The organism is Sphingomonas sp. PvP056, assembly GCF_040549155.1.
Taxonomy (GTDB): Bacteria; Pseudomonadota; Alphaproteobacteria; order Sphingomonadales; family Sphingomonadaceae; genus Sphingomonas.
In genome coordinates this window covers 57,004-110,189 of the sequence record NZ_JBEPST010000008.1, presented here as the reverse complement: position 1 = coordinate 110,189, position 53,186 = coordinate 57,004, and the positions used below count along the sequence as shown (strand labels likewise).

The window sequence follows — 53,186 nt, the reverse complement described above, 5'->3', positions numbered from 1 at the left end:
CTGCGGCACCGGCAGATCCTCGCCGAACAGGTCGACCGCCGCCTCCCCGACCTGCCACGTCACGTCCGCCGGTGCGACACCGCCGACCGCCAGCCCGCGCGCCGCCTCGCGCCAGCCGTCGAAATCATCGGGCTCGGCGAGCTTGACCCTGTGCATCGTCTCATTCTCTCCCGTTCGGTCGCATGACCGTCAGGCGAACAACTCCAGTTGCTTGACCTTGGGTGCAACCACGGGGCGCAATTCCGCCTTGTCGCTGAGCGCGACCGGACGCCAGTCCTCCGCGATCAGGAACGGACGCAGCTTGGTGATCGACACCGTCAGCCGCGCGACGTCCGCCAGATGCAGACGCCGCCAGCGCCGCGCCGCGAGGATCGAGGTAACCGCCTTCACCCCCAGCCCCGGGACGCGCAGCAGCCGTTCGCGCGGCGCACGGTTGACGTCTACCGGGAAGATCTCGCGATGCTTGAGCGCCCAGGCGAGCTTGGGGTCGATATCGAGCGGGAGCATGCCCGTCGTCTCGTCCGCCGCCGCCACGACTTCCTTCGACGTATAGCCGTAGAAGCGCATCAGCCAGTCCGACTGGTACAGCCGATGCTCGCGCATCAGCGGCGGGCGCTGGAGCGGGAGCACGGTGCTTGCGTCCGGGATCGGGCTGAACGCCGAATAATAGACGCGGCGCAGATCGAAGCTGTCGTAGAGCGTCGAGGCGCGCAGCACGATGTCGCCATCGGTCGCCGCATCCGCGCCGACGATCATCTGCGTCGATTGCCCCGCAGGGGCGAAGCGCGGTGCGGACTTGAACTTCTTGCGCGCATCGGCCGCGTCGATGATCGAGGACTTCGTCTCGGCCATCGCATCTTCAATCCGCACCGCCGATTTTTCGGGGGCGAGCCGCTTCAAACCGGAGACGGTCGGCAGCTCGACGTTGATCGACAGGCGATCGGCATGGAGCCCCGCCTGTTCGACCAGCGCAGGGTCGGCATCGGGGATCGTCTTCAGATGGATATAGCCGCGGAAATCATGATCCTCGCGCAAGCTGCGCGCGACCTCGACCATCTGCTCCATCGTATAGTTGGACGATCCGATGATCCCCGAGGAGAGGAACAGCCCCTCGATATAATTGCGTTTGTAGAAGGACAAGGTGAGGTGGACGACCTCCTGCGCGGTGAAGCGCGCGCGGCGGACGTTCGAGCTTTTGCGGTTGATGCAATAGTGGCAGTCGAAGATGCAGCTGTTGGTCAGCAGGATCTTGAGCAGCGAAATGCACCGGCCATCGGGCGCATAAGCGTGACAAATGCCCATCCCGCCATCGGTCGACCCGACACCCTTGCTGTCGCGCGAACTGCGTTTCACCGACCCCGACGACGCACAGGAAGCATCATATTTCGCGGCATCCGCGAGGATCGCCAATTTGCTCTGAACATCCAGTTGCGCCATGCTGTTCCTTATACGTTCTTTTCGCACACTGTCGACGAAATAGCTGCGCCGGGATAAGACGTTGCGGGATTTGGGGGCGCTTATGACCGAACGGTGGACGCAGCGGATCGATCCGCGCTGGGTGCTTGCGCTCACCTGCCTGCTGGGCTGGGCGTTCAAAGGGCATTGCGGCGCGGCGTGGGGCGGATCGATCCAATATGTCACCGGCTGCTACAGCGACGCGGTGCCGTTCTGGGGTTTGCGCGGCGTGTCCGCGGGGCAAGTCCCGTACCTCGAGGCGCGGATGGAATATCCGGTTCTGACGGGGCTGCTGATCTGGATCGAAGGGTTCGTCACCCGAACTGTCTTCGGCGCAAGCGCGACCGCCGCGCATTTCCTGTTCGTGGTGGCGGCGGTCAATGCCGCGCTTGCCTTCCTGGTGCTGCGGATGCTCCGGCGCGCGGGGGTCGATCGTGCGCGGCAATACGCTTGGGCGGCGGCACCCCCGCTAGTGCTGTATCTCGGGCACAATTGGGACATGCTGGCGGTGACCTTCGCCGTGGCGGCGCTGCTGTCCGCGCGATCCGGGGATACGCCGCGCGCGGCATCGCTTGCCGCACTGGGAAGTGCGGCGAAGCTGTTCCCGGTCCTAATGCTTCCGCTGCTCGGGCTGGGTGCCTTGTTCTCGCGCGGCGGCGGCAGCGTGGCGCGACGGGTCGCGATGTCGAGCGTGCTGGTCGTGGTTGCGGTCGGGAGCTGGGCGTTGGTCAACCTGCCGGTCGCGGCGATGGCGTTCACCAACTGGTCCGAATTCTACGCTTTCTCGTCCGAGCGAGCAGGCACGGCCGGATCGGTCTGGGAAATCCTGGCGCAATCGGGCTGGTGGGCGACGACGATCCCCGAACGCAACCTGTGGTCCGCGGCGCTGTTCATCGGTGGCGCGGCGCTGATCGTCGCCGCAGGGTGGAGGCGGCACGGCGCTCGCCCCTGGATTCTGTTCGCCCCGGTGCTCGCGTGGTTCCTGCTGACCAACAAGGTCTATTCGCCGCAATTCGACCTGTGGCTTTATCCGGTGCTGCTGCTGACGAGCTATCGCTTGTGGCCGGTCGCATGGTTCGCGGTGGCGGATGTCGCGGCCTATTTCGCAGAATTCTGGTATTTTGCCGGGCTCGACGGCCAGCGTCCTGCAGCAACGTTGTCCGATATAGCGCTGGCGGCGGGGTTCCGCGCGGGCGCAATGCTCTGGATTATTGGCGCGGCATTGATCCGCCCGGCACCGCATTGGATCGAAACAGCTCCGTCATCGACCGACGACGTTCATTCTATTGCAACGTTACCGAACCTACGCCGTTACGGTCGACAATAAATTCAAGGGTATTCAGATGCGTAAACTCCTGCTCTCGCTCGCCGCCGCGTCGCTCGTCGTTCCGGTCAGCATGGCCATGCCGACCACCAAGGCTGAAGCCAAAAAGCGCTATTACGCCAAGTCGCGCCGCCACGTCCGCACCTGCCGCCATTCGAGCGGAACCACCGGCCTCGTCGCGGGCGGCGTCGGCGGTGCATTGCTCGGGAATAAGGTGCTCGGTGGTGGTGCGCTCGGCACGATCGCTGGCGGCGTCGGTGGCGCATTCGCGGGTCGCGCGGTCGATCGCACGCTCACCGCGAAGAACCGTTGCCGCTAAGCATCGGATCGCCTTGATCTGAGGGAAAGGCCGATCGATCGCGACGCGATCGGTCGGCCTTTTCTATTTACCCGCGCAAGCTCGCGCCGAGCTTCGCCGCCGCCGCGACGACCTTGTCCGCGACTGCCTTCAGCTCCGCCTCGGTGAAGCTCTTGTCGCCCGGCTGGAGCGTGACCTCGACCGCGATGCTCTTGTGCCCCGGCTCGACGCCGGTCCCAGTGAAGACGTCGAACACGCGCGCCCCGACGATCGCCGCCTTGTCCGCCCCGCGCGCCGCGCGCACCAGCGCCTCGCCCGAGACGCTGTCGGGCACGAGGAACGCAAAGTCGCGCCGTACCGCCTGCAACGCCGGCGGCGCATAGGCCGCACGCGCGAAGCTCGACGCGCGCTTGGCGGGGATCGCATCGAGATACAGCTCGACCGCCGCGACCGGGCCATCCACGTCGAACGCGCGCGTCGTCAGCGGGTGGACCATGCCGAACGCCGCGAGCACCGTCTTCGGCCCGAGCCGCAGCGTCCCCGACTGGCCGGGATGCCAGGCATCGCCCGCCTCGCCCATCACTTGCAGATTGTCGACCGGTGCGCCTGCCGCCGCGAGCAGCGCGAGCGCTTCGACCTTGGCGTCATAAGCGGTGAACTGAGTCGCCTTGCCGTCCTGCCAACCGCGCGCACGCGCCTCGCCCGCAAGCACCACGCCCAGCGTCGGCCGTTCGCCATCGGCGAGATAGCGTCGCCCGAGCTCGAACAGCCGGACGCCACCGGCGCCGCGCTTCATGTTGCGCTCCGCCGCAGCGAGCAGGCCGGGGAGAAGCGACGGGCGCATCACCTTGAGCTCCTCGCTGATCGGGTTGGCGAGCGTCCAGGACGCACCGCCGATCGCGGTCGCCTGCGCGTCCGACAGGAAGCTCCAGGTGATCGTCTCGTTGAGACCGCGCGCAGCCGCAGCCCGGCGGACACGACTCTCGATCTTCTGCGCAGGCGTCGCGGTCGGCTTCGCCACCCCCGCAGCGCGCGGCAGCGGGGTCGCCGGGACCGAATCGATCCCCACGATGCGGATCACTTCCTCGACCAGATCGGCCGGGCCATCCACGTCACGCCGCGCGGGCGGCGGCAGGACGGTCCAGTCGTCCTCGACCGTGAAGCCGAGCGCGGTCAGGATCTCGCGCTGGCGCTCTGGCGCAACCGCAAGACCACCGAGCGTTTCGGCGCGGGCGGGGTCATAGGCGATGCGCTTGCGCGTCGTCGGCGGCGTGCCAGAATACGTCGGCTCGCTTGCGCTGCCGCCGCACAGGTCGAGCACCAGCCGCGTCGCGATCGCGAGGCCGTCTTCGAGGAACGCCGGGTCGACGCCGCGCTCGAACCGCGAGCGCGCATCCGAGGTCAGCATCAGTGCCTGGCCGGTGCGTGCGATCGAATCCGGGTCGAAATAGGCACATTCGATCACGACGTCGGTCGTCTCGGGCGTGACGCCCGAATCCTCGCCGCCCATGATCCCGCCGATGTCGTGGACATGCGCGTCGTCCGCGATCACCGTCATCGTCTGGCCAAGCGTATAGGTCTTGCCGTTGAGCGCGAGGACCTGCTCGCCCGCGGTCGCCTTGCGCGCAACGAGCCCGCCCGACAGCTTGGCGCGGTCATAGACGTGCAAGGGACGCCCGAGATCGAACATCACGTAATTGGTAATGTCGACCAGCGTCGAGATCGACCGCTGGCCGATCGCGGTCAGGCGGCGGCGCATCCATTCGGGCGCGGTGCCATTGACGAGGCCGGTGACGCCCTGCGCGTAGAAAGCGGGGCAGCCGTCCGTATCATCGGTCCGCACTTCGGGGCCTGCGCCCGCGCCCGCGACCGGCGCATAGGCGAGCGGCTTGGCGGTGCCGAGCCCGGCTGCGACCAGATCGAGCGCGATCCCGCGTACGCCCATGCAGTCTGGGCGGTTGGGGAGGACGTTGACCTCGATCACCGGGTCGTTGAGCCCGGCGTAATCGGGATAGGCCATGCCGATCGGCGCATCGGCAGGAAGCTCGATGATCCCGTCATGCTCCTCGCCAAGCTCGAGTTCGCGCGTCGAACACATCATGCCGTTCGATTCGACCCCGCGGATCGCCGCAACCTTGAGCACCATACCGTTCGACGGCACCGTCGCGCCGGGCGCACCGAACACGCCGACCAGGCCAGCGCGCGCATTGGGCGCACCGCAGACGACCTGAAGCGGGCCATCGCCAGCATCGACCGAAAGGACCTGGAGTTTGTCCGCCTGCGGATGCGGCGCAGCGTTCAGCACCTTGGCAACGCGGAACGCGGCCAGCGTCGCGCCCGGGTTCTCGACGCCTTCGACCTCGAGGCCGATCCGCGTCAGCGTCTCGACGATCGTGTCGAGCGAGGCGTCGGTGTCGATATGCTGCTTGAGCCAGTCGAGCGTAACCTTCATGCGCCGACTCCCTGGCTCAGCGTGGGCACGTCGAGTGCCGAGAAACCGTAATGCTTGATCCAGCGCGCATCGCCTTCGAAGAACGGGCGCAGATCATCCATGCCGTATTTGAGCATCGCGAGCCGATCGACCCCGACCCCGAAGGCGAAGCCCTGCCACTCGTTGGGATCGAGCCCGCAGGCGGCGATCACCTTGGGGTGCACCATCCCGCTGCCGAGCAATTCCATCCAACCTTCCGACCCGCCGAGCACGCGGCGGCCCTTTTCCATCGTCCAGCCGACATCAACCTCGGCCGAGGGTTCGGTGAACGGGAAGTAGCTCGGGCGCAGGCGGAGCACGATGTCGTCGCGCTCGAAGAACGCCTTGAGGAAGGTCTCGAGCGTCCATTTGAGATGACCGAGCGTGATGCCCTTGTCGATCACCAGCCCCTCGATCTGGTGGAACATCGGCGTGTGCGTCGCGTCCCAGTCCGAGCGATAGACGCGGCCCGGCGCGATGATGCGGATCGGCGGCTCCTGCCCCATCATCGTACGGATCTGCACCGGGGAAGTGTGTGTGCGCAGCACCTTGGCCTCTTCGCCCTCGCTCGCCTTCAGGTAGAAGGTGTCGTGCATTGCACGCGCAGGATGGCTCTCGGGCATGTTGAGCGCGGTGAAATTATGCCACTGGTCCTCGATCTCGGGCCCGGTCGCGACCGCGAAGCCTAGATCGGCGAAGATCTCCGCCATCTCGTCGAGCACCTGGCTGACCGGATGGACCGACCCTTGCGGCGCCGCGTCGGCGGGGAGCGTCATGTCGATCGTCTCGCGCGCCAGCCGCGCATCGAGCTCGGCGCGGTCGAGTGCTGCCTTGCGTGCGGCGATCGCAGTGGTCACCGCCTCGCGCACACCCTGAATGCGCGGGCCCTGCTCGAGCCGCTCGTCGGGCGACATCTTGCCGAGCGTCTTGAGCAGCGCGGTGATGCTCCCCTGCTTGCCGAGCAGCGCGACGCGGAGCGATTCCAGCGCGACCGCGTCGGCTTCGCCGATCGACGGCAACAGCGATTCTATCTCGGCAAGGTCAGCCACACATATCTCCGTCATTCCCGCAAAGGCGGGAAGCCATTATGGGTGACGCCGTAGCGGGAGGGGAAGCCCTTGATCAACCCTGCGCGGTGCTGATGCAGCCGGCCAGGGAGGGTCGAGGTAACACCGACGCACAGCTGTCCTTCAAAACCGTACGTCATCCTGAACTGGTTTCAGGATCCAGCCCTCCGCGAGTTCGGACTAAGCCTGTTGCGCGGTGGATGCTGAAACAAGTTCAGCATGACGGCAGCGCTCGGAGCACGGGATGACCGCCCTTCGGAAACGCCCCCAAAACAGAAAAAGGGCGCCGGTGTTGCCACCGACGCCCCAAATCTTCGTCTCGCGACAGGTCGCCGTCAGGCGGCCTGGGGCAGAGCCGCCTTAGCTTGCGCGATGATGGCGCTGAATGCGGCACCCTCGTGCATCGCGAGATCCGCGAGGACCTTGCGATCGAGTTCGACGCCAGCGAGCTTCAGGCCATGCATGAAGACGCCGTAGGTCAGACCCTCGACGCGGACCGCTGCGTTGATACGCTGGATCCACAGGGCGCGGAAGTTGCGCTTCTTAACCTTGCGGTCGCGATACGCATACTGGCCGGCCTTCTCGACGGCCTGACGGGCGATACGGATCGTGTTCTTGCGACGGCCATAATAGCCCTTCGCCAGATTGAGGATCCGCTTGTGCTTTGCGTGGGTGGTTACACCCCGTTTTACGCGTGCCATTCTCTAATTCCTTCCGCTCAGCCGAGACCGTAAGGCGCCCACGCCTTAACAGCAGCCGTGTCGGCCTTGGACAGCACCTTGGTGCGACGGTTCTGGCGGATGTACTTTGCGTTGTGGCTCATCAACCGGTGGCGCTTGCCAGCAACGCCGTGCTTCAGCAGGCCGCTCGCGGTGAGCTTGAAGCGCTTTTTAACGCCGCTCTTCGTCTTGAGTTTGGGCATTTTCGTCCTTTCAGTTTTGCGACGATCTATGAACGGCCACGGCAGCCCATACCGGCCGGGCAGTTCCTCTTACTCGCAGGAAAGCGGGCGCATACCCGCCCCCTTGCGAAAACGCAACTGCAGATGCGCAGAGGAACGATTACGGCTGGCGAACGGTTTGACCGCAATGGACGCCGCACCCTCCCCGCCCGCTGCCGCGCCCCCCGCGCCCCATTCGCCAGTCGCCCGACGGCGGAACTGGGGAAAGATTGCCCGCAACACGCTGGTCGGCCTGGTCGTCGCTGTGTTCCTCGTATGGCTGGTGCTGTATATCACCAAGGGGCGTTTCCTGCGCGGACCGTTCGAGCGGACCGTGTCGTCGGCGACGCATCGGCAGGTCAAGGTGCCTGGCGACTTTCAACTGTATTTCGATCCGATCACGATCCATTTCCGTGCCGATGGAATGACGATCTCCAATCCGACCTATGCGTCACGGCCCAATCTGTTCGAAGCCAAGCGGATCGATGCACGAATCGCGCCGCTATCGATGCTGTTCGGGAAACGCCGTTTCTATACGCTCGATCTGACCGATGGCGCGGTCGACCTCGAATGGAATCGCGATCACAGCCACAACAGCTGGACGTTCAGCGACAAGAAGGGCGGCAAGCCGCTCGACTTCCCCCGGATCGACATCGCAACGGTGGCAGGAACCACGTTGCGCTATCTCGATCCCCGGATGCGCCTGCGCACCGATATTGCATTCCAGACGATCACCTCGACCGACGCGAAGATCGGCAAGTCGGTGCGGTTCAAGGGCGACGGCAAGGTCCGCGACACGCCATTCACACTGACGGGCAAGTTGTTGTCGCCAGACGCGACGGTCGCACGCGGCAAGAACAAGCTCGAACTCGCTGCAGATGCGGCGCACAACCACATTACCGTTGCGGGCACGCTCCCGAGCATTGCGGATATCGAGAATGTCCCGCTCGCGGTCACCTCACGCGGGCGCAATCTTGCCGAACTGCTCGACATCATTGGCGTCGCGATCCCGCGCACCCGGACCTATGCGGTCAAGGCGACCTTGACCAAGGACGACACCACCTATGCCTTCACGCGCCTGACCGGGCGATTCGGCGACAGCGACATCGAAGGCAAGTTCACCGTCCGCAACATCGAGCCGCGGCTCCACATCGGTGCCGTGCTGACCACGCGCAAGCTCGACATCATCGATGCTGCACCATTCATCGGCTACAACCCCGACATCGTCGCCACCAAGGGCGCGGTCGCTGCAGCGGCGAGCAGCGGCGCGGCACCTGCGCGGCTGCTCCCGGATGCGGAGATCCCGGTCGAGACGCTCAAGAACTTCAACGCTGACCTGCGCTACAAGGTTGGCGTCGTGCGCTCGAAGAACGTCCCCGTCTCGAACATCGACCTGACGCTGTCGCTCAAGGACAGCCTGCTTAAACTGTCACCCCTGACCTTCGTGATGGCGCGCGGCGATGTCGCGTCGGACATTACGATCGACGCCCGCCGTCGCCCGGCGCACGACACTTATGACATTCGGCTCGCGCCGACCCCGATGGCGCGCCTGCTGGCGGGCTATGGTGTCGCGGAGGCGGGAACGAGTGGCGTGATCAAGGGGCGGATCCTGCTCGAAGGCGACGGCGACTCGCTTCACGACTCGCTGGCAACGTCGCATGGGCGAATCGCGTTCGTCATGCCGGGCGGTTCCTTCTGGACCCGCAACGTGCAGCTGTCCGAACTCGACGTCGGCACGTTCGTCCAGAAGCTGTTCCAAGGAAAGCTCAAGGAACCGGTCAAGATCAATTGCGGGTTGATCGGCTTCACCGTGCGCGGCGGCGTGGCAGCAGCGGACCCAATCCTGATCGATACCGAAAAGAACATCATCGTCGGTCGCGGCGGGTTCAGCTTCAAATCGGAACAGCTCGATCTGGCCATCCGCGCGGACGGCAAGCGGTTCAGCTTCCTGTCGGCACAATCCCCGATCGGCCTGAACGGCAGCTTTGCCAAGCCAGGCTATAGCGTGGTCAGTCCGCAACTCGTCGGCCGTGCCGGTGCTGCGTTGGGGTTGAGCGTCATCGGTACACCGGTCGCCGGGCTACTCGCGTTCGTCGACATCGGCGATGCAAAGGCGGCGCAATGCGGCCCCGTGCTGGCCGCCGCCCCGGCCACCGCACAGCGCACGGTCAAGGGCGAACAGCGCGACGACGTCGGGCATGGCACCACCGCCAAGGCCGAGAACGGCAAGAAGACCGCCGGAGAGCGGTCGGGGCAGCGCAAGAAATTCCTTGGGATCTTCTAAACGCGACTAGGCGGCGGGTACGCTCAATGCCCGCCGCGACAGGCCAGCGCGTCGAGAATTTCCTCGACCCGTGCAGGATCGCCCACCGCAACCACTTCACCGACGCTGTCGGCGGTCAGCGGATCACCCGCCCAGTCGCACATCTGCCCGCCCGCGCCCTCTACGATCGGCACCAGCGCCGCAAAATCGTGCAATTTCAGTTCTGCCTCGACCACCACGTCGAGCCACCCGCTCGCGACACAGCCGTAGTTGTAGCAATCACCCCCGAGCACCGTACTGCGTACCTTGGCATCGAGGTGCTCGAACGCATGGAGTTGGTCGTCCTGGAACAGCGCGGGTGACGTCGTGGCGAGCAATGCCTCGCCGAGATCCTTGCAGCGCCGAGTCGTCGCGGGCTTGCCGTTGAACAGTGTGGGCTTGCCGGTTGTCCCGACCCAGCGTTCGCCGATGATCGGCTGATCGATCACCCCCAGCATCGGCCACCCGTCGACCACCAACGCGATCAACGTCCCGAAGATCGGCCGGCCCGAAATGAATGCCCGCGTCCCGTCGATCGGATCCAGCACCCAGGCGCGGCCCGACGTCCCCTCGCGCACGCCATATTCCTCGCCGATAATCGCATCATCGGGGAAGGCCTTTTCGATCAGCGACCGCATCGCAGCCTCCGCCGCCCGGTCGGCGAGCGTCACGGGCGACGCATCGCCCTTCATCTCAAGTCCTTGTTCTGTCCGCCAATACGGACGGATGGCGGCCCCTGCGGCGTCGGCGAGCGCGGCGGCGAGGGCGAGATCGGATTCGGTAATGCGCATCATGCCTGCCTAATCGGGCTGGCCCGAAACCGCCAGTCCGCGCACATCGCAAACGACCGAGAGGATCGTGCGGACAAAGCATGCCGACCCGCGATCTGGCGAAACATCGTTTCGTTGCGGTCACGCTAAATTAGCAGTTTTGGAATAAGCCCTCGCTTTGGGGAAGCAGTCGTGGCTGAACGACGCTGGGTGGCAAGGACGCATGGGAACGATGGCCACGGCAAGGGACGTACGACTGGAAACGGTCGAGTACCGCGCCGATCAGGTGTTCGGTCAGATTGGTCGATTCCTCGCGCAGCACCATCTCAGCCCCGATCCGCTCCATTACGCCTTCGCCCATCGCGTCATCAGCCATCCCGACGGGGTGCTAGCAAAGTCGGTCGCGGCGCTGACCGAAGGCGGCATCCGTCTGACCGCCCGCGACATCGAGAAGCTCGGCGGCCAGGTGGCGGCCAAACCGGTGTCGGGAGGCCCGCCCACCGCCGACCCCGTCGAAGGACTTGTTGCGCAGACGCAGATGCAGGTCGAGGGCTTCACCGACATGATGCACGCGATTCGTGAGGAAACGCAGGGTTTCGGACGGGATCTCGCAGCGAGCGCGAATGCGATGCGCACGACCGACAACAATGGCGACATCGTGCGATTGACCGAGGTGATGCTGGATCGGGTGCAATCCGCAGAGGCGCGTCTGGCCGCCGCGACGCACGAAGCCGAGGAGTTGCGCCTGAAGCTGGAAGAGGCGCGCAGCAACGCGCGCAGCGACCCGCTCACCAACCTGCCCAACCGCCGCGCTTTCGAGGAAAACTTCGGCCAGCATGTCGCCGAGGGAAAGAGCGTCTGTCTCGCGGTATGCGACGTGGATCGGTTCAAGCGCGTCAACGATCGATTTGGCCATTCGGTCGGCGACCGTGTTCTCAAGGCGATCGCCGAGACGCTGCTCAAGAACTGCGCCGACCATATGGTCGCACGCTATGGGGGTGAGGAATTCACCGTCCTGTTCGTCGGGGTTTCGCTCGACGAAGCGTATGCCACGCTCGAACGCGCCCGCGCGACGGTTGCGCAAAAACGCTACCGCCTGCGCGAATCCGACGAGCCGCTGGGTGCGGTCACCTTCTCTGCGGGCGTGACCCAGGCGCGACCCTATGAAGGTCTGGGCGCGGTGTTCGGGCGCGCGGACAAGCTGCTGTACGCCGCCAAGGACGGCGGGCGGAACCAGATCCACCGCAATTAGGAATTTACGCCGATCCTTGGCGCACGGCACCGCAAGGAATTGCGTAGTGAGACACACTCGCGATGTATATCGTTCTATTACAGTGCCTTATAAAACTGGCACGCTCCCTGCAGAGTATCACACGTCGGCGATCGGATGGTCCGAAACGCCAACACACAGGGAGATACTATCATGACCACCCGTTTCGAAGCTGTTCAGCGCGTCGCTTTCTCGCTCGTTGCCGCCTTGGTGCTGACCACCGTGCTGGCATCGACCGCCGTCTCGTTCGTCCCGGTCGCATGACCGGGCGGACGTGTTCGACCCATCGCGGTCTTATCTCGTCATAAAGACTGACAGGCGCTCGGATCCGCGTTAGCCTTCCCCCCAAAAGGGGTGACTAAATGGTTCGGGCAAGTACATACGTCACCTTCATCACGATCGCAGCACTGCTGTCCGCCTGCGGTGGCGGCGGCGACAGCGGATCAACCGGTGTGGTTCCAGTAGCCGCGACACCGACCCCGACGGCGTTACCCACCCCCGCCGCAGCGAGTTGCTCGCTGCGCGACCGGCAGGACTGGGCGGCCAGCCAGTTGCGCGAATGGTATCTGTTTCCGGAAACCCTGCCCGCGACGATCAGCCCCGCAGCCTATACGACGGTATCTGATTACATTGACGCGCTGACCGCCACCGCGCGTGCGCAGCGCAAGGATAGATACTTTACCTATCTGACGTCGATCGCCTCCGAGGACTCTTATTACGCATCGGGCGCGAGCGCCGGTTACGGGTTTCGTCTGTCTTATGAAGCCGATACCCGACGGATTTACGTTGCAGAAAGCTTCGAGGGCACGGCGGCGACCAATGCCGGGATCGACCGCGGCGCGGAAATCGTGGCGATCGGGACGAACAGCGCCGACTTGCGCACGGTCAGCTCGATCATTGCGACGCAGGGCACCGATGGCATCACCGATGCACTCGGGCCCGATACGGTCGGCACTACGCGTGCCTTCCGGATCACCGACGCAAGCGGCACGCGCACCGTCTCGGTCAGCAAGACCGATTACGCGTTGACCCCGGTGTCGAGCCGATATGGTGCGCAAATCCTGACCGATGCGGGCGAGCCCGTCGGCTATATCAACTTGCGCAGTTTCATCTCGACCGCGGACCCTGCGCTGCGCAGCGCGTTCGAACGATTCAAGGCGGCGGGGGTAAGGCGCATGATCGTCGATGTCCGCTACAATGGCGGTGGCTTGGTATCGATCGCGGAGTTGTTCGCCAACCTTCTGGGTGGCGCTCGATCGACGAGCGACGTGATCGACTATACGACGTTCCGGCCCGAGAAATCGGCGAACAACGTCACCGCCTTCTTCGCGCCCCAACCGCAATCGATCGCGCCGACCAAAATCGCGTTTATCGGGACGGCGGGCACTGCGTCTGCGAGTGAACTCGTGATCGCGCAGGCGATCCCCTATTATCATGCCAACGCCGCGCTGATCGGCACCAACACCTATGGCAAACCCGTGGGGCAGATCGCGCTGGATCGTGCACAATGCGACGACCGGCTGCGCGTTATCGCGTTTTCGCTGCAGAATTCTGCGCGGCAGGGCGCTTATTACGACGGGCTTGGCAGCATTATGGAGGCCAGTTGCCGCGCGGGGGATGACCTGACGCATCAAATGGGTGACCCGCAGGAAGCATCTACTCGCGCTGCACTGGATTATCTCGCCGGACGAAGCTGCACGCCGATCACGGGAACGGCGGGCTCGCAGGGAACCTTGTCGCTGCGAACGCCCGCCAAAATACTCGAACTGCTGACGCCCCAACGCCCCGACACCACCCAACGCGAGGTGCCGGGGTCGTTCTAGCGCCGGATCAGGCCGTTGCGGCCTCTGCCTTGGCGTTGGTCTTGCTGGTTGCCATCGCGGTCAGCTTGTCATCGGTGGCATATTCTTCGTCGAGCGTTTCCTGCAGGATCGCAGCGATCTGATCGCGCCCAAGCTGCTTGGACCAAGCGATCAGCGTGCCGTAGCGCGTGATCTCATAATGCTCGACCGCCTGCGCCGACGCGATCAGGGCCGCGTCCAGAACGGCCTTGTCGGCGATTTCGCTGGCGACTTCGTTGGCTTCCTTGATGATGCCTTCGATCGCAGGGCAGGTCGCGCCCTTTGCCCTCTCGCCGAGCAGATCGAACACCTGCTCGAGCCGGCGGATCTGGCCTTCGGTTTCGAGCAGATGCGTCTGAAAGCCGGACTTGAGGCTGCTGTCGGTCGCCTTGTCGATCATCTTGGGCAGTGCCTTGGTGATCTGGTTCTCCGCGTAATAGACGTCCTGCAGCTGATGCAGGAACAGGTCTTCGAAGGTTACGATATCCTTGGTGAACAAGCCCATGTCGTCGATCCTCGAATACAGATTGTGGGGAGGGGGTAGCCGGACGCGAGGGGTGGCACGTCCGGCTTGGGGTCTAAACGGACCGCATCGGTGGTGGTTGCGTCGAGCACGCGAAATATCGTTAACTTCCGTCAACCAGACGGCGAACTGCGCCGAACCGAATTGATGACGCACAACAGGCGGTTCGGCGCTAGGATGGCGCGGGGCCTTCCGCTCCGAAGGGATGTCCGATGGCCAAGAGCCAGAAGAAGTCGAACAAGGAAACGCGCAAGCCCAAGGCCGAAAAGGCCCCCAAGGCGAACGCATCGAACCCGACCGCCAAGGGCCAGCCCGTCGCGATGGTCAACATCAAGGGATGAGCATGGCCGACACCGAAACCGCCGCGGACGACGCCTTCGTCTATGACGAAGCCAGCGGCGAATGGGTCAGTGCAGCCGAAGCAGCCGCCACTGGCGGGGCCGACAGCAGCGTGGTCGTGGTACGCGACGCCGTCGGCAATGTCCTTGCGGATGGCGATCAGGTGACGCTGATCAAGGACCTGACCGTCAAGGGTGCCGGGCAAACGCTCAAGCGCGGCACGCTGATCAAGTCGATCCGGCTGACGGGGGACGCGCAGGAAATCGACTGTCGGTTCGATGGGATCAAGGGCCTCGTGCTCCGCGCCGAGTTCGTCAAGAAGCGCTGATACAGCGCAGACTACCGTCGCTGGGTTCAGACGAGCGCGTTGCGGCGGATCAGTTCGCGATACCAGGCGGCACTCCATTTGGGTGTTCGGACCTGGGTCGCGAAGTCGACGTAATGGATCCCGAAGCGTTTGGTGAAGCCGTCCGCCCATTCGAAATTGTCCATCAGGCTCTACAGGAAATAGCCCTTCAGGGGGTAGCCCTCGACCGTCGCGCGGTGGAACTCGGCGAGGTAGTTGCGCAGGTACATGATCCGGTCGCTGTCACCGATCCCACAATTCGCTGACCGTCCGCACTCCCCAATAAGCGACTTCGGGTCCGACATAGAGCCACGGTAACGCCATTCTCGGCGACGACGGCAAATGCGGCAACATCTTGTAGCTGCTCGGCCCCGTATCGGCGCGAACGTAATTCGGCGCTTAGATTTTGAGCGCGACGAAATCGAGCGGGCTGCCGATCGTCGCCATGTCGCCTGCCGCGACCCGCGGCGCATTCTTTCCCTCACGCACAAGATATCCGTCGGTGTAGCGCCCTTCCATGACCGCGGTCAGGAACATCGCATTCTCTTCGCGAACGGCGGTCCTGGCGGCGGCGATATACTCGGGCGTCTCGATCACGGGCACGTAGAAATTGGCATTGTCTGCGTTTCCGACCTGCGTTCCACCCCGCGCATGCTCCAGCGGAACGTTGGCAGTGTGGCGGGAGCGAACACCGCATTCTCGACGGGGTGGTGCTTGCACCGCCCGCGTCGGACCATCCCCATGTCCTCGCGCAGCTAGACGCCGCCGAAATCCGCTACGCCCGGATCGCGCCATCCCGCCAGCTCGAGCTGGGATCCTCCACCCTGCTCGCTGACGTGGTTGGGGCCCATGCGGTCGCGGCGCATGTCCTCGCATTGGGGCATCGACGCGTCGGGATCGTCAAGGACGACCTGGGCGATGCCGCCACCAACGCCCGTTTCCAGGGCTATCAACGCGCGTTCGAGGAGGCTGGTTGCCCGATGCGCCAAGCATGGATCGAGACCGGGCTGTTTACCTTTGATGGCGGCTATGCCGCCGAGCGGCGCCTGCTGGAGCGTGGCGATCGGCCAACGGCTGTCCTGGTGCAGAATGACGAGATGGCGGTCGGCGTGATGCTTGCGGCGCGCGAACTGGGGCTGTCGATCCCCGATGATCTGTCGATCGCCGGGTTCGACGACGCCGAGGTCTCCCGGATCGCCTGGCCACGCCTGACGACGGTGCGGCAGCCCGTCTTCGAGATGGCCGTTGCGGCAACCGATCTGCTGATCGCCGACCTCGAGAACCGCGAGGGCGACCGGCATACGCAGCATTCGAACACGCTGCTCATCCGGGACTCTACGGCGCCGCCACGCGCGTAGGCGCAAGACGGGAGACTGCCGACAGCCTCAGTATAGAACCATGTCACTACGCCAGTGTTTCTTCCTGCCCGCCGCCAGCGCAAAGTACAGATCCACTTTCGTGCGATGTTACTACAGTACTGTACAAGACAAAACTATCGCACTCACTCCTCAATCTATACCGGTCATCATTACAATATTTGCCAACGCGCTTGATGACGCCAAGATGACGCGCGCATACCCGTTATGTTACAGTGGGTGTAACATTGGTGACCCAATCGCTCTGTAGCGGCAGCTGGACCGGGATGAGAAAACTCTCATGGTTCAGGGGAAATCACAATGACTGTTCGATCGCGCCTTCGTTTGCAGCTGCTGCTGGGCGGCACCTTGCTCGCCCTCGCCGCTGCACCCGCTGTTGCGCAGACCACGCCCGCCGCCGATCCCGCGCAAACGGCAACGACTCCGGATGCTGCCCCGCCCGCTGCCGCTGACGATCAGCAGGGCCTTGGCGACATCGTCGTCACCGCGACACGCCGCGAAACCAATTTACAAAAGACGCCGATCTCGATCAGCGTGCTGAGCAGCCAGGGCATCGCTGATCGCCACGTCCAGAGCCTGTTCAACCTCGCCGACGGTTCGATCCCGTCGCTCCGTGTCGCGACGTTCGAAGCGCGTCAGTCGGCACTGACGATCGGCATCCGCGGCATCGTCCCCTACGACCAGAACCAGACCGCGCGGGATGGCGGCGTCGGCGTCTATATCGACGGCGTCGCGCTCGGAAAGACGCAGGGTCTCAACGCCGCATTGTTCGACATCGAGCGGATCGAAGTGCTGAAGGGCCCGCAGGGCACGTTGTTCGGTCGCAACACCGAAGGCGGCGCGCTGTCGCTCGTTTCCAAGGCGCCAAGCGGCGTACTTGGTGGCCGCGTGAACGCTGGCGTCGGCAATTACGGCAGCCACAATGCCGACCTGCATCTCGACCTGCCAAGCTTCTACAACATCTCGCTCAAGTTCGACGGGGTGTACCAGCACCAGGATCCGACCGTGAAGAACCCGCTGACGGGCTCGACCGGCTGGAACTATTATGACCGCAAGGGCGGCCGCGCCGCCGCGCGCTGGCAGCCGATCGACGGCTTCACCGCCGACTTCGCCTATGATTATGCGAAGGACGAAAACACGCCGCAGTACAGCCAGCTGATCAACTACAACCCGAACAATTATGCGGTGGGCACGTATAACGCAGCGGGCGCGCTGTTGCTCAATGGCGCTGCTTGCGGCGGCACCATCGCGGCGGGCAGCACCAAGCCCGTCTGCATCGCCCCCAAGGCCCCGCTCGTCGGCGTCCATCCCGAACGGCAATATGTCGCCGACGTCGGCGTTCCGCAGCAGCCCAGCGTCGACATCACACACGGTTTCTCGGCCAATCTGAAGTACAAACTCGCGCCGTGGATCGAGTTGCGCTCGATCACCGCATGGCGCGGCGTCAGCACCGACCAGTGGGACAATTCGGGCGGGCCGGAGCGTAGCTCGTTCGCGCCGTTCGTGCCCAACACCGCGAACCCGACCGCGATCAACACCACCGGCACGTTCAGCCGCTACAGCCTGTCGTTCCTGCGCCAGCATCAGTTCAGCCAGGAAGTCCAGGCGGTCGGCAGCATCCCGCAGTTCGACTATGTCGTCGGCGCCTATTATTACACCGAGCGCGCTTCGGAATATGCCGCCACCCCGCTGACCAACCAGTGGAACACCAACGGCACCGCCTACACCGTCCGCAGCCCGATCCCGGGCAATTCCTCGGCGATCACCGGCGCGAACTCTGGCTATCAGCAGTATGATCCGTCGTGCAACAACACGCTCGGCGCGACCGTCCCGCAATTTGCCAACAGCTGCCAGTTCATCACCCGCGCCAGCCAGGCGTCGGACCATAACTATTCGGTGTTTGGCAATCTGACCTTCACGCCCGAGGCGCTCAGCGACGTCGTCCACATCACCGCGGGTGGCCGGTGGACCAAGGATGACCGGCACGGCACGCTGTTCGTGGTCAACAACCGTTCGGATCTGGCCGCCGGGACCGGCGTCGTCGCGCCTTTCTCGTTCAAGAACAACGTCAGCCGGTTCGATCCGATGTTCAACGTCGCGTTCGATGCCACCCCCGACGTCCACCTCTACGCCAAATATGCGACCGGTTTCCGCGCCGGTGGTGCGAACGACCGTTCGCTCCAGTTCAACGCCTTTGGCCCGGAATCGGTCAAATCGTACGAAGTCGGCGCGAAGATGGACTTCCTCCAGCATCGCGCGCGCCTGAACCTCGCGGGCTACATCATGGACCGTAGCAACACGCAGTTCGACTTCGATTATTTCGACACGAACGGCTCGAGCGTGACCAACGGCAGTCATATCGAGCAGACCGTCAATGCCGGAAACAGCAAGATCCGCGGCATCGAAGCCGATCTGACGGTGAAGCCGTTCCCGGACCTGACGCTGACCGGGTCATACGCCTACACCTACTGGAAGGCACCGTCGGCGCTCAATCCGCTCGGTGGCGGGGTGCAGCAGCTCTACATCGTCTACACGCCGAACAACGCAGCATCGGGCGCGATCGATTATGTCACGCCGATCCACATCGGCGATGCAAGCGTCCGCCTGCATCTCGACGGCAATTATGCAAGCAGCCAGTACAGCTTCCAGCTCGAGCCGACCAAGACCGACGCAAGCTTCGTGATGAACGGCCGCCTCGCGCTTGCCGATATTTCGGTCAACGACCACAACAAGGTGACCGTCGCGGTCTGGGCCCGCAACCTGCTCGACACGACCTATATCTACCGTCGTTCGGCAGCGAACTCGACGCCGGTCCAGAACATCGGCGCGAATGGCCAGCTGGTCTCGACCAACTACGGCGGCATCCTCGGCGACTACGCCAACTTCAACCCGCCGCGGACCTGGGGCCTGGAGCTCTCGGCGAAGTTCTGATCCGACTTCCCGGTCGATCAAGAAAACCCGGTCCGAGCGTCATGCTCGGGCCGGGTTTTTCATGGGACATTGGGCAGCATGATGACGGCCCGAAGACCGGGTGCAGCATCCTCCAGGCGCAAGCTGCCGCCGTGCAACCGGGCGATGGCGTCGACCAGCGTCAGCCCGAGCCCATGCCCCGGTCGGTCGATCGACGATTCGAGCCGCCCGAAGCGCAGGATCACCGTGTCGTGCGCGTCGACCGGTATCCCCGGCCCGTCATCGGCCACGCCGATTTCAACCGCCGTGCCGGTCGCCCTGACGAACACGTCAATGCGGGTAGCGGCGGGCGTATGCCGGATCGCATTCTCGACCAGATTGACGACCATCTGCCGCAGGAGATGCACGTCGCCCGACAGCACCGCCGGCCCCGTCGTCTGCACGGACAGGGTATCGCCAGCGTCTTCCGCGACGGGTGCCAGCGTCTCGCCGACCTCATGGACGAGCTGTTCGAGATCGACCGACACGAAATGGCTGCGGCGTTGCCCCCCCTCGATCTCCCACAGCCGCATCAGGCTAGCGAAGACTTCCAGCACCTGATCGGTCTCGGCGAGGATCGCGCTGCTTTCATCCCCGAGCGGGGTCCCTGCCGCATGCCGCTCGAGCGCGGCGATCCGCGTCCGCAACCGCGCGAGCGGGCTCTTGAGCTCATGCGCGACGTCTCGCGCGGCATGTTTGACGTTGGCCATCAGCGCATCGATCCGGTCGAGCATCGCGTTGAACGCCATCGCCTGACGGTCGAATTCGTTGCGCGATCCGTCCACCGGGACACGGCTTGCGAGGTTACCCGCCATTACCGCATCGACCGTACGCTGCATCGCGCGCAACCGCCGGCTGACCTGCCAGACGATAGCCGCCGCACCGCCGGCAAACAGCAGTGACGCGACCGCCAGCCCAACCCATTGCGCCTGGAACAGCCGCGCGTCGAACGCATCGACGACGTCATTGTCGGACACGATCGCCAGCGTCGCCCCGTCCGCGACACGTTTCACGAACGCGCGCCCGTGCGTCACCCCGTCGACGCCCGCGCCATCGCCGAAATCCGAATAGCCCACTGGCGGAATGGCGGCGAGGCGCAGGTCGCCCGCAACGTGTCGCCCCGCGCGGTCCCGCAGCAGGAACATCAGATCGGCGCTTTCGTGCGCGCGCTCTTTCGTCCGGATGCGCCGCGCCATTGCCGCGATAGATCCATCCTGGGCGTCGCCGGTCACTTCATGCGCCTCCAGCGCAAGCCGACGGTCGACCTCGCGGTTGAGCGCATCGTGGATGATGACGTAATTCGCCCCCCGCACCGCCAGCAGCACGGCCACGATCACGCCGACATACAGCAGCATGATCGCGCGCAACGACCGCGGGCGGAAGCTCATCCGTGATCGACGATCATGTAGCCGACGCCGCGGATCGTCGCGATCGGGTCACTCTCCCCGGCCGCGCACAATTGCGCGCGGACACGGCGGATATAGGATTCGACGATGTTGGTGGCGGGCTCGAAATCATAATCCCACACCGTCTTGTAGAACATCTGACGGGTGACGACGCTGTTCTTGTTGCGGATGAGTTCGCACAGCATCTGGAATTCGAGCTTGGGCAGGCTGAGCACGCGCCCCGCCCGTACCACGCGATGCTTGATCTCGTTCACCTCGATGTCGCCTGCGCGCATCACGCCGTGATCGTTGGTGCGCGCAGACCGGCGCAGGATAGCCTTGATCCGTGCCTCGATCTCGACCGGTGCCGCGGGCTTGACGAGATAGTCGTCGGCGCCTGCGTCGAGTCCGATCAGCCGCTGATCGAGATCGCCGAGCGCGGTCAGCATGACGATCGGCACCAGCACACCACGGTCGCGCAGCGCGCGGGCGACGCCGATACCGTCGACATGCGGCAACATCACGTCGAGCAGGATCGCATCGAACGGCTCGTCGGTTGCCTGGAGCAACGCCGCCCTGCCGTCCGAGGCGACGACCGTGTCATGTCCGAGGTCGGCCATGTCGCTGACCAGCATCCGTGCCGCGCGGGCATCGTCTTCGACGACCAGAAGGCGCATGTTCGATGGTTCCTGACGCAATTACCGTCGAAGCCATCGGCTTTTCGTACGCCGGTTACAAATGCATTGTCATCGGCACCGCAACGGTGCGCGGGTCACACCGCTATGCGGGACGAACAGGTCGGCAGCAGCGGAAGGTCGGGCAGGCCAGGAAGCGCATCGACCCAGAAGTCGTCGGGCTGGCATCCGGGAACCGGCGTCGATCGCAGGAACGTCGCGGGATCACACAGAACGGCGAGACAGTCCGCGAACACGGGCGCTTCGGGGGGACCGATCGTTTCGTGGACCATCTCGTCGGTCGTCTCGCCATCCTCGAGCAAGCGCGCCCGAGCTGCCGACCACAGGACAATGCCATCCTCCAGTACGAACGTCAGCGTCACGCGGAACTGCGGCTGGGGACCGACGCTGTGATGCGACCCGTCCCGCGTGCTGTCGAACGACTTTCGATCAAAAGCGTACATTTCGTACTTCCTACCAGAACAGGCCGTGCAACGACGTTACCTTGTATGAAGGTCAGTAAGGTTTGCCTATATAGCAGAAACACGGTGGCTTATCGCGACCTATTGCAGCGCGTAACGCTGCATCAAGGCGGGGTCTGCACGACCATGTGCAAGTACCAGACACAGTTCGGCAAAGAGCCGGTCCCATAACGTGCAGGGGATCGACAGCGGATGCCCGGCCTGGTGCGTATCGATTTCGATCCGGCTGACCGGATCGACTTCGAGCCGCAGGGTGGCACTCCACGTCCCGAAGATCCGTTCGTCGGGGAGCAGGTCGGGCACTGCGAGTCGCGCGGACATGACGAACCCCCACAGCACTTCGGCACCGTGGAGATCGAGCGTCGCCTGCGGCTGGCCCGCCACGTCCGGGCGCTGCACCACGATCCGTGCGCCCGTCGGATGCCGCTCGGCGCGCAATCGCAGCCGCAACCCCAGCGCATCGATGATCTCGCGGACCCGGGGAAGACCATCGTTCTGCATATGGCTATCTTAAGCGGTTGCCGCCGGGTTCGGGCGCGCGCCGCCGCTTAAATGGTGTCAGAACGGGAACAACGCATCGTAGATCTGCTGGCCCCAGCGTGCCTGTTGCGCGTCCGACAATTGCCCGCGGCCGCCATAGCTGATCCGCGCCTCGGCGATCTGCGAATGGAGCACCGAATTGTCGCGCGCGATGTCCTGCGGGCGGACGATACCGGTGACGATCAGCTCGCGCAGCTCGTTGTTGACGCGCACTTCCTGCCGCCCGCGCACCGTCAGGTTGCCATTGGGCAGGACGTCGGTGACGATCGCGGACATCGTCATGTTGATCGTCTCGGACCGGCTGATGTTGCCGCCACCCGCGGATTGCGACTTGCTGTTGGTGCTCGCGAGGTTGGTCGGGTCGATGCTCTTGGGCAGCAGCTTCTGCAGGCCCAGCAGGCTGCCGACGCTGGCGTTCTCGGAGCCGGTGCGGTTGCGGGTGGTATTGTTGCCGACCTCGGCCTTGTCGGCGATGTTGATGCGGATCGTCAGGATGTCGCCGGTCCGCGTCGCGCGCTGGTCGCCGAGGAACGCCGCGGCGCCGGCGCGGAACAGCGAGGCGGTCATCGGGCGGGTCGGCGTGGCGGTGTAGGCCGTTCCCGGCGTCCGCGCCTCGCGGCGGAGTGTCGCGCCCGCCTGCCCTAGCGACGGTTCGGCGGCGATATTGGTGGTCGCTTCGGTCGGCGACATTCTCGGCGCCTTGCCGATCGTCTGCAGCCGCCCGACCGCGCCGCAACCCGACAGCAGCAGCGCGCCGCCCGCCAGTACAAAAATGGTCTTCATTGCACATATCCCCTGTTAGTTAGATTTCGGGGCCCCACCCCCAATTCGTAGAAAGTGCCGTATTTTCTGTTACTTACGGCCCGACCAGCACCAGCCCGCTCGCCGCCGCGACGCCGTCCAGCGTGCGCGCGGTCGATGCCGCGACGACGCGGACCGGCTCGCCCGAGCCTGCGCTCGCGAGCGCGCGACCGCTGGTGGTGATCAGCAGCCCGCGGCTGCGATAGGCGATCAGCACGGGCTCACCGCGCCGGACGAGGCGCGGCGTCACCACATCGGTGATCCGCACGACGCTGCCGGGCGCGAGCCCGCGGGTCGCCTCCTTGCCGTTCGCGTCGGCGGGCTGGAGCGCGCCCCGCGCCTGGCCGACCCCGCGGTCCTCGTAAGTAAAGTCCTCTGCGGAAAGGATAGTCCCCTGCGCGACCGGATGCGCGAGCACCGCGACCGAGACCATCGCCGGCCGCACCGCGGGGACCACGCCCTGCGCCGCCAGCGGGCTTGCGACCGCGCCGAGCAGGAGAAGCGCGATCCGCGCGGTCATCGCAGCTGGCTCGTCGTCGCGAGCATCTCGTCCGCGGTCTTCACGACTCGGCTGTTCATTTCATAGGCGCGCTGCGCGGTGATCAATGCGGTGATCTCGGACACCGGATTGACGTTCGACGCCTCGATGAAACCCTGCTGGATCGTCCCGAACCCCGGCTCGCCCGGATTGGCGAGCGTTGCCTGTCCCGAGGAGGCGGTCTCGAGGAACATGTTCCCGCCCTGCGCCTCGAGCCCGCCTTCATTGACGAAGGTCGCGAGCTGCAACTGGCCGACCGTCTGCAAATCGGGCTGGCCTGCGAGTTTCACCTGCACCAGCCCGGTCTTGGACACGCTGACATCGACCGCTTCGGGCGGCACGGTGATCCCCGGCTCGACCGGCAAGCCGTCCGCCGTCACGAGCTGCCCCTGATCGGAGACCTGGAACGAGCCGTCGCGGGTGTAGCCGGTCTCGCCCGAGGGCAAGGTGACGGGGAAATAGCCGCGCCCCTGCACCGCGACATCATAGCGATTGTCGGTCTGCGTCAGCGCACCTTGCGTCGCGATGCGGTACACCCCGCCCGTCTTGACGCCCGCGCCGATCTGGATCCCGGTCGGCACGCGATTGTCGCCGCCCGCCGCCGCACCGGGGCGCGACACCTGTTCGTACAGCAGGTCCTGGAATTCGGCACGCTGCCGCTTGAACGCCGTCGTGTTCATGTTGGCGATGTTGTTCGAGATGACATCGACGTTGGTCTGCTGCGCGAGCATTCCGGTGCCGGCAATCGATAGGGAACGCATAGGGGTCTCCTGAGAAAAAGGGTCAGCCGAAGCGGCCGAGCTTGTCGATCGCGGCCTTGCGCATGTCGCCGATCGCCTCGCTCATCTTCATGCTGGTCTGATAGGCGCGCAGGATCTCGACCATGTTGGTCGTCTCGACGATCGGCTGGACGTTCGATCCTTCGATCCCGCCGCTGCGCAGCTTGGTTTCGGCGGCGGTCAACGCGCGGCCACCGCTCGCAGTAAACAGCCCGTCGCCACGCGGATCGACGCCCGCCTCATTGTCGAACACGGTGACTTCGATCCGCCCGAGCGCCCCGGTCGTTCCGCTCACCGTCCCGTCCGGCCCGATGCTGAGCTTGCCGAGCTGATCGGGCGGGATCGCGATCGGTCGCCCACCCTCGCCGCGCACTGGCAAGCCGCCCGCGGTGACGAGCGACCCGTCGTCGCCGACCTTGAGATAGCCCGCGCGCGTATAAGCGGTGGTGCCGTCGGGCGCGTCGACCGCGAGATAGCCGGAGCCGTCGATCATCACGTCGATCGGGTTGCCGGTCGGCTGGAACCCGCCCTGCGCAGTGTCATGGACCGCGCCCTGGTCGAGCACCAGCGAGGTCGTCCGAATGGGGTCCTCCGGCTCGCCGGTCTTCTCGACATATTCGCGGAACACCGGGTCCTCGCGCTTGAACCCCGCGGTCGACACGTTCGCGAGGTTGTTCGCCGCGACGTCCATCCGGCGGCGCAGCGCCTGTTCGTGGCTCAGCAATACAGTCGAGGATATGTCCACCCGGTCGTCCTTCGGGAAATCGCATTTTTCCGCCGCTAGGCAAAAACTGCCCGGCTGCCCTCCTATAATAGGCGGGAATTGCCGGGGCGGTCGCCGCCGGGGTGCCAAGAGGGGATGCGATCATGAGCAAGCACGAGAAGGCGACCGAGACGCCCGCGAGCCCGGAGGGTGGCGACGCGGACGGTGCCGCGCCCGCGCCTAAGAAAAGCAAGAAACTGATCCTGTTCGGCGCGGTCGGCGCGGTGCTGTTGCTCGGCGGCGGCGGGGGCGCGTGGATGTTCCTGGGGAGCAGCAAACCCGCGGCGGAAGCGGGCGCGGAGGGGGGACACGAAGCGCCGGCCAAGGAAGAGGCCAAGAGCGAGCATGGCGGCGGCGAGGAAGGCAAGGAAGGCGAAGCGTTCGTCGACGTGCCCGCGATGGTCGTCAACCTGCGCAGCGCCGACGGGTCGGCGCGCTTCCTCAAGGTGCATTTCATGCTGGTACCGGGGGAGAAGGCGACCGCCGAACAGATCACCACCAAATTGCCGCTGCTGCTCGATGCGTATCAGCCGTTCCTCCGCGAGCTGCGGCCCGACGATCTCGGCGGATCGGCGGCGGTGTTCCGGGTGAAGGAGGAAATGCTCGTGCGCGCGCATCAGGTGCTCGGGGACGAGATGGTCAAGGACGTCCTGATCCAGGACCTAATCCAGCAATGAGCATCGAACTCGAAGATTTCGACCTCCCCGAACCGCCGGTCGCGCTGTTCGACGGCGATGCGCTGCTCGGCCAGGCGGATATCGATGCGCTGTTCGGCGACATGGGGACGCCGATCGACCCCAAGCAGGGCCTGCGCGCGGTCATCGAATCCGACGTCATCAGCCATGAGCGGCTACCGATGCTCGAGGTCGTGTTCGACCGGATGGTGCGGATCTTCGCGACGTCGATGCGCAACCTCACCTCGGACGCGATCGACGTCAGCCTGGAGGAGGTCAACTCGGTCCGCTTCGGCGACTTCCTCAGCCGGGTTGCGCTGCCCGCGATGATCGGGGTGTTCCGGATCGAGGAATGGGAGAATTACGGGCTGGTCACGGTGGATTCGGGGCTGATCTATTCGGTCGTCGATGCGCTGCTGGGTGGCCGGCGCGGGGGTGCGACGGTGCTGATCGACGGGCGCGGCTTCACCACGATCGAAAGCGATCTGGTCGCGCGAATGCTGCGCACCGTGCTGTCGGACATGAGCGCCGCGCTCGCGCCGATCACCCCCAATACGATGAAGCTCGAACGGATCGAGACCAGCCCGCGCTTCGCGACGATCGCGGGATCGACCAACATTTGCGCGGTCGCGACTTTCCGCGTCGACATGGAGGATCGCGGCGGGCGGTTCAGCATCCTGCTGCCCTACGCCACGATCGAACCGGTCAAGCATCTGCTGGGGCAGCGCTTCATGGGCGAAAAACTCGGGCGCGACGGGATCTGGGAACCGCACATGACCGCGGAGATCCGCAAGACCAACGTCAGCGTCGACGTCGTGCTCGGCGAACGCCTGCTCCCGCTCGAGACCGTGCGCGATTTCGCGGTGGGCCAGACGATCCCGCTCCACCGCGGGCCGGACGATCCGCTCGATCTGCAATGCGGCGGCGTCACGCTCGGGCGCGCGCAGATCGGACAACGTTCCAACAACATTGCGGTCCGGATGATGACCGACATAGCCAGGGGACCACGGTTATGAGCTTCGCAACGATCGCCAATTTGCTGACGATGGTTATGTGCATCGCGGTGTTGATCCAGAGCCAGCGGGTCAAGCGCGCGCTCGACACGATCCGACACGGGGATCTTGGGCAGGTCGTCGCGGCGCTCGACCAGTCGACCGTGCAGGCACGGATCGTGCTGTCCGAACTGAAGGGGACGCTGTCGTTCGGCAGCGGGCAGGTCGCCGCCGCGGCGGACGCGCGCGCAGTGCTCGACGAATTGCGCGTGATGATCGACATCGCCGACGCCAGCGCCGAACGCCTCGTCGCCGCGGCCTCGGCCAATCGTGCGGTCGACGTCGCGGAGGACGCGCTGTGACGATCCGGATTCCGTTGCTAACGCTGACCGCCGCGATGGCGGGGATCGCGGCAGTCGGCAATGCCGTCGCCGCTGCCGCGCCCGCCGAACCTGCGGCGGACAGCCGCCTCGGACTGTCGGTGCAGCAGGATCTGGCCACCCGCGACCGGCAGGCGGCGAGCCGCCAGCAGGCGCTCGACCTGCGCGAACAGGCGGTCCGCGCGAGTGCCGCGCGGATCAAGGCGGAGCTCGAGGCGAGCCGCGCGGCGGCGCAACCGGCGGCTTCCGGCGGCGCGCAGGATGCAGCGCCCGACAGCTATGCCGATCTTGCGAGCATCTATCAGGCGATGAAGCCCGCCAAGGCGGCGATCGTGTTCGAACAGCTCGATCTCGACGTGCAGCTCAAGGTTGCGCGCAAGATGCGCGAGCGGTCGACGGGGATGATGCTTGCGGCGATGACGCCCAAGGGGGCTGCGCGGCTGACGATGGCGATGGCACGCGCGCCGCGCGTTACTGCCGCGCGCTGACGTCGAGGATCAGGACCTTGCGGACGTGCGGGTCGACCGTGCGGGCCGCATCGGTCAGCGTGCGCGACAGCAGCGCGGCATCGATCGGCGTGAAGGCGGACACGTGCAGCCGCGCGAATTCGAGCCCCGCCGACAGCACCGCGTCGCGAAACATCGGTGCGTGCGCCGCCGCGCCCGCGCCCTGTGCCGGATCGGCATAATCCAGCGCCGTCTGGATACGGAGGGTACCCGCAAAGCGGCCGCCGTCGAAGATCGGCACGCGCAATTCGGCGATGGAAACGACCGACGCCGCCCCGCCGCCGCCGCCTTCGTTCCCGGCGGCGGGCGACGCCGCGAGCGCGAGCGCCAGCAACGGCCCCGCGCGGAGGATCGAACGGGGAAAGCGCGGCATCGACAGGATCTCCGAGGGGCCAACGCCACCCGTGGCGCGGCCCCGCGTCTATAATAGAGGCTCCGGACAGCAGGCGGGTAACGCGATGAGTCATGACCAGAAACCGGCGCGGGTTCGCGTCGTCAATGCAGCCCGGCCGCCTGCCACCGCAGGGGCCACGGGAACTGCCAGTGCGGTCAGCGGTGACGCGGGCGCAGCGGGGGCGGACGCCGCCGCTACTTCTGCCAAGCCAGCCGGCGGCGCGCGCGCGTCGCTGCTGATGGGCGGGTTGTTCCTCGTCGCCGCCGCGATCGGTGGCGCCTGCGCGGCGCTGTTCCTGCCATGAACCGGTCGCGCCTTTCGATCCTCGTGCTGTCGCTCGCTTTGATCGGCAACGCACCGCCCCCCGCGCCGGTGGAACACGGCGCGCCCGCGGAACACGCCGCACCTGCCGCGCCGCCGCCCCGACCGTCCCCGTCGCAACGGATCGCACCCTTCGCCGCGCAGCTCGCGGAAAGCCCGCTTCCCGCGCTCGACGGACGCTGGCCGAGCCAGTCCGACGCCGCCGCCTGGACCGCCATCGCACGCTCCACGCCGCAGACACGCCAGCCCGCGCGCTGGGCGCTGGCGCAGGCGCTGATCGCGCGCGACCGCATGGCGGAGGCGGCAGGCGTGCTCGACACGATGCTCGCGGACGACCCCGCGCTCGCGCTGACCGCGCCATGGCAACTCGCGCACGGCGTGGTGCTGGCGGGGATGGAGCGCCCGGCGGAGGCGCTCCATGCGCTCGACACGCCGCTGCTCGTCGCGCATCCCGAGGCGTGCGCGTGGCGCGTGCGCGCAGGCTTGGCGACGCAACAGATCGCGCTGGCCGCGGGGGCGATGCGCTGTGCGGTGCCCGCGCTGTCCGGGCGCAGCGTGGCGGCGCGGCGGCCGTTCCTGCTCGCCTTTGCCGATGTCGCGCTGGCGAGCGGCCATCCCGGCGACGTCGCCCGTATGCTGGCGGCGCTCGGCGACCCCGATTCCGCCGCCAACCTGCGCCGCGCGCGCGCGGCCATGGCGCTGGGCGACCGCGCGGGGGGCCGCTTGCTGCTGCAACGCGTGATGCTCAGCGGCACGCCGCCCTTGCGCACCGAGGCGACGCTCGCGCTGATCGAGGATCGCTTTGCCACCCGCGAACTGACCCCGGCGGCGGCGGCGCACGACCTCGACGCGCTCTCCTTCTGGCGCGGCGGGCCGATCGAACGCGGCGCACTGACGCTGCGCTGGCGGATCGCGGAGGCCAGGCACGATTCCCGCGCGGCGCTGGCGGCTGGGGCGACGCTGTTCCGCTATTTCGATCTGGGTGACCAGACCGCGCCGACCTTGCTGCGGCTCCAGACGTTGCTCGGCGGGCTGGTCGATTCGCCCGATGCAGGCAAGATCGGTGTCGCGGCGGGGGTGTTCTGGGACTATCGCGATCTCCTCCCCGGCGGCGGCGAGGGCGAGACGATCGCCGCGCGGCTCGCCGACCGGCTGGCGGGCGCGGGGCTGTACGCGCGTGCGGCGGACCTGTTGCGCTTCCTGCTCGACCGACGCGCGCCCGATGCCGCGACCGGGCCGCTGTCGATCCGCGTTGCCGAACTCGACTTGCTCGCAGGGGCGCCCGAGCGATCCTTGCGGACGCTACGCGCGGGGCAGGCGATCGTCTTCCCCGCGGACATTACCGCGCGCCGCCGCACGATCGAGGCGGCCGCACTTTACCGGCTGGGCAAGGCGGACGAAGCGCTCGCCTTGCTCGACGGTGCGCCCGGGAGCGCGGAGCTGCGCGGCGACATCCTGTGGCAGAAGCGCGACTGGGGCGGGTTCGCCGCGAGCAACGCCGCCACGCTTCCCGCGCGCGCCGCCAGCGAAGCGGACCAGACGCGCGTGCTGCGCCAGGCGGTTGCCTTGTCGCGCACCGGCAACCGCAGCGCGCTGACCGCGCTGCGCACGCGCTATGCCGCGGGGTTCGCGCGCCTGCCGACGCACGATGCGTTCGACTATCTGACCGCGCCCGCCGCGACGCTCGATCCGGCGAAGGCGGACAAGGCGTTCGCCCGGCTCGCCACGCTCGACGCGCCGCTCCCGCTGACCGAACTCATGCGCTGAGGTGCTGGTACAGGATCGACCCGCCGATCACGACCAGCACGACCCCGCCGAGAATCCCCGCATAGCGCCCGAGATACGGCCCGACATGCCGCCCGAGCAGCATCCCCGCGGTTGCCAGCACGGTCGTGATCCCGCCGATGACGAGACACGCGACCCACAGGTTGACGTCCATCAGCGCGAGCGAAATGCCGACCGCGGCGGCATCGATGCTTGTCGCGATCGCGGTGACCGCGAGCCGCCAGAAGCCGAGATTGCCCGCACCCTCGAGCGCGGGGGTATCGTCCTGCCCGACCGCCTCGCGGATCATGTACGCGCCGACCGCGAACAACAGGCCGAACGCGACCCAGTGATCGTAATCCGCGATCCAGTCGTTGAGCATGTAGCCGAGGAAATAGCCGATCGCGGGGGTAAGCGCCTCGAAGAAGCCAAACACTGCGCCGACGCGCATCGCATCCCACCAGCGGCTCTTTTGATCGGTCGCGCCCTTGCCGAGCGCGGCGGCGAACGCGTCGACGGACAAGCTCGCGCCGAGGGCGCCGAGCGTCAGAATTCCAGGCATGAGTGATCCTTGGGGCCAGATAACCAGATGACTCGCGGACCCCGGGCCACAGTTCGGGGGAAAGCGGTCATTGGTCTTGCCGGGCAAACCTAGGTCTGCTGCCATCGCCATGCCCCGGTCGGGACAAGCATGTTGACGATGGCCCCGCGTGTGCGCGGGTGGCTACTCCCCAAGAGCGAGGCCGCGAGATAAGCGATCACTGTGATCGGATCAACCCGGTGCGGGGTTTCGCGCTTCCGCGACAACGGAGGGGACAAGGTCTTCCCCTCCCTATTGCTTCCCCGGCGAAGGCCGGGGCCCAGTCGCGCAGGTTTTTGTAAGGGAACGCAGCGCCTGATCGTCTCAGGTTCCGCTCCTGGGCCCCGGCCTTCGCCGGGGAAGCGCATCAGGCTGTCCCTCACCCGCGTTCGCGCGCGAGTCGCAAGACGTAGCCGATCACCTCCGCCACCGCGGCATAATGTTCGACCGGGATCGTACGGTCGATCTCCGCGCTAGCATGCAGTGCGCGCGCAAGCGGGCGGTTCTCGACCAGCGGGACGCCCGCCGCTGTGGCGACTTCGCGGATTCTGAGCGCGACCGCGTCGGTGCCCTTGGCGACGACGATCGGCGCGGACCCCTTGCCGTGATCGTAGCGCAAAGCCACCGCAAAATGCGTCGGGTTGGTGATGACGACGCTGGCGGTCGGCACCGCCGCCATCATCCGCCGCCGGGCGCGCTGCATCCCGATCGCGCGGATCTTCGCCTTGATCTTGGGGTCGCCTTCCTGCTGCTTATACTCGTCCTTGATCTCCTGGAGCGACATCCGCATCTTCGCCATCCAGCTGCGGCGCTGCCAGACGAAGTCGAACAGCGCGATAGCCCCGACGAGGATCGCGACCGAGCGGATCAATTGCGCGACGAGCCCGCCCGCGACCGTCGCGACACCCATCGGACTCACCCCCACCAGCGTCTCGAACCCCGGTACGAACGGGCGCAGCGCGACCACCGCGATCGTCCCCACGCCGATCAGCTTGGCGAGCGTCTTGGCAAATTCGACCAGCGCGCGCGGACCGAGCAGCCGCTTCGCCCCCGCGATCGGCGACAGCTTCGACCATTTGGGCGCGATCCGCGACCACACCAGCATCGGGCGCGCCTGCACCACCCCGCCGACCAGCGCGCACCCGACGAGGCACGCGAACAACGGCAGCAGCGCGGTAAAGGTCGCGCCGAACAGCGCGGTCAGCAGCGCGTGCGCGCCGTCGGGCGCGAGCGGGACCGCGTCGGCATTGCCCCACAGCTGCGCGAGGCCCGTGCCGAGCCGCGCGAACGCGATCGTCCCCACGCTCCCGGTTGCGATCAGCATCGCGATGAAGCCGAAGGCGTGACGCAGCTCGGGGGCCTGCGCGACGTCGCCCTTCTTGCGCGCGTCGCTCAGCCGCTTTTCGGTTGGATCGTGAGTCTTCTGGTCCTTGTCCGCGGCCATGCGATCAGCCCCAGATGCGCTGCATCGATTGCGCCATCGCGGCGGCGAAAGCGGTGAGCGTCGCCCCCGCGGTGCTCGCGACGATGCCGAGGCCGAGCAGCAGGTTGAGCGGCTGCGCGATGAAGAACAACTGGATGCTCGGCGCGACCCGCACCGCGAGCCCGAGCGCCACGTTGAACACGATTCCGTAGACGATCAGCGGCGCGGCGAGCGACACCCCCAAAGTCATCGCGTCGCCCGCGACCCGCACCGCAAGCTGCGCGAGATCGGCCGCGGGGAGCACCGTGCCGACCGGAAACGCGCTATAGGATTTGATCAGCCCGCCGATCCACAGATGATGCACCCCGCTCGCCATGCACACCACCGCCGCCGCGACCGCGAGGAAGCGCGACACTTCGGGCGCGCTGCTGCTTTGCGCAGGGTCGAAGATGACCGCCGAGGACAGCCCGACTTGCAGACTGATGATCGACCCCGCAATCGAGATCGCGAGGAACATCAGGCGGATCACCAGCCCGAGCGCGAGACCGGTGCCGAGTTCGGCGGCGATCACCCCGGCAAGCGCGGCATCGCTGCGCCCTGCCAGCGGCAGGACCGCGGGCGACAACAGCCCCCACAGCCCGAGCGTCATCCCGCCTGCTGCGAGCAGCCGTATCCGCGGCGGGATCGCGTCTTCGGAAAAGACCGGGAGCAGCATCAGCACCGCGCCGACGCGCGCGAACAGGATCAGGAAGGCGGTCGCCTGGAGCGGGAAAGCGTCGAGCACGCTCAGCCGTGCGCGACGTGATCGGCGATGACGCGCATGAAGTCGCTCAGCGCCGCGCCGATCATCGGCAGCGACAGCAGCAACATCGCGCCCATCGCGATAAGCTTGGGAACGAAGGTCAGCGTCTGTTCCTGGATCTGCGTCAACGCCTGCAACAGCCCGATCGCGAGCCCCGTGACGAGCGCCGCGCCCAGCATCGGCCCGGCGACGGTGAGGATCAGCACCAGCGCGGCGTGCGTGATCTCCATCGCGGCGGCGGCGTCCATCAGATCTGCATCCGCATGATGTCGCTGTATGCGCCGACGACACGGTCGCGCACCGCGACCATCGTGTCGAGCGCGCTTTCGGCGGCGCCGATCGCGGTGACGACGTCGATGAGATCGCCCTTCCCCGCGATCTGCTTGGCGGATGCGGTTTCGGCGGCGCGCAGGCCCGTGCCCGCATCACCGACGAGTTGCGACACCAAAGCACCGAACCCGCCGCCGGTGTCGGCTTGTTCCACGCCCGCGAAGGGCGGCGCGGCGGTGCCGAACGGCGTTACGCCGGCGGCGCGGCCATAGGCGTTGGCGGCATCGAGAGCCCCGATCGACATCGATGTAACTCCTTAGTTGAGCGTTAGTGGTGCGTCGTTTATCGGGCGCTGCCCCCACCCCAGCGTCATGCGCTGAGCGGTGCGCGCCCCTTCATTTCAGCAGATCGATCGTGCGCATGGTCATGCCGCGCGCGGCCTCGATCGCATTGAGATTGGCTTCGTACGATCGCTGCGCCGCCTTCATGTCGGCCATTTCGATCAGGCCGTTGACGTTGGGCGTCAGCACATAACCGCGCGCGTCCGCCGCGGGATTGCCCGGCTGATAGACGCGCTGGAATTCGGACTTGTCGGTCGCCACGCTACCGACCTTGACCGTCGTCGCGCCGCTCGCGCGGTCGACTTCGGCCTTGAAGGTCGGAATGCGGCGGCGATAGGGCGCGCCGCCCGGCGTGGTCGCGACCGAGCTCTGGTTGGCGAGATTCTCCGCGATGATCCGCATCCGCAGCGACTGTGCGCGCAGACCCGAAGCCGAAACCGATACCGTGCTGTCCTGCCCCATACCGCCCAAATCCTCGACCCGACCCCCGACGCGGGAGGCAGGCAAGGATTGCCGCCTCCGAGCATCTTATAGGCAAGTTTTTCCGGGTCGGGTCCGGGTCGGTGCTTTTTCGCTCCTATAAGTCTGGGCGAAAGGGGGCTGCTTCATGTCCATTCTCGAATCCGTGCCGGTCGAGGTCTCGATCGTCCTCGGCTCGGTCCGTCTGCCGATCCGTCAGGTGCTTAAGATGAGCCGCGGCGCGACGATCGCGTTCGACTGCGGGCATGACGATCCGTCGCGGATCTACGCCAACGGCACGCTGATCGCCAAGGGCCGGATTCAGGTGACGGGCGAGCGGATGGCGATCGAAGTCACCGAAGTCGTGCCGCGCGGGGTCGAGGCATGACGCTGCTGCCGCTGCTGCGGATGTTCGGCGCGCTCGCGCTGGTGCTGGGCGGGCTGGCGGGGGCGTTGTGGGCGGTGCGGCGGTTCGACCTGCGGTTGCCCGGACGGATCGGCCTTGCGCCGCGCCCCGAACGCCGGCTCACGCTGGTCGAGCGGTTGGCCGTCGATCCGCGGCGAAGCCTCGTGCTGGTGCGGCGCGATGGCCGCGAGCATCTGTTGCTGATCGCGCCCGAGGGGCATGTCGTGGTCGAGGCGTTCGACGCCGTGGATTTCGGCGCGCTGGTGACGGAGGCGGCGGATGCGTAAGGCCGCGCTGTTCGCCTTGGCGCTGCCGCTGTTGCTGCTCCCCACCGATGCGCTCGCGCAGGCGACCCTGTCGCTCGGGGGCGGCGGATCGATGAGCGGCAAGACGATCGGGCTGGTCGCGATGCTGACCGTGCTCAGCCTCGCGCCCGGCATATTGATGACGATCACCTCGTTCACACGGATCGTCGTCGCGCTGTCGCTGCTCCGCACGGGGCTTGGCGCACAGGGGGTGCCGCCCAATCCGGTGATCATCAGCCTCGCGCTCTTCCTGTCGCTGTTCGTGATGACCCCGACCTTCGAGACGGCGTGGCAAGCGGGGGTGAAGCCCTATACCGAGGGCAAGATGACCGAGGCGGTCGCGTTCGAGGCGACCTCGGCGCCGTTCCGCACCTTCATGCTCGGCCAGGTGCGCGACGACGATGTCGCTTTGTTCAACGGCCTGTCACGCAAACCCGCCGCGAAGCGCGCCGACGTGCCGCTCGCGACGCTGGTGCCCGCGTTCATGATTTCCGAGCTGCGCCGCGCGTTCGAGATCGGCTTTCTGCTGCTGTTGCCGTTTCTCGTGATCGATCTGGCAGTGTCGGCGGTGCTGATGGCGATGGGGATGATGATGCTCCCGCCCGCGACGGTCGCCTTGCCGTGCAAGATCATCTTCTTCGTACTGGTCGACGGCTGGGCACTGGTGGCGGGATCGCTGGTGCGCAGTTTCGCAACGGGGTGAAGGGGCTGCCCTACCCGCGCGAGGAGAAGCGCGTCGCGGCGTCCTGCGACCAGGTCGACAACGTCGCGAACGGGATCGGTTCGAGAAAGAACAACCCGACCGCGTCGGGTTTCGACCAGCGGACGACCGCCGGCACCTGCCCCAGCCCGGCTGCCTCGAGCCGAACGGCCGCGTCGCGCGGCAAATTGCCCGCGCCACTGACGCACGCGCCGCGTTGCCCGATATCGTGCAGATGGACGGTACAAACATGCCCCGATACGCGCAGGATCGCGGGGCAATCCGCCTCGAGCCGGGGGCTGCGCTGGCGGAACATGCCTACGCCGCAATGCCCCAGCAGCATGTCGCGCTCGACCGGCTCGGCAAAGGCGATCCCCGCGGCATTGCCCGCGAGCCAAGCGACCTTGCCCGGCACAAGCGTCGTGCCGCGCAATTCGATCGCCACCGCATCCCCGACCGCAAGCGGCGCGCGGATCTCGATCTTGGCGCCGCCCTGCGACAGGTTGCGGATCCGGCAGACCGTGTCACCGCGTGGCGTCACGACACGACCCAGCAGGAGAGTCGTGACCAACCGGTCGTCGCGTGCCTTGCGGCGGTCGTTGGTAATCGTTTGAGGATCGTTCATCCCAAGTCCTCGAGACGTCTTATGCAGGAACGGCCTGCGTCACCGCTACACGCCGCACTACACCGCGGCCAAAAGCTTCGGTCGCCGCATCCAACGTCACGCGGCGAAACACATCGATATTGGGTAGCGCGCCGTCGCGGCCCGCGGCAAGCGGAATACGATATGTTCTCATGTTGATCGCATGTTGCAGATACGGCAGCTCGGCCGTCACGCGTGCGGCGTCTTCGATCGGCACCTCGAGCTGTTCCTCGAACGCGGCATAGCCCGACAGGCGTCCGTCGGGGAGCACCAGCGGCGCGGTCATCCGCGGCAGCGGGACGAGCGTGGTCTCGACCTTGGCGGGCGCGGCCTTGGCGGTGGCAGCGGGCGGACCGAACAGATGGCGCACGCCGAACCCGCTCGCAGCACCCACCCCTGCGCCGAGCAGCAGGATGATCAGGGGGAAAAGGATCTTGCCCATCGTCAGAACTTGAAGCTCGCATCGGTCGGCAGCGCGGGTCGCTCGCCCTTGACGACGATCGTGATGCGGCGGTTCTCGGGGCGATCGGGCTGGTCGGGATAAACCGGCTCGGTCCCCGCCATCGCGACGACGCCCGCGATCCGGTCCGGCGTCAGCCCGTTACCGAGCAGCACCGACCGCGCAGCGAGCGCACGTTCGCCCGACAGCCGCCAGTTGGCTTCGCTCTGGCCACCCGCGCCATCGGTATGCCCCTCGATCGTCAACCGTGCGCCCGCCTTGGCGAGCTTGGCTGCGATCGTCGCCATCCGACTGACCGCAAAAACGTTGAGTTTCGCGGTGCCGCCCTGGAACATCGGGCGGTTGGCAGTGTCCATCAGCGTGATGCGCAGCGTTTCGCCATCCGCATCGACCTTGCTCGCGCTGGTCGTTTCGCCTGGCGGCAGCGTGTCGAGCGCGACGCGCAATTCCTGCGCGAGCACGCGCAGCGAAGCGTCGGGAACCGTTGCGGTGCCGCCGCGCGCGACGCCTGCGCTTTGCGCATCCATCGCGGGCACGCCGCTCCGCTTCGCCGAATCCGCATCCATCTTGCGCGCATAGCCGCCGTTGCCGGGACGCTCGCCGGGACTCTCGCCAAAACCCGACGCGGATGTGGCCGGCGGCGAGGGCGAGAAATATTCGGCCAGGCCTTTCAGGCGTTGCTTGTCGGGATTGCTGATCAGCCACAACAGCATGAAGAACGCCATCATCGCGGTGACGAAATCGGCATAGGCGACCTTCCACGCGCCGCCGTGATGCCCGCCGCCGAACTTCTTGATCTTGCGGATGACGATCGGGCGGGCGTTGGGGGCGGCGCTGGCCATCGCGGTCAGCCTTTCCGCACCGCGGCGTGCAACCGTTCGTGCACGCAGCCGAGCCGCACCGGTGCTATCGCCGCATGGACGTCGGTACCTGCCGCGAGCCGGTCGAGGATCGCGGCGGTCTCGTCGGTCGACTGGACGATCATGTCGAACCCCTGGAGATGCTCCAGATAATGTTCGACGAAATAGGCGTCGCCGACGAGCGCCTCGGCAAGCGTCTCGACCCGGTTGCGGACACGCCGCAATTCGTCGGCGATCGCCGCGTGCAGGGTCGCGTTCGCGGCGTCTTGCGAAGCGGAATGGGCGGTAGCGGTGGCGGAGAGTGTCATCAACCTTACCATCAGAAGAGTTCGATTTCGCCACACCCGGCCGGCATGCGGGGCGTGATCGGCGGCGGTAGCGGGCGATCCGCGACGGTCTTGCACCGCACCTTCCCGTCATAGGGACGGAATTCGACCTTGCGCGCCAGCGTGCCCCCCGTGTCGCTCTGACCGACCGTGATGCCTTCGGTTGCGAGGAAGCGCTTGGCAAAGGCCGCATTGGCGGATCCGATCCCACCGAGCCCGGCGATGATGTTGGCCCCACCGTACAAATTGGCGCGCAACCGGCCGCGTTCGGCCCCCGCCTTCATCATCGCGTTGATCAGCAATTCCATCGCATGAACCCCGTAGCGTTGCAGGTCGACGTCGCGCAGCAGCTGGTCGGCCTGAGGCTCCCCCAGCAGGAAGTGGTTCATCCCGCCGATCCGCGCCTCGGCATCGTGCAGGCAAACCGCGATACACGACCCGAGCAGCGTCGAGATGATCGCATCGGGTTCGCGCACGACGGCATGTTCGCCCTGGATGATCGGGATGCGGCGCGCGGGCGGCGCGCTCATGTCAGGGCACCGAAGACGCGTTCGATCTTTTCCTTCAGCGCCGCCGGCGCGAACGGCTTGACCAGATAATTGTTGACCCCGAGCGCCGCCGCCTTCTGCACGATCTCGCGATCCGACGACCCGGTCAGCATGATGAACACCGTCTTGGCGAGCACCTCGTCGGTGCGGATCGCGCGCAGCAAGTCGATCCCGTCCATGTCGGGCATGTTATAATCGGAGATCACAAGGTGGACGCGGTCGGTGCGGATCGCGGCGAATGCTTCGCTGGCGGACCCCTTGTCGCGAATGTCCTTGAAGCCGAAATCCTGGAGCGCGCGCCGAATCATTGCGCGCATGCTCGCCTGATCGTCGACTACCATGACCTTGATTGCTGACGCGGCAGGCATTTATGGCTCCCTATTCTGCCCATCGCGGCAGGCGGCGAGAATCGCGCCGGCCATTTGCGACAGACTGACTTCCTGATCGACCGCGCCGATTTCCAGCGCAACTCGTGGCATTCCCCAGACCACGCAGCACCCGCGTGTCTGGCCGAAGGTACGCGCCCCCGCCTGGCGCATCGCGAGCAGGCCGCGTGCGCCATCGTCGCCCATCCCGGTCAGGATCGCGCCGATCGCCTTGTCGCCCAACGGGGCGACCGAGCGGAACAGCATGTCGACCGACGGGCGATGCCCGTTGACCCGGTCCTCCGCGACCAGCCGGACCTTGCCCGAAATGCCGCCGTCGAGGATCATGTGATGCGTACCCCCCGGTGCAATATAGACGGTTCCCGGCAGAAGCGGCGCGCCGTCCTGCGCTTCGCGCACATTCACCGCGCAATCGCGATTTAGCCGTTCCGCAAATTTGGTCGTGAACGCCGCGGGCATGTGCTGGACGATCAGCACGGGCGGGCAATCTGCCGGAAACTGCGGCAGGATGTGGAACAACGCTTCCACCCCGCCGGTCGATGCGCCGATCGCGATGACGCGCTGGCGGAAACCGCTGCGCGCGCCTGCGGGGGCGGCCCGGCGCTGGATATGGGTCCGCCGTGCGCGCGACGCGGCGGCGTCGCGTACCGTCTGGCACAGCAAGGCGGCGTCCTGCTGCCACCCCGCCGGCCCACCGGTCGGCTTGGCGACGCAATCCACTGCGCCGAGCCGCAAGGCCTCGATCGTGGTGATCGCCCCCGCCGCGGTCAGCGACGACACCATCACCACCGGCATCGGGCGCAGCCGCATGATCCGTTCGAGAAAGGACAGCCCGTCCATCCCCGGCATCTCCACGTCGAGCGTGATGACATCGGGGTTGAGATCGCGGATCAGCGCGCGCGCCGCATGCGGTTCGGGCGCCGCGCCGACGACTTCTATCTGCGGGTCGGATGACAGGATCCGCGTCAGCGCCGCTCGCATCGCTGCGCTATCGTCGACGATCAAGACGCGTGTCCGGCGCATCAGTCGGTATCCCGTGGTTTGTAGATCGTCTGCCCGCACGCCTGCATTCGTTCCGCGGCGGCGCCGATCAGACGCTCCGAATGGCCGATGTAGAGGAAGCCGTCAGGGGCGAGCTGGTCCACCAGACGCGCCTCGAGCTCGGCTTTCGCGGTATCGTCGAAATAGATCATGACGTTGCGGCAGAAGATCGCGTCATATTGCTGACGCATCGGCCAGCGTTCGAACAGGTTGAGCACACGTGCGGTCACGAGCCGACGCGCCGTATCGGCAATGCGGAACCCCGCATCGTCGGGAACGAGCCACGCCTTCTGATAGGGCGCGGGGATCGGTTCGACGGTCTGGGCGGAGTAACAGGCACGGTTGACCGCATCGACCACCGGCTGCGAAATGTCGGTCGCGAGCAACTTGACGTCGCGGCCCTGCATCCAGCGTGCTTCGGCGGCGTTTTCGCCGAGCAGCGTCATCGTGATCGAATAGACCTCTTCCCCGCTGGAACACCCCGCCGACCAGATCCGGATCGGGCGACCTGCCGGCCGCGCGCGCAGGCGCGGCAGCAGGGTCGACCGGAAATGTTCAAAATGGTGGTTCTCGCGAAAGAAGTGCGTGTGGTTGGTGGTCAGCGCAGTGACCATCCGCCGCCGTTCGCCCGCATCGCGTTCGATCAGCGCGACATAGGCCTGGAAGCTGTCGAGCTTGTTCTCGCGCACCCGCCGCGCAAGGCGTGAATGGACAAGCGACTTCTTCGCCGGCGGCAAGTGGATTCGCGCATCGTTTTGCATGATCCGCGCGAGCGCCAGGAACTCGGCATCGCCAAGCACCGGGAGCATGTCGGTCGTGCCCGCATCGGTCGACGTGGGGGCAAGGCCGATAACGCTCACGCCGCGATATCCAGCCCGGCAACCGCACCCGTGGACGCACCGTCCACAACCGGCGGGGCCAATGGTGCGATCGTCGTGGCGACCGTCCCGGCGACCGCGGTGCTGGTGACGGTCAGCGCGTCGAGATCGAGCAGCAACACCATCGTCGATGCCGCGGCACCGCCGTCGCTGCCGCGCGTGGTGATCTGCACCAGCCCGGCGATCACGTTGGTATCCTGGATCTCGACATCCGGTGCGGGCTGGATCGCGTCTTCCTGGATCCCGACGATGTCGTTGACCTCGTCGACCAGGAAACCGGCCTGCTTGCCCGCGATGCTGACGACCAGCACGCACGAACGGCTGTGGATTTCGCTCGGCGTCCAGCCAAGGCGTTCGGCGAGTCCCACGATCGGCACGACCGTACCGCGCAGGTTGGTCACGCCGAGGATATAGCTCGGCACGCTCGGCAGCGGGGTCGGCGGTGCCCATTCGCGGATTTCGATCAGCGACCGCATGTCGATTCCGAAGGTCTGTTGGCCAAGTGCGAACGTCACCATTTTCAGTTCGCCGGCATTTTCCGTCATGCTCATGCGGCAAGTCCTCGTGTCAGGGTTCGGGAAAGGGGAGCGACCAGCGCGTCGACGTCGAGGATCAACGCGATCGAACCGTCGCCCAGGATCGTCGCCCCACCCAGTCCGCGGATCGGGTGGAGGTTCTGTTCGAGACTCTTGATGACCACTTCGCGGCGGTCGTCGATCGTGTCGACGATCAGGCCGACCTTCCCGGCGGTCTCGCTCTCGACGATGATGACGAGCGATTCCTCGGGCGGCAGCGGGTTGGGATCGGGCAGCCCGAAGATCTGCGTCAGGCGGCGCACGGGCAGATACGTGCCGCGCACCTCGATCACTTCGCTGCCCGGCGTGGTCGCGCGAACCTGGCCCGGCTCGGGGCGGATCGCCTCGATCACATGCGCGAGCGGAAGGACGAAACGCTGCCCCGCAAGGCGCACCACCATCCCGTCGAGGATCGCGAGCGTCAGCGGCAGAACGAGCGTGAACACCGTGCCCCGCCCCGGAGTCGAGCTGATGTCGACGCGCCCGCCGAGCGCCTCCACGTTCGAGCGCACCACGTCCATCCCGACGCCACGTCCGGAAATGTTCGACACGGTCGTCGCGGTCGAGAAGCCCGGCGCGCAGATGAGCTGGTCGATCTCCTCGTCCGACAACACCGCATCGGGACCGATCAGCCCCTTCTCGATTGCTTTCGCGCGCACGCGTGCGCGGTCGATTCCGCGGCCGTCGTCGGCGACCGTCACGATGATCCGTGCGCCCTTCTGCGCGGCGGACAGCCGGATCGTACCTTGCGCCAGCTTGCCCGCGAGCAGGCGATCCTCGGGCGATTCGATCCCGTGATCGACCGCGTTGCGGATCAGGTGCGTGAGCGGGTCGCCGATCTTCTCGATCACGCCCTTGTCGACTTCGGTCGTCTCGCCCTGCGTCTCCAGAACGACCTGCTTGCCGGTCTCTCCGGTCAGGTCGCGCAGCATCCGCGGCACGCGGTTGAACGCCTGCCGGATCGGCTGTGCGCGCAGCGACATGACCGTGTCCTGGATCTCGCGCGTCAGCCGGGCCTGTTCGGGCAGTTCGACGCGCTGCTGATCCGCCGGGGACAGCCGGTCCGACAGGATCGACCCGCGGATGACGAGTTCGCCGACCAGGTTGAGCAGCATGTCGAGCTTGTGAAGATCGACGCGGATCGTCTGCGATGCGGTATCGGTCGTGCGCGGGTCCTGCTTTGCAGGCCCGTCGGCTACCGCCGTCGCGGTGGCGACCGCAGCCGCAGCCGCGATTGCGGGCGATGCCGCCTCGACCCGCTGGAGCAGGTCGTGGATCGCACCCGGTTCGCGAAGCGGCGCGTCGGCGACGACGGGCATTGGCATCGGCGGGAGCGGTTCGCCGCTGGTGCGCATGACCTCGACAATCGAATCCGGCGCGACGAAATCAAAACAGTCGCCGATCTGATCCTCGCCGACATCGCCGGGCAGGCTGATCGTCCAGCGCAGATAGGCATGTTCCGGATCGAGATCGCGCAGCGGCGGAAGGCCACTGGTGTCCACACCGGTGACGTGCCCGCCCAGACCTTCGAGTTCGCGGATCACGAGGATCGGCTCCGCGCCGTTGGCCATCGCATCGCGCGACGGCGCGAACAGGATCGTCCATTCGGGCTCGACCAGAGCAGCCGGCGCAGTTTCCGGCGCGGCAAAATCCTCGATCGCGACGGTCACCGGCTCGAACCCGAACGGATCGATCTCGTCGGCAATCGCGGGTTCAACGGCGGGCGGCGCGACGGCCACGGGTGCCTCGACCGGCGCGGCGGGTGTCGCGCCCTGCCCCGCGAGGATCGCCTCGAGTGCTGCAAGCGATGCGGCATCGTCGGGCAAGCCCATCGTGCCCTGCGCGGCGGCGACATGGTCCGACAGTTTGTCGAACGCGCCTAGCATCACCGTGATGACCCCCTGCGTCGGCGCGATCCGGCCAGCGCGGATCTCGTCGAGTACGTTCTCGAACCGATGCGCGAAGGCGGTCAGCGCGGCGTGGCCGAACGCCCCCGCGCCGCCCTTGATCGAATGGACCGCGCGGAACACGCTGGCGATCGTCTTGGGGGCGGTGTCACCCCCCTGCATCGCGGCCAGCCCCTGTTCGGCGGCGAGCAATCCTTCGGCGCATTCCTCGAAGAAGATGCCCTGGATCTCGTCGAGTTCGTCGCTCATGGACACACCCGACGGATCGCCGCCCCCAGTTTGGCCGCCTCGAACGGCTTGGTGATCCACCCAGTTGCACCCGCTGAACGCGCACGTGCCTTTTTCTCGTCCGAGAATTCGGTCGAGAGCACGAGGATCGGCGTACCGCGGAACTGCGGCAGCGCGCGCACCGCCTCGATCAGCTCGAAGCCGTCCATTTCGGGCATGTTGATGTCGGTGATGAGCAGGTCGGGCTGCACCTCGTGCATCCGGGCGAGCCCGTGGACCCCGTCATTGGCGGATTCGATGCTGAACCCTTGCGCGGTAAGCGAGGTTTTCAGCAGCATCCGCATGCTCGCGGAATCATCGACGGTCAGAATCAATTTGCTCACGATTCAACGTCCTCCTCGGCGGTGATCGCCAGGGTGTGATTGAGGCCAAGCGCCGCAATGCGTGCGGTGAAGGCTGGGCTGGGGTTGGTGATGGCGAAGGCCTGGCCCGCCGCCTGCGCATCGATCCGCGCGGCGATCAGCAACTGGAGCACCGCCTGCCCGACGCTTTCGACGCGACTGGCATCGACGTTGACCCGGTCGCCCAGATTGGCGGCGAGGACGAGCCGGACCTTGAGGTCCTCGGCGGTGACGGTGGTGCCGTGCGCGGGCAGGTGGATGGTGTCCACCGTGCTTTCGGGATCAGGCTGGTTGGGCATTAAGGTCATTTTTTGCCTCGTCGAGTGCGGTCTCGAGTTGCTGGAACGTCGGCGCATGTTCCGACGGGGTGGCGCGGCGCGCGATCTCGATCGCGACCTGGGTCGGCATGCCCTGGGCGTGCGCGACGATGGCGGTCTTGGCGATGACGAACGGCTTGCCGTCGGCCTCGATCACCTGAAGCAGCTTGGATGCGAGCGGACCGACCAGACAGTAAGCGAGCAACACGCCGAGGAACGTCCCCACCAGTGCGCCGCCGATCATCGCGCCGAGCACTTCGACCGGCTTGTCGATCGACCCCATCGTCTTGATGACCCCGAGCACCGCGGCGACGATGCCGATCGCGGGAAGGCCGTCGGCCATTGCCTGCAGCGCATGTTGCGGCGCGAGTTCGTGGTGGTGGTGCGCCTCGATGTCATTCTCCATCGCTTCGGCAAGCTGATGCGGATCCTCGAAGTTGACCGTCATCATCCGCAGGTAATCGCAGATGAACTCGATCAGGTGATGGTCCTTGAGCAGCCGTGGGAAGCGGTTGAACAGGCGGCTTTCCTCGGGCGTGTCGAGATGCGGTTCGATCGCGGTCGCGCCCCCCTTCTTGAAGGTGACGAGCAGCCCGAACAGCAGCGTCAGCAAGTCGCGGTAATCCTGGTCCTTCCACCGACCGCCCTTGAACGAGCGGAGCAGTCCCCCGCCCGCCTGTTTCACCACGCCGAACGGGTTGGACACGACGAACGCGCCGATCGCGGCCCCCGCGATCGCCATCATCTCGTGCGGCAACGCGTGCAGGATGATCTCCATCTTGCCGCCGCTCATCAGGAAACTCCCGAAGACGCAGGCGAGGATAATCACGAAACCTACGCCGTTCAGCATATGCGGTGCCTATCCCCCTTTCGACCTGCGACAGCGCGGTCTGGCAGATTATAGAGCGGGGTCGGGGTCGCCGGTTGCGGGGGGCGGGTTTTCGCAGTGATGCTGCCGGTGCGACCGATCGCGCGCGGGTTCGCCTAGAATGGAAAGCGAAATCCAGTTGCAGGAGCGTTCATGTCGGTCGAAGCCTATCGTCGCGCGCGGACGATCGTCGAAAGTCCCCGCGCCACCGAACGCCGCCTGATCGGCCAGATGGTCGGCGACATGATCGCCGCACGCGACCAGGGGCTGCACGGCGTGCGGCTGATGCCAGTGCTGCATCGCAACCGCGAGATGTGGAACACCTTCGCCGCCGCCTGTGGCGCGCCGGGCAACGCGCTGCCCGACACTTTACGCGCGGGGATCATTTCGATCGGTTTGTGGGTCGATCGCTTCACCAGCGACGTCGTCGCCGGGCGCGAGCCGATCGACCCGCTGATCGGCGTCAATCGCGCGATCCTCGACGGACTTGCCGCGGAATCGCTTGCCGCCTGACGGGGCCGGGCGTGACGCCGGATCAGGCCGGCGTCACCAGTCCTGCCGCGAACGCCAGCCGCAGTGCCTCCGACAGGCTGCCGACGTCGAGCTTCTCCATCATGTTGGCACGGTAGATTTCGACGGTTCGCGGCGACAGATCGAGATCGTGCGCGATCACCTTGTTGGCGCGCCCCTCGATCAACCCCAACAACACCTCGCGTTCGCGGGGGGACAAGGTCGCCACACGGCTGCGCGCTTCCACGACGCGGGCATTGCGTGCGCAATCATCCTCGAACCGGCAGAACGCCGCCTCGATCACCTCGATCAACTGGTCGGGATCATAGGGCTTCTCGAGAAAATCGAGCGCCCCCGCCTTCATCGCCTGGACGGCAATGCCGATGTCGCCACGCCCCGTCAGCATGATCGTCGCGAACCGTTCGCGCATCGGCTGGAGCGCGCGCAGCACGTCGAGCCCGGTCGCGCCGGGCATGTGGAAATCGAGCAGCAGCACCCCCTGGTCGGCGGCGTCGATCGCCGCGAGGAACGCATCCCCCGAGGAATAGCCGCGAACGATCAGCCCCGGGATCTGCTGGAGCAACGTCTGCAGCGACAGCCGCACGGGATCATCGTCGTCCACGACATAAACGCTTCGCATCATCGCTGTTTGCCCCCAGGCTTGATGACGACACGCGGGACGGTGAAGCTGAATGCAGCCCCCCCCGCGGCCAGATTTTCGGCGCGCAGGCTGCCGCCATGCGCCTCCACGATCCGCCGACAGATCGACAGGCCGATCCCCATGCCCGCTTCCCCCTTGGTCGACGTGAACGGCATGTAGAGCTGCGACAGGATCACGTCGGCGATCCCCGGCCCCGAATCCGACACCGTAATCTCGATCCAATCCGCGTCCAGCGCCCGTGTCGCGACCCGGATCCGCCGATTGTCCTTGGGCATGGTATATAGCGCATCGAGGCTGTTGCGCAGCAGATTGACGAGCACTTGCTGGATCTGGATGCGGTCGGCGAGCATATGGTCCGCCTGTGGGTCGAGATCGTAGCAGATCGTGACGTCGAGCCGTTCGTAGCCAACGAGAACGAGCGCGCTCGCCTCACGGATCGCGGTTTCGACCGGTTCGACACGCGAATCGGTCTCGTGCCGTGCGGCGAAGTCGCGCATCCGGCGAATGATCTCGCCCGCGCGCAGCGACTGTTCGCCCGCCGCCGTGATCTGTTCCAGCAACATCGCCGAGCTCTGCCCCCCCTGGTCGGCCTGCTGCGCAACGCCGCGACGCGCCGCCGCGAGGTAATTGGCGATCGCGGTCAGCGGCTGGTTGATCTCGTGCGCCAGCCCCGCCGCAAGTTCCCCCATCGCGTTGAGCCGCCCGACGTGGGTCAGCTCGCTCCGCAGCGAGTCCAGGCGTTCCTCGGACTCCAGCCGTTCGGATATGTCGCGAACGAAGCCCGTGAACACACGCACGTCGGCATAGCGCGCCTCCCCCACGCGCAGCTCGATCGGCACTTCCTGCCCGTCCGCGCGCCGTGCGGTCAGGAAACGCGTCCGGTCGAGCACGCGTCTGGTGCCGGTCTCGCGATAGCGGCGGAGGTAATCGTCGTGGTGCACGCCGTGATGATCGGGCATCAACAGCGCGACGTTCGCCCCCACCACCTGTCGCGCGGCATAGCCGAACAGCCGCTCGGCGGCGGGGCTGAACGTCAGGATGATGCCCTTCTCGTCGATCACGATCATCGCATCGGGTACGGTTTCAAGCACGGACCGCAATTGCGCCTCGCGGGCGGCCAATTGCGTTTCGTTGGCGACGCGGTCGGTGACGTCGATGTTGACCCCGATCGCGCGATCGGGATGGCCCTTTTCGTCGTAGAAACAGCGCGACGATCCCTCGATCACGCGGACCTCGCCGTCGGGGCGACGCATGCGATAGGTAAAGGAAAACCGATCCGCCTTGGCCCAGATCGCCGCAGCCATGCGGCGCTCGATCGTTTCGCGGTCCTCGGGGAAGACATCCGCCGCCCAGCTTGCGTAATCGCGGATCGTGCCCGGCGCGACCCCGAGCATCGTCTCGGTGTTGCCGACCCAGTGGATCGCGTTGCTGCGCGCATCCCATTCGAACACCCCGATCGAATGCGCCTGCGCGGCCAGCAGCAGCCGGGTCTCGCTGTCACCCAGCGCGCGTTCGGCGGCGGCGCGCGCGGTGATGTCGCTCATCGACAACACCGCACGCGTGGTGCTGCCATCGGCACTGCGCGCCTGTTCGAGCACCCGCACTTCATGTCCGTCGCGATGGCGTTCGATCAATTCGGTGCCGCCGACCTTGCCGGGGGCGCCCGTGGGTAGCGGCGGCGTGCCGTCCAGCGTGCGCGAATGGAGCAGCGCATGCTTGTTCTGCCCGATCGCAAGCGCCGCGGGCCAGCCGTACAGCTTCTCGCATCCGCGCGACCAGTAAACGATCGTCCCGGCACCGTCGACCATGACGATCGGGCCGTTGTCCAGCGCGCGTGCAAACTCGCGCGTCGCCATGCGTTCGGTGACGAGCCCGGTGACGAGCCACCAGACCACCGTACCAAGAATGATCGTCTCGAGCGGCACAACCGCCAGCAGCTGGATCAGGTCGGGCGGCAACGGCACGATCAGCCCCTGCACGACGACGATCAGCGCGGGCGTCACCAGGATGAACGGCAAGACGTAATGCAGATTGTGCCAGCCGGGATTCTCCTGCTGGGCGAGCACCACGAGCGCACCGTCGCACGCCTCGACCAGTACTGCCGCGGCGAGAACGATCGCAGTAATCGCGATCGGCAGGGCTACGGCAAGGTCCATCGGGGGCGTGACCGACCCCGGCGATGGCAGCATTCCGGTCGCGTGGAGCGTCACGCTCGCGGCGAGCATCGCCAGGCTTGCCGCCAGCGCCGCGGTCAGCGCGGCCACCCGCATGAGATCGACCCGCCGCAACCGCAGCAACGCGACGCTGATGACCAGAAGGATCAGGATCGCGGGCGTGATGCCGGCGTGAACCGCTTCCGTGGCAATGAACGGATGCTGGAACAGACATAGCAACGCGATCAGCGTGCTGCTGAACAGCAATGACGCAATCAGCCAGGTCGGCGCCGGGCGCAAAGCCGCGATGAACGCGGCGCATACCGCCAACAGACCGGCAAGGTCATCGGGATGCGCGGGAAGATCACGATATCCGTAATCCAGCAGGCGGGGAAGATCGAGCGACCATCCAAGCAACGCAACCGTCGTACTGACCACACAGACCAACAGGCTGGCGATAAGACTAGAACGACGGACGGGGTTTATTGCCAGATGCGCAACCGCTGAATTGGGCACTATTCTCCCGCTCGGCCAAGCTTCGCTGATGATCGACAATAAGCGACGACTACCGTCGAAACGCAATAGTCGTTGACGGCGCGATGCCACATGGCAGTTGACGAAAGGTTACGTGGCGCAAGCGCTCCTGCCCGAAACCGCGTCGGTTCAGACGAAATACGCGCTGATAATGGCGCCGAGTTGTTCGGATGGACGTTCGTCGAACGCGATTTCGATCGCGGGCGTGGTGCTGTAGCCAAACATCCGTCCATCGCGGTCCACCGTGACCGCGACGATGCGGTAGGTGGCGACGGTCGTATCCGGGTTTGCTTGCGTCTGGTCCGACGATGCCGGCACGTCCCCCTCGCGCACGACCGCGAGCCCGCCCGCCACCGGATAGCGATCGGGGTCGACGATGACGATCGCATTGCCCGGCAATCCGCCGCCAAGCGTCGGTCGACCGACCCGCAGGCCGAACGCGCGGGGTCCCCATCCGGCGTGGTCCGCGATCGTGCGCCCGGTTGGCGTGCGCGCGACCAGCCCGTCGCCATGCGGCACGCCGTACACCGCAAGCTGTCGTACAGTTGGCGGGGGTATGGCGACCCGGCCGACTCCGTCATTGCCGAGGTTCGCAATCTCCGCGCGCAGCGCGAGCATCCGTTCGCGCATCCGCTGGCCGCGCACGGCCGGATTCTGCATCACCGCGACCATCGCCTGCAACGATCCATCGGCGGACAATTGCTCGAGTTTCTCGCGCAGGCTCGGTTCGTCCGACACCTCGAGCAGCGCGAAGATCGCCGCCTGCGTCGCCTCGTTCCAGCGCGCGAACGGGCGTTGTGCATTTTCGATGCGCGACAAAGTGACAGGCGCAATCCCGTACAGCCGCTCGATCGCGGCGATCGTCAGCGACCGGTCCGCTTGCCGCCGCCACCGGATCGCGGCTGCCAGCGACAGCGCAAACTCTTCCTCGGGAAGATCGGGCGCGCGCCGGTCGGCAAACGGCGCAGCCCAGCGTTCGATCGAAAAATGCGTGGCGTCCACGTCGATGAGCAATTCCTCGGCGCGGACCCCCAGTGCCTGCGCGATCTTGGCGAGTTCCTGCGCACGCGGGACGACTTCACCCCGTTCGATCTTCGACAGGCGGATGTACGGAATATCGGCGACACGACCCGAGAAGGGCAACAGCCGTGCATATCCCGCACGCTGCCGGGCTTCGCGAACGCGGTTGGGAAAAACCACAGCGCGGAATGGATCGAACGCCATCATGGGCTTTGCGTGAGGCATCATTTCACCTTCCGCCAAGCGAACACACCTTTAGACTTTTGCTTGCCGTGCAAGCATACCCCATCCGAACCATAGAACGGTGCGCCTAGAGGGTAAATGCTCCATTCCGGAGGTTATTGCGATGCAGCACTGGCCGTCCGCGGGACGCGCAATACGGCCAGGCCACCATCGGGGGCAAAGCGCTTCAACGCGGTCAGCCCGCGCGGGTCGGCAAGCCTGCGGTCGATCCAGCCCGGCTCGATCGGACAGGGGTCCGCGGGCGCGATTGCGACGCCGGTTCCATCGGTAAGGACACCAATCCGGTTCGGACGCACGGGCTTCGGCCAGCGCACCGCCAGCAGTTCGGTGAGGATCGCTGTGGTGCGGATGATGTCATGATCGCGGCGACGACCCCGATCGAGCGGCAGGTCGCTTTCGCGCAATGCGCGGTCCCAGCAGCGTAACCCCATCGCCCCCGTCCGCGGATCGTGCAGTGTCGCGATCAGTAACGGATCGGCGACCGGGTCGCTGCGGACGAACAGCGGGCGAACCGCCAGACAGAAATTGGCCGCGATCCGGTCGAGCAAGGCGTCACTGCGCGGAAGCGCCATGCTATCGGAAGGATCCGCCTCGCTCGCATCGGGCCATGACCGCAGCACTGCGCTCTGCATCACTGCAACCGATTGCTGGTCGGCGCGGCGATGCCGTAAGGCGGCAATTCCCCGCGCAATGCCTCCAACGTACGCTCGATCGGGTCGGTCCCCTCGATCGCGTCGACGGCGGCAGGATCAAGCACGATCACGCGCGCCAGCGCATTGTGCGGTGCCCGGGCATCGGGAAGGATCGAGGTCTCGGCGGCGCCGTGATCGGTCTTGCGCCGGCGCGGCAACGGCTGGCGACGATCGGCAAAGCCCGCGAAACGGGGGTCGGTGGTCGCGATTTCCGCCACCACGCGCGCCGCGCGCTTGGCGACCTGGCGCATCCGCTCGCGCTCGATCGGGCAGGTTTCGGTGTCGTCGCCAAGCCCCGCATCGTCGCTCAGCCGACGCTCGACCAGCGCGCGCTGGGTCGCGATCCGCGTCTCGAGGTCCGCGAGATCGATCGGGTCGGGGGTCGACGGCCTGGCGCGGAAGCGCGGTAGCGAAGGGCTGTCGGCATGGACCGAGCGCACCGCGCGTGCCTTGCGCTTGAGTTGTTCGATCCCGACTTCGCGAAGCTGCGCGACATAGGCGTCGAGCAACGCAGTGCGCAGATCGTCCGCCATCATGCCTTCGACGCCGGCTTCGGTCCGGTCGAGCGCGCCCTCGTCCTCGATCATCGCTTCCAGCGACGTTGCCTCGCCGTCCGCGCCGATCGCCGTCGCGTGGAGCGAAACCGTGGTCGCCTCGACCCGCCGCGCGGACTGGCGCTGGTCGGTCATCAGCCGGAAGCGCAGGCTCTGCAATTCGCCACGCAACTGCCAGTTGACGAAGGTGGTAAATTGCGCGCGCGCCGGATCATACGCCTCGATCGCGCGGTGGACGCCGATCGCGCAGCACTGTTCTGCGTCGTCCCAATGCCCGGTCAGTCCATATTGGCGGATAAAGTGCCGGATCCGTGGCGCGATGATCTTGAGCACCGCAGCGAACGCGCGGTCGGCGAGGATCCGCTGGCGCATTGTCGGCGCGACGCCGGGCGCGGGACGGTTTGCGATCACCTCTGCGACGGCGTGTTCAAGCGCGATGGTGGTTTTGGACATGGGCTCCCCCGGGGACGTTCGGGAGCTGCACCGTTGCGATTCCCGTTGCCCCGACCATGGCGGCGGGCGTTAAACGGGGTCATAAACATCCTATACGTATTTCCCCGGGTCGCGGGTCCCCCACTTGGGTCAAACTACGCATAATGGGCGGTTTTGCTGGTAAAGATGGGATTAACCATTCTATAGGATGATCCCTGCAGACCCGAACGACACGGTCAGGCGAACCGCTGCGGCTGGACGTTGCGGCTGACATAAGCGGTCAGCCATGCACGGTGCGCGGCGCTCGCGTCACCGGTCGCGGCAATCGCACGACTGGCGCCGCCGCTGCCGATCTGCGCGGTCAGCAGGGTCCGCGCGCGCGTTGCGCCCAGCCCCCCCTTGAGGAAGCGGACGACATCGCCCGGCCCCAGGTGATGCCCGAGATAGGCCGATCGCGCGATCGTCGCCGGATCCTTCCCGACCGACAATCCCGCCCGCCGGATCGTGTCGAGATTGCTCCGCGCATAATCGGCGATGGTGTGGATCGCTGCGGTTGAGTCATACCGCAGTGCGAGCAACGCGGCGCGAGACTCGGGCCGGACCTTTCCGCTGGCATCGAGCCAGCCATGCTGCTCTGCCGCGGCATTGAGCCACGTTCCGGGCTTCTGCGCGATCGACTGCCATGTGCCGCCGAGGAATTGCCCCAGCCCCGCCGCGCTCGACCGCGGGTTGCGCGAGTAGCAATTCCACCGCCCGCCCGAATCCTTCGCCGCCTCCGCCTGCACGATCGCGGCAAGTGCAGTATCGGGGATGCCCGACCGCGCCGCTGCCGCGCGCAAGGTGTCGGCATGGACCGCATTCGGCCCCAGGTTGCGCATCGCTGCATCAGGCGGACAGGATGCAGCGTCGAGAGCGGACGGTTCGCCGAACGTAGCATGGGGGGTGCCGCCATGCCGCGCATCGAACAGCGCAATCAGATTGGAAAGATCGACCCGGTCGGCATAGCGCGCCGACGGATCGCTGGTGGTGGCGTGGGGCTGATCGGACAATCCGTCGAGCGGGGCCGTGCGATCCCCCTGCCCGAGCGCGGCCTGCCACAACCGGTTGGTCAGCGCGCCGTGTGCCGCCGCCTCGATCAGATTGGCGCGTTGCGTCGGGGTAAGCCGTGCGGCGTCGCCGTTGGTGCCAAGCGGCGCCATCATCGCGGTGTGGCCTGGTGCAAGCGCCGCAATCGTGCGAAGCGCGCCGCGGCGATATCGTCGACCATCGCCTGTTGCTGCCGGTCATCCGCCTGGCGAACGTTGGCCCGGAACTGGTCGGCCGCGGATTCGACTGCGCGGATCGCGGCATATTGCCGCGCCGCACGCTGCCGCAGCAGATCGAGTTCGACCGCCGCGGTC

62 protein-coding genes, 1 pseudogene and 1 riboswitch (2 of these 64 only partly in view) are annotated in these 53,186 nt (G+C 66.3%); of the genes and pseudogenes, 19 read left to right on the top strand and 44 right to left on the bottom strand.

What is annotated here, in order from left to right; translation table 11 throughout:
• Positions 1–156, bottom strand: partial view of a UdgX family uracil-DNA binding protein gene (locus ABIC17_RS17675; protein ID WP_354284074.1) — the start only. It extends 1,239 nt beyond the left edge of the window; the window shows 156 of its 1,395 coding nt (coding positions 1–156); it begins with the start codon at positions 154–156; its stop codon lies off the left edge, out of view.
• A gap of 33 nt (positions 157–189) precedes the next feature.
• Entirely contained in the window at positions 190–1,437 is a 1,248-nt protein-coding gene (locus tag ABIC17_RS17670) for a putative DNA modification/repair radical SAM protein (RefSeq protein ID WP_354284072.1), read from the bottom strand.
• An 82-nt stretch (positions 1,438–1,519) separates the two neighbouring features.
• On the opposite strand from ABIC17_RS17670, the gene ABIC17_RS17665 reads away from it, so the two are divergent.
• Positions 1,520–2,782 carry a glycosyltransferase family protein gene (locus tag ABIC17_RS17665; RefSeq protein WP_354284070.1) on the top strand — a complete coding sequence of 421 codons (1,263 nt, stop codon included), beginning with the start codon at positions 1,520–1,522 and terminating at the stop codon, positions 2,780–2,782.
• Between the two features lie 16 nt (positions 2,783–2,798).
• Entirely contained in the window at positions 2,799–3,098 is a 300-nt protein-coding gene (locus tag ABIC17_RS17660; protein WP_354284068.1) for a hypothetical protein, read from the top strand.
• 67 nt (positions 3,099–3,165) lie between these two features.
• Here ABIC17_RS17660 and pheT read toward each other — a convergent pair whose 3' ends face one another.
• The 4 genes from pheT to rpmI form a co-directional block, all read right to left on the bottom strand.
• Positions 3,166–5,529 (bottom strand): phenylalanine--tRNA ligase subunit beta, encoded by a 2,364-nt coding sequence (gene pheT, locus ABIC17_RS17655; protein ID WP_354284066.1) that lies wholly within the window; start codon positions 5,527–5,529, stop codon positions 3,166–3,168.
• Complete coding sequence (pheS, locus tag ABIC17_RS17650) at positions 5,526–6,611, bottom strand: phenylalanine--tRNA ligase subunit alpha (RefSeq protein ID WP_354284064.1); 1,086 nt, start codon at positions 6,609–6,611, stop codon at positions 5,526–5,528. Before pheS ends, pheT begins: the two co-directional genes overlap by 4 nt.
• Before the next feature lie 338 nt (positions 6,612–6,949).
• Positions 6,950–7,315, bottom strand: coding sequence for a 50S ribosomal protein L20 (gene rplT / locus ABIC17_RS17645; RefSeq protein WP_010161044.1), 366 nt, complete (start codon positions 7,313–7,315; stop codon positions 6,950–6,952).
• A 17-nt stretch (positions 7,316–7,332) separates the two neighbouring features.
• Positions 7,333–7,536: a 50S ribosomal protein L35 gene (rpmI, locus tag ABIC17_RS17640; RefSeq protein WP_131532218.1), complete on the bottom strand. Its 204-nt coding sequence runs from the start codon at positions 7,534–7,536 to the stop codon at positions 7,333–7,335.
• A gap of 166 nt (positions 7,537–7,702) precedes the next feature.
• Here rpmI and ABIC17_RS17635 point away from each other — a divergent pair, with 166 nt between their 5' ends.
• Entirely contained in the window at positions 7,703–9,838 is a 2,136-nt protein-coding gene (locus ABIC17_RS17635; RefSeq protein ID WP_354284242.1) for an AsmA family protein, read from the top strand.
• A gap of 23 nt (positions 9,839–9,861) precedes the next feature.
• On the opposite strand, the gene hisN is transcribed toward ABIC17_RS17635, so the two are convergent.
• On the bottom strand, positions 9,862–10,647 hold the full coding sequence (gene hisN, locus ABIC17_RS17630; RefSeq protein ID WP_354284061.1) for a histidinol-phosphatase: 786 nt from the start codon (positions 10,645–10,647) through the stop codon (positions 9,862–9,864).
• Positions 10,648–10,858: 211 nt separating this feature from the next.
• Between hisN and ABIC17_RS17625 the strand changes: the two genes are divergently transcribed.
• Both ABIC17_RS17625 and ABIC17_RS17620 read left to right on the top strand, forming a co-directional pair.
• Complete coding sequence (locus ABIC17_RS17625) at positions 10,859–11,878, top strand: GGDEF domain-containing protein (RefSeq protein WP_354284059.1); 1,020 nt, start codon at positions 10,859–10,861, stop codon at positions 11,876–11,878.
• Positions 11,879–12,258: 380 nt separating this feature from the next.
• Positions 12,259–13,719, top strand: coding sequence for a S41 family peptidase (locus ABIC17_RS17620; RefSeq protein WP_354284057.1), 1,461 nt, complete (start codon positions 12,259–12,261; stop codon positions 13,717–13,719).
• Between the two features lie 7 nt (positions 13,720–13,726).
• On the opposite strand, the gene ABIC17_RS17615 is transcribed toward ABIC17_RS17620, so the two are convergent.
• On the bottom strand, positions 13,727–14,242 hold the full coding sequence (locus ABIC17_RS17615) for a YciE/YciF ferroxidase family protein (protein ID WP_354284055.1): 516 nt from the start codon (positions 14,240–14,242) through the stop codon (positions 13,727–13,729).
• A 230-nt stretch (positions 14,243–14,472) separates the two neighbouring features.
• Between ABIC17_RS17615 and ABIC17_RS17610 the strand changes: the two genes are divergently transcribed.
• The gene (locus ABIC17_RS17610) at positions 14,473–14,601 is read left to right on the top strand and encodes a hypothetical protein (protein ID WP_274517549.1); all 129 of its coding nucleotides are present in this window, start codon (positions 14,473–14,475) and stop codon (positions 14,599–14,601) included.
• Positions 14,602–14,603: 2 nt separating this feature from the next.
• The gene (locus ABIC17_RS17605) at positions 14,604–14,927 is read left to right on the top strand and encodes an alkylphosphonate utilization protein (protein ID WP_354284053.1); all 324 of its coding nucleotides are present in this window, start codon (positions 14,604–14,606) and stop codon (positions 14,925–14,927) included.
• A 26-nt stretch (positions 14,928–14,953) separates the two neighbouring features.
• Here ABIC17_RS17605 and ABIC17_RS17600 read toward each other — a convergent pair.
• A pseudogene (locus ABIC17_RS17600) lies at positions 14,954–15,593 on the bottom strand (family 1 glycosylhydrolase); the annotation flags it as partial.
• A 62-nt stretch (positions 15,594–15,655) separates the two neighbouring features.
• Between ABIC17_RS17600 and ABIC17_RS17595 the strand changes: the two are divergent.
• Positions 15,656–16,303: a substrate-binding domain-containing protein gene (locus tag ABIC17_RS17595; RefSeq protein WP_354284051.1), complete on the top strand. Its 648-nt coding sequence runs from the start codon at positions 15,656–15,658 to the stop codon at positions 16,301–16,303.
• A 318-nt stretch (positions 16,304–16,621) separates the two neighbouring features.
• On the top strand, positions 16,622–19,252 hold the full coding sequence (locus ABIC17_RS17590) for a TonB-dependent receptor (protein WP_354284049.1): 2,631 nt from the start codon (positions 16,622–16,624) through the stop codon (positions 19,250–19,252).
• Between the two features lie 59 nt (positions 19,253–19,311).
• On the opposite strand, the gene ABIC17_RS17585 is transcribed toward ABIC17_RS17590, so the two are convergent.
• The 8 genes from ABIC17_RS17585 to ABIC17_RS17550 form a co-directional block, all read right to left on the bottom strand.
• On the bottom strand, positions 19,312–20,658 hold the full coding sequence (locus tag ABIC17_RS17585) for a HAMP domain-containing sensor histidine kinase (protein ID WP_354284047.1): 1,347 nt from the start codon (positions 20,656–20,658) through the stop codon (positions 19,312–19,314).
• Positions 20,655–21,332 (bottom strand): response regulator transcription factor, encoded by a 678-nt coding sequence (locus ABIC17_RS17580; protein WP_354284046.1) that lies wholly within the window; start codon positions 21,330–21,332, stop codon positions 20,655–20,657. Before ABIC17_RS17580 ends, ABIC17_RS17585 begins: the two co-directional genes overlap by 4 nt.
• Before the next feature lie 95 nt (positions 21,333–21,427).
• The gene (locus ABIC17_RS17575) at positions 21,428–21,793 is read right to left on the bottom strand and encodes a hypothetical protein (protein ID WP_354284044.1); all 366 of its coding nucleotides are present in this window, start codon (positions 21,791–21,793) and stop codon (positions 21,428–21,430) included.
• Positions 21,794–21,892: 99 nt separating this feature from the next.
• On the bottom strand, positions 21,893–22,312 hold the full coding sequence (locus tag ABIC17_RS17570; RefSeq protein WP_354284042.1) for a hypothetical protein: 420 nt from the start codon (positions 22,310–22,312) through the stop codon (positions 21,893–21,895).
• Positions 22,313–22,369: 57 nt separating this feature from the next.
• A complete protein-coding gene (gene flgH, locus ABIC17_RS17565; protein WP_354284040.1) occupies positions 22,370–23,134 on the bottom strand; it encodes a flagellar basal body L-ring protein FlgH in 765 nt (254 codons plus the stop codon).
• Between the two features lie 73 nt (positions 23,135–23,207).
• Complete coding sequence (gene flgA / locus ABIC17_RS17560; RefSeq protein WP_354284038.1) at positions 23,208–23,672, bottom strand: flagellar basal body P-ring formation chaperone FlgA; 465 nt, start codon at positions 23,670–23,672, stop codon at positions 23,208–23,210.
• Positions 23,669–24,451 (bottom strand): flagellar basal-body rod protein FlgG, encoded by a 783-nt coding sequence (flgG, locus tag ABIC17_RS17555; RefSeq protein ID WP_354284036.1) that lies wholly within the window; start codon positions 24,449–24,451, stop codon positions 23,669–23,671. The genes flgA and flgG overlap by 4 nt, the downstream gene beginning before the upstream one ends.
• A 22-nt stretch (positions 24,452–24,473) precedes the next feature.
• Positions 24,474–25,214 carry a flagellar hook-basal body protein gene (locus tag ABIC17_RS17550; protein ID WP_354284034.1) on the bottom strand — a complete coding sequence of 247 codons (741 nt, stop codon included), beginning with the start codon at positions 25,212–25,214 and terminating at the stop codon, positions 24,474–24,476.
• A gap of 122 nt (positions 25,215–25,336) precedes the next feature.
• On the opposite strand from ABIC17_RS17550, the gene ABIC17_RS17545 reads away from it, so the two are divergent.
• Genes ABIC17_RS17545 through ABIC17_RS17530 form a run of 4 tightly spaced genes read left to right on the top strand, consistent with a single transcriptional unit; the run spans position 25,337 to position 27,766 of the window.
• Entirely contained in the window at positions 25,337–25,909 is a 573-nt protein-coding gene (locus tag ABIC17_RS17545; protein ID WP_354284032.1) for a flagellar basal body-associated FliL family protein, read from the top strand.
• Positions 25,906–26,922, top strand: a complete 1,017-nt coding sequence (fliM, locus tag ABIC17_RS17540) for a flagellar motor switch protein FliM (protein WP_354284030.1) — start codon at positions 25,906–25,908, stop codon at positions 26,920–26,922. Before ABIC17_RS17545 ends, fliM begins: the two co-directional genes overlap by 4 nt.
• Positions 26,919–27,260, top strand: a complete 342-nt coding sequence (locus ABIC17_RS17535) for a hypothetical protein (protein ID WP_354284028.1) — start codon at positions 26,919–26,921, stop codon at positions 27,258–27,260. Before fliM ends, ABIC17_RS17535 begins: the two co-directional genes overlap by 4 nt.
• Positions 27,257–27,766 carry a MotE family protein gene (locus ABIC17_RS17530; RefSeq protein WP_354284026.1) on the top strand — a complete coding sequence of 170 codons (510 nt, stop codon included), beginning with the start codon at positions 27,257–27,259 and terminating at the stop codon, positions 27,764–27,766. Before ABIC17_RS17535 ends, ABIC17_RS17530 begins: the two co-directional genes overlap by 4 nt.
• On the opposite strand, the gene ABIC17_RS17525 is transcribed toward ABIC17_RS17530, so the two are convergent.
• The gene (locus tag ABIC17_RS17525; RefSeq protein WP_354284024.1) at positions 27,750–28,157 is read right to left on the bottom strand and encodes a hypothetical protein; all 408 of its coding nucleotides are present in this window, start codon (positions 28,155–28,157) and stop codon (positions 27,750–27,752) included. The genes ABIC17_RS17530 and ABIC17_RS17525 overlap by 17 nt on opposite strands.
• Before the next feature lie 85 nt (positions 28,158–28,242).
• Between ABIC17_RS17525 and ABIC17_RS17520 the strand changes: the two genes are divergently transcribed.
• Both ABIC17_RS17520 and ABIC17_RS17515 read left to right on the top strand, forming a co-directional pair.
• On the top strand, positions 28,243–28,482 hold the full coding sequence (locus ABIC17_RS17520; RefSeq protein ID WP_354284022.1) for a hypothetical protein: 240 nt from the start codon (positions 28,243–28,245) through the stop codon (positions 28,480–28,482).
• A complete protein-coding gene (locus ABIC17_RS17515) occupies positions 28,479–30,266 on the top strand; it encodes an endoglucanase (protein WP_354284020.1) in 1,788 nt (595 codons plus the stop codon). Before ABIC17_RS17520 ends, ABIC17_RS17515 begins: the two co-directional genes overlap by 4 nt.
• On the opposite strand, the gene ABIC17_RS17510 is transcribed toward ABIC17_RS17515, so the two are convergent.
• From ABIC17_RS17510 to flgC, 6 genes are all read right to left on the bottom strand, one after another.
• Positions 30,256–30,825 carry a manganese efflux pump MntP gene (locus ABIC17_RS17510; RefSeq protein ID WP_354284018.1) on the bottom strand — a complete coding sequence of 190 codons (570 nt, stop codon included), beginning with the start codon at positions 30,823–30,825 and terminating at the stop codon, positions 30,256–30,258. The two genes, ABIC17_RS17515 and ABIC17_RS17510, sit on opposite strands and share 11 nt — an antisense overlap.
• Before the next feature lie 7 nt (positions 30,826–30,832).
• A riboswitch (yybP-ykoY riboswitch) is annotated at positions 30,833–30,998 on the bottom strand.
• Between the two features lie 224 nt (positions 30,999–31,222).
• Positions 31,223–32,287: a flagellar biosynthesis protein FlhB gene (flhB, locus tag ABIC17_RS17505; protein ID WP_354284016.1), complete on the bottom strand. Its 1,065-nt coding sequence runs from the start codon at positions 32,285–32,287 to the stop codon at positions 31,223–31,225.
• A 4-nt stretch (positions 32,288–32,291) separates the two neighbouring features.
• Positions 32,292–33,050 carry a flagellar biosynthetic protein FliR gene (locus ABIC17_RS17500; protein ID WP_354284014.1) on the bottom strand — a complete coding sequence of 253 codons (759 nt, stop codon included), beginning with the start codon at positions 33,048–33,050 and terminating at the stop codon, positions 32,292–32,294.
• Positions 33,051–33,052: 2 nt separating this feature from the next.
• A complete protein-coding gene (locus tag ABIC17_RS17495) occupies positions 33,053–33,316 on the bottom strand; it encodes a flagellar biosynthetic protein FliQ (protein ID WP_354284012.1) in 264 nt (87 codons plus the stop codon).
• The gene (gene fliE, locus ABIC17_RS17490; protein ID WP_354284010.1) at positions 33,316–33,642 is read right to left on the bottom strand and encodes a flagellar hook-basal body complex protein FliE; all 327 of its coding nucleotides are present in this window, start codon (positions 33,640–33,642) and stop codon (positions 33,316–33,318) included. The genes ABIC17_RS17495 and fliE overlap by 1 nt, the downstream gene beginning before the upstream one ends.
• A gap of 91 nt (positions 33,643–33,733) precedes the next feature.
• Positions 33,734–34,141, bottom strand: coding sequence for a flagellar basal body rod protein FlgC (flgC, locus tag ABIC17_RS17485; protein WP_354284240.1), 408 nt, complete (start codon positions 34,139–34,141; stop codon positions 33,734–33,736).
• A gap of 145 nt (positions 34,142–34,286) precedes the next feature.
• On the opposite strand from flgC, the gene ABIC17_RS17480 reads away from it, so the two are divergent.
• The 3 genes from ABIC17_RS17480 to fliP are packed head-to-tail and all read left to right on the top strand — an operon-like array spanning position 34,287 to position 35,552.
• On the top strand, positions 34,287–34,526 hold the full coding sequence (locus ABIC17_RS17480) for a FliM/FliN family flagellar motor switch protein (RefSeq protein ID WP_354284008.1): 240 nt from the start codon (positions 34,287–34,289) through the stop codon (positions 34,524–34,526).
• Positions 34,523–34,831 carry a FliO/MopB family protein gene (locus ABIC17_RS17475; protein WP_354284006.1) on the top strand — a complete coding sequence of 103 codons (309 nt, stop codon included), beginning with the start codon at positions 34,523–34,525 and terminating at the stop codon, positions 34,829–34,831. The genes ABIC17_RS17480 and ABIC17_RS17475 overlap by 4 nt, the downstream gene beginning before the upstream one ends.
• A complete protein-coding gene (fliP, locus tag ABIC17_RS17470) occupies positions 34,824–35,552 on the top strand; it encodes a flagellar type III secretion system pore protein FliP (RefSeq protein ID WP_354284004.1) in 729 nt (242 codons plus the stop codon). The genes ABIC17_RS17475 and fliP overlap by 8 nt, the downstream gene beginning before the upstream one ends.
• A gap of 10 nt (positions 35,553–35,562) precedes the next feature.
• Here the strand turns inward: fliP and ABIC17_RS17465 are convergent, their stop codons facing one another.
• Genes ABIC17_RS17465 through motA form a run of 13 tightly spaced genes read right to left on the bottom strand, consistent with a single transcriptional unit; the run spans position 35,563 to position 44,969 of the window.
• A complete protein-coding gene (locus tag ABIC17_RS17465) occupies positions 35,563–36,174 on the bottom strand; it encodes a PilZ domain-containing protein (protein WP_354284002.1) in 612 nt (203 codons plus the stop codon).
• A gap of 19 nt (positions 36,175–36,193) precedes the next feature.
• A complete protein-coding gene (locus tag ABIC17_RS17460) occupies positions 36,194–36,634 on the bottom strand; it encodes a hypothetical protein (protein ID WP_354284000.1) in 441 nt (146 codons plus the stop codon).
• 2 nt (positions 36,635–36,636) lie between these two features.
• Positions 36,637–37,494 carry a flagellar motor protein MotB gene (locus ABIC17_RS17455; protein WP_354283998.1) on the bottom strand — a complete coding sequence of 286 codons (858 nt, stop codon included), beginning with the start codon at positions 37,492–37,494 and terminating at the stop codon, positions 36,637–36,639.
• A gap of 5 nt (positions 37,495–37,499) precedes the next feature.
• Complete coding sequence (locus ABIC17_RS17450; RefSeq protein ID WP_354283996.1) at positions 37,500–37,832, bottom strand: hypothetical protein; 333 nt, start codon at positions 37,830–37,832, stop codon at positions 37,500–37,502.
• On the bottom strand, positions 37,832–38,368 hold the full coding sequence (locus ABIC17_RS17445) for a chemotaxis protein CheD (protein WP_354283994.1): 537 nt from the start codon (positions 38,366–38,368) through the stop codon (positions 37,832–37,834). Before ABIC17_RS17445 ends, ABIC17_RS17450 begins: the two co-directional genes overlap by 1 nt.
• Positions 38,365–38,754 carry a response regulator gene (locus ABIC17_RS17440; RefSeq protein WP_277969008.1) on the bottom strand — a complete coding sequence of 130 codons (390 nt, stop codon included), beginning with the start codon at positions 38,752–38,754 and terminating at the stop codon, positions 38,365–38,367. The genes ABIC17_RS17445 and ABIC17_RS17440 overlap by 4 nt, the downstream gene beginning before the upstream one ends.
• The gene (locus ABIC17_RS17435; protein WP_354283991.1) at positions 38,755–39,795 is read right to left on the bottom strand and encodes a protein-glutamate methylesterase/protein-glutamine glutaminase; all 1,041 of its coding nucleotides are present in this window, start codon (positions 39,793–39,795) and stop codon (positions 38,755–38,757) included.
• Entirely contained in the window at positions 39,795–40,673 is an 879-nt protein-coding gene (locus tag ABIC17_RS17430; protein WP_354283989.1) for a CheR family methyltransferase, read from the bottom strand. Before ABIC17_RS17430 ends, ABIC17_RS17435 begins: the two co-directional genes overlap by 1 nt.
• Positions 40,670–41,242 carry a chemotaxis protein CheW gene (locus ABIC17_RS17425; protein WP_354283987.1) on the bottom strand — a complete coding sequence of 191 codons (573 nt, stop codon included), beginning with the start codon at positions 41,240–41,242 and terminating at the stop codon, positions 40,670–40,672. The genes ABIC17_RS17430 and ABIC17_RS17425 overlap by 4 nt, the downstream gene beginning before the upstream one ends.
• Positions 41,239–43,422 (bottom strand): chemotaxis protein CheA, encoded by a 2,184-nt coding sequence (locus ABIC17_RS17420; RefSeq protein WP_354283985.1) that lies wholly within the window; start codon positions 43,420–43,422, stop codon positions 41,239–41,241. Before ABIC17_RS17420 ends, ABIC17_RS17425 begins: the two co-directional genes overlap by 4 nt.
• The gene (locus ABIC17_RS17415; RefSeq protein WP_277969011.1) at positions 43,419–43,784 is read right to left on the bottom strand and encodes a response regulator; all 366 of its coding nucleotides are present in this window, start codon (positions 43,782–43,784) and stop codon (positions 43,419–43,421) included. The genes ABIC17_RS17420 and ABIC17_RS17415 overlap by 4 nt, the downstream gene beginning before the upstream one ends.
• Complete coding sequence (locus ABIC17_RS17410) at positions 43,781–44,110, bottom strand: STAS domain-containing protein (protein WP_354283983.1); 330 nt, start codon at positions 44,108–44,110, stop codon at positions 43,781–43,783. The genes ABIC17_RS17415 and ABIC17_RS17410 overlap by 4 nt, the downstream gene beginning before the upstream one ends.
• Complete coding sequence (gene motA, locus ABIC17_RS17405; RefSeq protein WP_354283981.1) at positions 44,085–44,969, bottom strand: flagellar motor stator protein MotA; 885 nt, start codon at positions 44,967–44,969, stop codon at positions 44,085–44,087. Before motA ends, ABIC17_RS17410 begins: the two co-directional genes overlap by 26 nt.
• A gap of 171 nt (positions 44,970–45,140) precedes the next feature.
• Here motA and ABIC17_RS17400 point away from each other — a divergent pair, with 171 nt between their 5' ends.
• Complete coding sequence (locus tag ABIC17_RS17400; protein WP_354283979.1) at positions 45,141–45,500, top strand: flagellar biosynthesis regulator FlaF; 360 nt, start codon at positions 45,141–45,143, stop codon at positions 45,498–45,500.
• A 22-nt stretch (positions 45,501–45,522) separates the two neighbouring features.
• On the opposite strand, the gene ABIC17_RS17395 is transcribed toward ABIC17_RS17400, so the two are convergent.
• The 7 genes from ABIC17_RS17395 to ABIC17_RS17365 all read right to left on the bottom strand — a co-directional run.
• On the bottom strand, positions 45,523–46,140 hold the full coding sequence (locus ABIC17_RS17395) for a response regulator transcription factor (RefSeq protein ID WP_354283977.1): 618 nt from the start codon (positions 46,138–46,140) through the stop codon (positions 45,523–45,525).
• A complete protein-coding gene (locus tag ABIC17_RS17390; protein WP_354283975.1) occupies positions 46,137–48,749 on the bottom strand; it encodes a PAS domain-containing sensor histidine kinase in 2,613 nt (870 codons plus the stop codon). The genes ABIC17_RS17395 and ABIC17_RS17390 overlap by 4 nt, the downstream gene beginning before the upstream one ends.
• 225 nt (positions 48,750–48,974) lie before the next feature.
• The gene (locus ABIC17_RS17385; RefSeq protein WP_354283973.1) at positions 48,975–50,093 is read right to left on the bottom strand and encodes a helix-turn-helix domain-containing protein; all 1,119 of its coding nucleotides are present in this window, start codon (positions 50,091–50,093) and stop codon (positions 48,975–48,977) included.
• A 110-nt stretch (positions 50,094–50,203) separates the two neighbouring features.
• Entirely contained in the window at positions 50,204–50,743 is a 540-nt protein-coding gene (locus ABIC17_RS17380; protein ID WP_354283971.1) for a hypothetical protein, read from the bottom strand.
• A complete protein-coding gene (locus tag ABIC17_RS17375; protein ID WP_354283969.1) occupies positions 50,740–51,807 on the bottom strand; it encodes a sigma-70 family RNA polymerase sigma factor in 1,068 nt (355 codons plus the stop codon). The genes ABIC17_RS17380 and ABIC17_RS17375 overlap by 4 nt, the downstream gene beginning before the upstream one ends.
• Positions 51,808–52,022: 215 nt before the next feature.
• On the bottom strand, positions 52,023–52,988 hold the full coding sequence (locus ABIC17_RS17370; protein WP_354283967.1) for a peptidoglycan-binding protein: 966 nt from the start codon (positions 52,986–52,988) through the stop codon (positions 52,023–52,025).
• A protein-coding gene (locus ABIC17_RS17365) for a hypothetical protein (RefSeq protein WP_354283965.1) crosses the window boundary here: on the bottom strand, positions 52,985–53,186 show its end. Its footprint extends 233 nt past the window's final position; only the last 202 of its 435 coding nucleotides appear in the window; its start codon lies off the right edge, out of view — the gene reads right to left on this strand; it ends in the stop codon at positions 52,985–52,987. The genes ABIC17_RS17370 and ABIC17_RS17365 overlap by 4 nt, the downstream gene beginning before the upstream one ends.

What these genes read in the sequence shown, in the direction of transcription:
- ABIC17_RS17670 (WP_354284072.1), bottom strand. Translation starts at nt 1,437, where the DNA reads ATGGCGCAACTGGATGTTCAGAGCAAATTGGCGATCCTCGCGGATGCC.
- ABIC17_RS17665 (WP_354284070.1), top strand. Translation starts at nt 1,520, where the DNA reads ATGACCGAACGGTGGACGCAGCGGATCGATCCGCGCTGGGTGCTTGCG.
- ABIC17_RS17660 (WP_354284068.1), top strand. Translation starts at nt 2,799, where the DNA reads ATGCGTAAACTCCTGCTCTCGCTCGCCGCCGCGTCGCTCGTCGTTCCG.
- pheT (WP_354284066.1), bottom strand. Translation starts at nt 5,529, where the DNA reads ATGAAGGTTACGCTCGACTGGCTCAAGCAGCATATCGACACCGACGCC.
- pheS (WP_354284064.1), bottom strand. Translation starts at nt 6,611, where the DNA reads ATGACGGAGATATGTGTGGCTGACCTTGCCGAGATAGAATCGCTGTTG.
- rplT (WP_010161044.1), bottom strand. Translation starts at nt 7,315, where the DNA reads ATGGCACGCGTAAAACGGGGTGTAACCACCCACGCAAAGCACAAGCGG.
- rpmI (WP_131532218.1), bottom strand. Translation starts at nt 7,536, where the DNA reads ATGCCCAAACTCAAGACGAAGAGCGGCGTTAAAAAGCGCTTCAAGCTC.
- ABIC17_RS17635 (WP_354284242.1), top strand. Translation starts at nt 7,703, where the DNA reads ATGGACGCCGCACCCTCCCCGCCCGCTGCCGCGCCCCCCGCGCCCCAT.
- hisN (WP_354284061.1), bottom strand. Translation starts at nt 10,647, where the DNA reads ATGCGCATTACCGAATCCGATCTCGCCCTCGCCGCCGCGCTCGCCGAC.
- ABIC17_RS17625 (WP_354284059.1), top strand. Translation starts at nt 10,859, where the DNA reads ATGGCCACGGCAAGGGACGTACGACTGGAAACGGTCGAGTACCGCGCC.
- ABIC17_RS17620 (WP_354284057.1), top strand. Translation starts at nt 12,259, where the DNA reads ATGGTTCGGGCAAGTACATACGTCACCTTCATCACGATCGCAGCACTG.
- ABIC17_RS17615 (WP_354284055.1), bottom strand. Translation starts at nt 14,242, where the DNA reads ATGGGCTTGTTCACCAAGGATATCGTAACCTTCGAAGACCTGTTCCTG.
- ABIC17_RS17610 (WP_274517549.1), top strand. Translation starts at nt 14,473, where the DNA reads ATGGCCAAGAGCCAGAAGAAGTCGAACAAGGAAACGCGCAAGCCCAAG.
- ABIC17_RS17605 (WP_354284053.1), top strand. Translation starts at nt 14,604, where the DNA reads ATGGCCGACACCGAAACCGCCGCGGACGACGCCTTCGTCTATGACGAA.
- ABIC17_RS17590 (WP_354284049.1), top strand. Translation starts at nt 16,622, where the DNA reads ATGACTGTTCGATCGCGCCTTCGTTTGCAGCTGCTGCTGGGCGGCACC.
- ABIC17_RS17585 (WP_354284047.1), bottom strand. Translation starts at nt 20,658, where the DNA reads ATGAGCTTCCGCCCGCGGTCGTTGCGCGCGATCATGCTGCTGTATGTC.
- ABIC17_RS17580 (WP_354284046.1), bottom strand. Translation starts at nt 21,332, where the DNA reads ATGCGCCTTCTGGTCGTCGAAGACGATGCCCGCGCGGCACGGATGCTG.
- ABIC17_RS17575 (WP_354284044.1), bottom strand. Translation starts at nt 21,793, where the DNA reads ATGTACGCTTTTGATCGAAAGTCGTTCGACAGCACGCGGGACGGGTCG.
- ABIC17_RS17570 (WP_354284042.1), bottom strand. Translation starts at nt 22,312, where the DNA reads ATGCAGAACGATGGTCTTCCCCGGGTCCGCGAGATCATCGATGCGCTG.
- flgH (WP_354284040.1), bottom strand. Translation starts at nt 23,134, where the DNA reads ATGAAGACCATTTTTGTACTGGCGGGCGGCGCGCTGCTGCTGTCGGGT.
- flgA (WP_354284038.1), bottom strand. Translation starts at nt 23,672, where the DNA reads ATGACCGCGCGGATCGCGCTTCTCCTGCTCGGCGCGGTCGCAAGCCCG.
- flgG (WP_354284036.1), bottom strand. Translation starts at nt 24,451, where the DNA reads ATGCGTTCCCTATCGATTGCCGGCACCGGAATGCTCGCGCAGCAGACC.
- ABIC17_RS17545 (WP_354284032.1), top strand. Translation starts at nt 25,337, where the DNA reads ATGAGCAAGCACGAGAAGGCGACCGAGACGCCCGCGAGCCCGGAGGGT.
- fliM (WP_354284030.1), top strand. Translation starts at nt 25,906, where the DNA reads ATGAGCATCGAACTCGAAGATTTCGACCTCCCCGAACCGCCGGTCGCG.
- ABIC17_RS17535 (WP_354284028.1), top strand. Translation starts at nt 26,919, where the DNA reads ATGAGCTTCGCAACGATCGCCAATTTGCTGACGATGGTTATGTGCATC.
- ABIC17_RS17525 (WP_354284024.1), bottom strand. Translation starts at nt 28,157, where the DNA reads ATGCCGCGCTTTCCCCGTTCGATCCTCCGCGCGGGGCCGTTGCTGGCG.
- ABIC17_RS17520 (WP_354284022.1), top strand. Translation starts at nt 28,243, where the DNA reads ATGAGTCATGACCAGAAACCGGCGCGGGTTCGCGTCGTCAATGCAGCC.
- ABIC17_RS17515 (WP_354284020.1), top strand. Translation starts at nt 28,479, where the DNA reads ATGAACCGGTCGCGCCTTTCGATCCTCGTGCTGTCGCTCGCTTTGATC.
- ABIC17_RS17510 (WP_354284018.1), bottom strand. Translation starts at nt 30,825, where the DNA reads ATGCCTGGAATTCTGACGCTCGGCGCCCTCGGCGCGAGCTTGTCCGTC.
- flhB (WP_354284016.1), bottom strand. Translation starts at nt 32,287, where the DNA reads ATGGCCGCGGACAAGGACCAGAAGACTCACGATCCAACCGAAAAGCGG.
- ABIC17_RS17495 (WP_354284012.1), bottom strand. Translation starts at nt 33,316, where the DNA reads ATGGACGCCGCCGCCGCGATGGAGATCACGCACGCCGCGCTGGTGCTG.
- fliE (WP_354284010.1), bottom strand. Translation starts at nt 33,642, where the DNA reads ATGTCGATCGGGGCTCTCGATGCCGCCAACGCCTATGGCCGCGCCGCC.
- flgC (WP_354284240.1), bottom strand. Translation starts at nt 34,141, where the DNA reads ATGGGGCAGGACAGCACGGTATCGGTTTCGGCTTCGGGTCTGCGCGCA.
- ABIC17_RS17480 (WP_354284008.1), top strand. Translation starts at nt 34,287, where the DNA reads ATGTCCATTCTCGAATCCGTGCCGGTCGAGGTCTCGATCGTCCTCGGC.
- ABIC17_RS17475 (WP_354284006.1), top strand. Translation starts at nt 34,523, where the DNA reads ATGACGCTGCTGCCGCTGCTGCGGATGTTCGGCGCGCTCGCGCTGGTG.
- fliP (WP_354284004.1), top strand. Translation starts at nt 34,824, where the DNA reads ATGCGTAAGGCCGCGCTGTTCGCCTTGGCGCTGCCGCTGTTGCTGCTC.
- ABIC17_RS17465 (WP_354284002.1), bottom strand. Translation starts at nt 36,174, where the DNA reads ATGAACGATCCTCAAACGATTACCAACGACCGCCGCAAGGCACGCGAC.
- ABIC17_RS17460 (WP_354284000.1), bottom strand. Translation starts at nt 36,634, where the DNA reads ATGGGCAAGATCCTTTTCCCCCTGATCATCCTGCTGCTCGGCGCAGGG.
- ABIC17_RS17455 (WP_354283998.1), bottom strand. Translation starts at nt 37,494, where the DNA reads ATGGCCAGCGCCGCCCCCAACGCCCGCCCGATCGTCATCCGCAAGATC.
- ABIC17_RS17450 (WP_354283996.1), bottom strand. Translation starts at nt 37,832, where the DNA reads ATGGTAAGGTTGATGACACTCTCCGCCACCGCTACCGCCCATTCCGCT.
- ABIC17_RS17445 (WP_354283994.1), bottom strand. Translation starts at nt 38,368, where the DNA reads ATGAGCGCGCCGCCCGCGCGCCGCATCCCGATCATCCAGGGCGAACAT.
- ABIC17_RS17440 (WP_277969008.1), bottom strand. Translation starts at nt 38,754, where the DNA reads ATGCCTGCCGCGTCAGCAATCAAGGTCATGGTAGTCGACGATCAGGCG.
- ABIC17_RS17435 (WP_354283991.1), bottom strand. Translation starts at nt 39,795, where the DNA reads ATGCGCCGGACACGCGTCTTGATCGTCGACGATAGCGCAGCGATGCGA.
- ABIC17_RS17425 (WP_354283987.1), bottom strand. Translation starts at nt 41,242, where the DNA reads ATGAGCATGACGGAAAATGCCGGCGAACTGAAAATGGTGACGTTCGCA.
- ABIC17_RS17420 (WP_354283985.1), bottom strand. Translation starts at nt 43,422, where the DNA reads ATGAGCGACGAACTCGACGAGATCCAGGGCATCTTCTTCGAGGAATGC.
- ABIC17_RS17410 (WP_354283983.1), bottom strand. Translation starts at nt 44,110, where the DNA reads ATGACCTTAATGCCCAACCAGCCTGATCCCGAAAGCACGGTGGACACC.
- motA (WP_354283981.1), bottom strand. Translation starts at nt 44,969, where the DNA reads ATGCTGAACGGCGTAGGTTTCGTGATTATCCTCGCCTGCGTCTTCGGG.
- ABIC17_RS17400 (WP_354283979.1), top strand. Translation starts at nt 45,141, where the DNA reads ATGTCGGTCGAAGCCTATCGTCGCGCGCGGACGATCGTCGAAAGTCCC.
- ABIC17_RS17395 (WP_354283977.1), bottom strand. Translation starts at nt 46,140, where the DNA reads ATGATGCGAAGCGTTTATGTCGTGGACGACGATGATCCCGTGCGGCTG.
- ABIC17_RS17385 (WP_354283973.1), bottom strand. Translation starts at nt 50,093, where the DNA reads ATGATGCCTCACGCAAAGCCCATGATGGCGTTCGATCCATTCCGCGCT.
- ABIC17_RS17375 (WP_354283969.1), bottom strand. Translation starts at nt 51,807, where the DNA reads ATGTCCAAAACCACCATCGCGCTTGAACACGCCGTCGCAGAGGTGATC.
- ABIC17_RS17370 (WP_354283967.1), bottom strand. Translation starts at nt 52,988, where the DNA reads ATGATGGCGCCGCTTGGCACCAACGGCGACGCCGCACGGCTTACCCCG.